The organism is Brevibacterium sp. p3-SID960 (assembly GCF_025144725.1).
Lineage (GTDB): Bacteria > Actinomycetota > Actinomycetes > Actinomycetales > Brevibacteriaceae > Brevibacterium.
In genome coordinates, this window is record NZ_JALXKS010000021.1 from 1 (window position 1) to 45,858 (window position 45,858).

General features: G+C 66.9%; 48 protein-coding genes and 2 pseudogenes. 21 read left to right on the forward strand and 29 right to left on the reverse strand.

Going from position 1 to position 45,858, the window contains the following annotated elements; translation table 11 throughout:
- Window positions 1-23: 23 nt before the first annotated feature.
- From M3B11_RS07720 to rpmB, 4 genes are read right to left on the reverse strand one after another with little or no spacing between them, the layout of a single operon-like run.
- A complete protein-coding gene (locus tag M3B11_RS07720) occupies window positions 24-314 on the reverse strand; it encodes an HU family DNA-binding protein (RefSeq protein ID WP_102162442.1) in 291 nt (96 codons plus the stop codon).
- A 60-nt stretch (window positions 315-374) separates the two neighbouring features.
- Window positions 375-680 carry a 30S ribosomal protein S14 gene (gene rpsN / locus M3B11_RS07725; protein WP_102162443.1) on the reverse strand — a complete coding sequence of 102 codons (306 nt, stop codon included), beginning with the start codon at window positions 678-680 and terminating at the stop codon, window positions 375-377.
- 9 nt (window positions 681-689) lie between these two features.
- Complete coding sequence (gene rpmG / locus M3B11_RS07730; RefSeq protein ID WP_102162444.1) at window positions 690-860, reverse strand: 50S ribosomal protein L33; 171 nt, start codon at window positions 858-860, stop codon at window positions 690-692.
- The gene (gene rpmB / locus M3B11_RS07735) at window positions 860-1,096 is read right to left on the reverse strand and encodes a 50S ribosomal protein L28 (RefSeq protein ID WP_102162445.1); all 237 of its coding nucleotides are present in this window, start codon (window positions 1,094-1,096) and stop codon (window positions 860-862) included. Before rpmB ends, rpmG begins: the two co-directional genes overlap by 1 nt.
- Before the next feature lie 471 nt (window positions 1,097-1,567).
- On the opposite strand from rpmB, the gene M3B11_RS07740 reads away from it, so the two are divergent.
- The gene (locus M3B11_RS07740; RefSeq protein ID WP_259876631.1) at window positions 1,568-2,749 is read left to right on the forward strand and encodes a hypothetical protein; all 1,182 of its coding nucleotides are present in this window, start codon (window positions 1,568-1,570) and stop codon (window positions 2,747-2,749) included.
- Between the two features lie 128 nt (window positions 2,750-2,877).
- Here M3B11_RS07740 and M3B11_RS07745 read toward each other — a convergent pair whose 3' ends face one another.
- From M3B11_RS07745 to M3B11_RS07770, 6 genes are all read right to left on the reverse strand, one after another.
- Window positions 2,878-4,287, reverse strand: coding sequence for a dihydrolipoamide acetyltransferase family protein (locus M3B11_RS07745; RefSeq protein WP_259876632.1), 1,410 nt, complete (start codon window positions 4,285-4,287; stop codon window positions 2,878-2,880).
- An 8-nt stretch (window positions 4,288-4,295) separates the two neighbouring features.
- Window positions 4,296-5,270 (reverse strand): alpha-ketoacid dehydrogenase subunit beta, encoded by a 975-nt coding sequence (locus M3B11_RS07750; protein ID WP_259876639.1) that lies wholly within the window; start codon window positions 5,268-5,270, stop codon window positions 4,296-4,298.
- Window positions 5,271-6,371, reverse strand: coding sequence for a pyruvate dehydrogenase (acetyl-transferring) E1 component subunit alpha (gene pdhA / locus M3B11_RS07755; protein ID WP_259876648.1), 1,101 nt, complete (start codon window positions 6,369-6,371; stop codon window positions 5,271-5,273).
- Between the two features lie 403 nt (window positions 6,372-6,774).
- Window positions 6,775-8,298 carry a hypothetical protein gene (locus tag M3B11_RS07760; protein WP_259876649.1) on the reverse strand — a complete coding sequence of 508 codons (1,524 nt, stop codon included), beginning with the start codon at window positions 8,296-8,298 and terminating at the stop codon, window positions 6,775-6,777.
- A gap of 25 nt (window positions 8,299-8,323) precedes the next feature.
- Entirely contained in the window at window positions 8,324-8,992 is a 669-nt protein-coding gene (locus tag M3B11_RS07765; protein ID WP_259876651.1) for a hypothetical protein, read from the reverse strand.
- Window positions 8,989-9,405, reverse strand: coding sequence for a hypothetical protein (locus M3B11_RS07770; protein WP_259876653.1), 417 nt, complete (start codon window positions 9,403-9,405; stop codon window positions 8,989-8,991). Before M3B11_RS07770 ends, M3B11_RS07765 begins: the two co-directional genes overlap by 4 nt.
- Window positions 9,406-9,710: 305 nt before the next feature.
- On the opposite strand from M3B11_RS07770, the gene purB reads away from it, so the two are divergent.
- Window positions 9,711-11,132 (forward strand): adenylosuccinate lyase, encoded by a 1,422-nt coding sequence (gene purB / locus M3B11_RS07775; protein WP_259876663.1) that lies wholly within the window; start codon window positions 9,711-9,713, stop codon window positions 11,130-11,132.
- A gap of 38 nt (window positions 11,133-11,170) precedes the next feature.
- Here the strand turns inward: purB and M3B11_RS07780 are convergent, their stop codons facing one another.
- The 3 genes from M3B11_RS07780 to M3B11_RS07790 form a co-directional block, all read right to left on the reverse strand.
- Window positions 11,171-12,373, reverse strand: coding sequence for a cation:proton antiporter (locus M3B11_RS07780; protein WP_259876666.1), 1,203 nt, complete (start codon window positions 12,371-12,373; stop codon window positions 11,171-11,173).
- A 67-nt stretch (window positions 12,374-12,440) separates the two neighbouring features.
- A complete protein-coding gene (locus tag M3B11_RS07785) occupies window positions 12,441-12,620 on the reverse strand; it encodes a hypothetical protein (protein ID WP_259876668.1) in 180 nt (59 codons plus the stop codon).
- 38 nt (window positions 12,621-12,658) lie between these two features.
- Window positions 12,659-12,946, reverse strand: coding sequence for a hypothetical protein (locus tag M3B11_RS07790; protein ID WP_259876673.1), 288 nt, complete (start codon window positions 12,944-12,946; stop codon window positions 12,659-12,661).
- Between the two features lie 47 nt (window positions 12,947-12,993).
- Here M3B11_RS07790 and M3B11_RS07795 point away from each other — a divergent pair, with 47 nt between their 5' ends.
- The 5 genes and pseudogenes from M3B11_RS07795 to M3B11_RS07815 form a co-directional block, all read left to right on the forward strand.
- Window positions 12,994-14,604 (forward strand): succinic semialdehyde dehydrogenase, encoded by a 1,611-nt coding sequence (locus tag M3B11_RS07795; RefSeq protein WP_259876675.1) that lies wholly within the window; start codon window positions 12,994-12,996, stop codon window positions 14,602-14,604.
- Between the two features lie 95 nt (window positions 14,605-14,699).
- Complete coding sequence (locus M3B11_RS07800) at window positions 14,700-15,056, forward strand: metal-sensitive transcriptional regulator (RefSeq protein ID WP_102162456.1); 357 nt, start codon at window positions 14,700-14,702, stop codon at window positions 15,054-15,056.
- A 14-nt stretch (window positions 15,057-15,070) separates the two neighbouring features.
- Window positions 15,071-15,283 carry a heavy-metal-associated domain-containing protein gene (locus M3B11_RS07805; protein ID WP_102162457.1) on the forward strand — a complete coding sequence of 71 codons (213 nt, stop codon included), beginning with the start codon at window positions 15,071-15,073 and terminating at the stop codon, window positions 15,281-15,283.
- Window positions 15,283-17,541, forward strand: coding sequence for a cation-translocating P-type ATPase (locus tag M3B11_RS07810; RefSeq protein ID WP_259876676.1), 2,259 nt, complete (start codon window positions 15,283-15,285; stop codon window positions 17,539-17,541). Before M3B11_RS07805 ends, M3B11_RS07810 begins: the two co-directional genes overlap by 1 nt.
- Window positions 17,542-17,674: 133 nt before the next feature.
- Window positions 17,675-17,983, forward strand: a pseudogene (locus M3B11_RS07815) (Fic/DOC family N-terminal domain-containing protein); the annotation flags it as partial.
- 39 nt (window positions 17,984-18,022) lie between these two features.
- Here the strand turns inward: M3B11_RS07815 and M3B11_RS07820 are convergent.
- A complete protein-coding gene (locus M3B11_RS07820; RefSeq protein WP_259876678.1) occupies window positions 18,023-18,298 on the reverse strand; it encodes a DUF3021 family protein in 276 nt (91 codons plus the stop codon).
- A 68-nt stretch (window positions 18,299-18,366) separates the two neighbouring features.
- On the opposite strand from M3B11_RS07820, the gene M3B11_RS07825 reads away from it, so the two are divergent.
- The 3 genes from M3B11_RS07825 to M3B11_RS07835 all read left to right on the forward strand — a co-directional run bounded on the left by M3B11_RS07825 (window position 18,367) and on the right by M3B11_RS07835 (window position 21,294).
- Window positions 18,367-18,981 carry a hypothetical protein gene (locus tag M3B11_RS07825; RefSeq protein WP_259876686.1) on the forward strand — a complete coding sequence of 205 codons (615 nt, stop codon included), beginning with the start codon at window positions 18,367-18,369 and terminating at the stop codon, window positions 18,979-18,981.
- A gap of 100 nt (window positions 18,982-19,081) precedes the next feature.
- Window positions 19,082-19,996, forward strand: coding sequence for a response regulator transcription factor (locus M3B11_RS07830; RefSeq protein WP_259876688.1), 915 nt, complete (start codon window positions 19,082-19,084; stop codon window positions 19,994-19,996).
- 8 nt (window positions 19,997-20,004) lie between these two features.
- A complete protein-coding gene (locus M3B11_RS07835; RefSeq protein WP_259876689.1) occupies window positions 20,005-21,294 on the forward strand; it encodes a HAMP domain-containing sensor histidine kinase in 1,290 nt (429 codons plus the stop codon).
- A gap of 342 nt (window positions 21,295-21,636) precedes the next feature.
- Here the strand turns inward: M3B11_RS07835 and erm are convergent, their stop codons facing one another.
- The 4 genes from erm to M3B11_RS07855 form a co-directional block, all read right to left on the reverse strand.
- Window positions 21,637-22,524, reverse strand: coding sequence for a 23S ribosomal RNA methyltransferase Erm (gene erm / locus M3B11_RS07840; RefSeq protein WP_259876697.1), 888 nt, complete (start codon window positions 22,522-22,524; stop codon window positions 21,637-21,639).
- A gap of 158 nt (window positions 22,525-22,682) precedes the next feature.
- On the reverse strand, window positions 22,683-25,457 hold the full coding sequence (gene otsB / locus M3B11_RS07845; protein WP_259876703.1) for a trehalose-phosphatase: 2,775 nt from the start codon (window positions 25,455-25,457) through the stop codon (window positions 22,683-22,685).
- Window positions 25,458-25,560: 103 nt separating this feature from the next.
- On the reverse strand, window positions 25,561-25,968 hold the full coding sequence (locus tag M3B11_RS07850; RefSeq protein ID WP_102162540.1) for an acyl-CoA thioesterase: 408 nt from the start codon (window positions 25,966-25,968) through the stop codon (window positions 25,561-25,563).
- Between the two features lie 81 nt (window positions 25,969-26,049).
- Window positions 26,050-26,745 carry a hypothetical protein gene (locus M3B11_RS07855; RefSeq protein ID WP_259876705.1) on the reverse strand — a complete coding sequence of 232 codons (696 nt, stop codon included), beginning with the start codon at window positions 26,743-26,745 and terminating at the stop codon, window positions 26,050-26,052.
- Window positions 26,746-26,859: 114 nt separating this feature from the next.
- Between M3B11_RS07855 and M3B11_RS07860 the strand changes: the two genes are divergently transcribed.
- Genes M3B11_RS07860 through M3B11_RS07870 form a run of 3 tightly spaced genes read left to right on the forward strand, consistent with a single transcriptional unit; the run spans window position 26,860 to window position 29,005 of the window.
- Window positions 26,860-27,426 (forward strand): helix-turn-helix domain-containing protein, encoded by a 567-nt coding sequence (locus M3B11_RS07860; RefSeq protein WP_259876707.1) that lies wholly within the window; start codon window positions 26,860-26,862, stop codon window positions 27,424-27,426.
- A gap of 53 nt (window positions 27,427-27,479) precedes the next feature.
- On the forward strand, window positions 27,480-28,610 hold the full coding sequence (locus M3B11_RS07865; protein ID WP_259876708.1) for a serine hydrolase: 1,131 nt from the start codon (window positions 27,480-27,482) through the stop codon (window positions 28,608-28,610).
- The gene (locus M3B11_RS07870; RefSeq protein WP_259876710.1) at window positions 28,607-29,005 is read left to right on the forward strand and encodes a hypothetical protein; all 399 of its coding nucleotides are present in this window, start codon (window positions 28,607-28,609) and stop codon (window positions 29,003-29,005) included. Before M3B11_RS07865 ends, M3B11_RS07870 begins: the two co-directional genes overlap by 4 nt.
- A gap of 4 nt (window positions 29,006-29,009) precedes the next feature.
- Here M3B11_RS07870 and M3B11_RS07875 read toward each other — a convergent pair whose 3' ends face one another.
- From M3B11_RS07875 to M3B11_RS07885, 3 genes are read right to left on the reverse strand one after another with little or no spacing between them, the layout of a single operon-like run.
- Entirely contained in the window at window positions 29,010-29,429 is a 420-nt protein-coding gene (locus tag M3B11_RS07875) for a ubiquinol-cytochrome c reductase iron-sulfur subunit (protein WP_259876712.1), read from the reverse strand.
- The gene (locus tag M3B11_RS07880) at window positions 29,426-30,097 is read right to left on the reverse strand and encodes a DUF421 domain-containing protein (protein ID WP_259876714.1); all 672 of its coding nucleotides are present in this window, start codon (window positions 30,095-30,097) and stop codon (window positions 29,426-29,428) included. Before M3B11_RS07880 ends, M3B11_RS07875 begins: the two co-directional genes overlap by 4 nt.
- A complete protein-coding gene (locus M3B11_RS07885; RefSeq protein WP_259876719.1) occupies window positions 30,094-31,206 on the reverse strand; it encodes a phosphotransferase in 1,113 nt (370 codons plus the stop codon). The genes M3B11_RS07880 and M3B11_RS07885 overlap by 4 nt, the downstream gene beginning before the upstream one ends.
- A gap of 70 nt (window positions 31,207-31,276) precedes the next feature.
- Here M3B11_RS07885 and M3B11_RS07890 point away from each other — a divergent pair, with 70 nt between their 5' ends.
- On the forward strand, window positions 31,277-32,578 hold the full coding sequence (locus tag M3B11_RS07890) for an aspartate aminotransferase family protein (protein WP_259876726.1): 1,302 nt from the start codon (window positions 31,277-31,279) through the stop codon (window positions 32,576-32,578).
- A 25-nt stretch (window positions 32,579-32,603) separates the two neighbouring features.
- Here the strand turns inward: M3B11_RS07890 and M3B11_RS07895 are convergent, their stop codons facing one another.
- From M3B11_RS07895 to M3B11_RS07905, 3 genes are all read right to left on the reverse strand, one after another.
- Window positions 32,604-33,428 (reverse strand): trimeric intracellular cation channel family protein, encoded by an 825-nt coding sequence (locus M3B11_RS07895; protein WP_259876728.1) that lies wholly within the window; start codon window positions 33,426-33,428, stop codon window positions 32,604-32,606.
- Between the two features lie 81 nt (window positions 33,429-33,509).
- On the reverse strand, window positions 33,510-36,947 hold the full coding sequence (locus M3B11_RS07900) for an AAA family ATPase (protein WP_259876730.1): 3,438 nt from the start codon (window positions 36,945-36,947) through the stop codon (window positions 33,510-33,512).
- A 154-nt stretch (window positions 36,948-37,101) separates the two neighbouring features.
- Window positions 37,102-38,025 (reverse strand): hypothetical protein, encoded by a 924-nt coding sequence (locus M3B11_RS07905; protein WP_259876743.1) that lies wholly within the window; start codon window positions 38,023-38,025, stop codon window positions 37,102-37,104.
- A gap of 89 nt (window positions 38,026-38,114) precedes the next feature.
- Here M3B11_RS07905 and M3B11_RS07910 point away from each other — a divergent pair.
- Window positions 38,115-38,276 (forward strand): annotated as a pseudogene (locus M3B11_RS07910) (peptidoglycan DD-metalloendopeptidase family protein); the annotation flags it as partial.
- A 113-nt stretch (window positions 38,277-38,389) separates the two neighbouring features.
- Here the strand turns inward: M3B11_RS07910 and M3B11_RS07915 are convergent.
- Window positions 38,390-38,791, reverse strand: coding sequence for a GNAT family N-acetyltransferase (locus M3B11_RS07915; RefSeq protein WP_259876746.1), 402 nt, complete (start codon window positions 38,789-38,791; stop codon window positions 38,390-38,392).
- A 122-nt stretch (window positions 38,792-38,913) separates the two neighbouring features.
- On the opposite strand from M3B11_RS07915, the gene M3B11_RS07920 reads away from it, so the two are divergent.
- From M3B11_RS07920 to M3B11_RS07930, 3 genes are all read left to right on the forward strand, one after another.
- Complete coding sequence (locus M3B11_RS07920; protein ID WP_259876748.1) at window positions 38,914-39,258, forward strand: hypothetical protein; 345 nt, start codon at window positions 38,914-38,916, stop codon at window positions 39,256-39,258.
- A 117-nt stretch (window positions 39,259-39,375) separates the two neighbouring features.
- Window positions 39,376-39,771: a multidrug efflux SMR transporter gene (locus M3B11_RS07925; RefSeq protein WP_259876754.1), complete on the forward strand. Its 396-nt coding sequence runs from the start codon at window positions 39,376-39,378 to the stop codon at window positions 39,769-39,771.
- Entirely contained in the window at window positions 39,771-40,082 is a 312-nt protein-coding gene (locus M3B11_RS07930) for a multidrug efflux SMR transporter (protein WP_259876790.1), read from the forward strand. The genes M3B11_RS07925 and M3B11_RS07930 overlap by 1 nt, the downstream gene beginning before the upstream one ends.
- A 30-nt stretch (window positions 40,083-40,112) precedes the next feature.
- On the opposite strand, the gene M3B11_RS07935 is transcribed toward M3B11_RS07930, so the two are convergent.
- Entirely contained in the window at window positions 40,113-40,913 is an 801-nt protein-coding gene (locus M3B11_RS07935; RefSeq protein ID WP_259876757.1) for a hypothetical protein, read from the reverse strand.
- Between the two features lie 30 nt (window positions 40,914-40,943).
- On the opposite strand from M3B11_RS07935, the gene M3B11_RS07940 reads away from it, so the two are divergent.
- The 3 genes from M3B11_RS07940 to M3B11_RS07950 all read left to right on the forward strand — a co-directional run bounded on the left by M3B11_RS07940 (window position 40,944) and on the right by M3B11_RS07950 (window position 42,628).
- Window positions 40,944-41,951 (forward strand): DUF2332 domain-containing protein, encoded by a 1,008-nt coding sequence (locus M3B11_RS07940; RefSeq protein ID WP_259876759.1) that lies wholly within the window; start codon window positions 40,944-40,946, stop codon window positions 41,949-41,951.
- Window positions 41,952-42,018: 67 nt separating this feature from the next.
- Window positions 42,019-42,207: a hypothetical protein gene (locus M3B11_RS07945; protein ID WP_191725234.1), complete on the forward strand. Its 189-nt coding sequence runs from the start codon at window positions 42,019-42,021 to the stop codon at window positions 42,205-42,207.
- A 160-nt stretch (window positions 42,208-42,367) separates the two neighbouring features.
- Entirely contained in the window at window positions 42,368-42,628 is a 261-nt protein-coding gene (locus M3B11_RS07950) for a ribbon-helix-helix protein, CopG family (RefSeq protein WP_259876770.1), read from the forward strand.
- Window positions 42,629-42,686: 58 nt separating this feature from the next.
- On the opposite strand, the gene M3B11_RS07955 is transcribed toward M3B11_RS07950, so the two are convergent.
- The 3 genes from M3B11_RS07955 to dnaB all read right to left on the reverse strand — a co-directional run bounded on the left by M3B11_RS07955 (window position 42,687) and on the right by dnaB (window position 45,779).
- A complete protein-coding gene (locus M3B11_RS07955; RefSeq protein WP_259876773.1) occupies window positions 42,687-43,247 on the reverse strand; it encodes a hypothetical protein in 561 nt (186 codons plus the stop codon).
- A gap of 9 nt (window positions 43,248-43,256) precedes the next feature.
- Window positions 43,257-44,339, reverse strand: coding sequence for an XRE family transcriptional regulator (locus M3B11_RS07960; protein WP_259876774.1), 1,083 nt, complete (start codon window positions 44,337-44,339; stop codon window positions 43,257-43,259).
- Window positions 44,340-44,432: 93 nt separating this feature from the next.
- On the reverse strand, window positions 44,433-45,779 hold the full coding sequence (dnaB, locus tag M3B11_RS07965; protein WP_165884014.1) for a replicative DNA helicase: 1,347 nt from the start codon (window positions 45,777-45,779) through the stop codon (window positions 44,433-44,435).
- Window positions 45,780-45,858 lie beyond the last annotated feature (79 nt).

The window sequence follows — 45,858 nt, forward strand, 5'->3', positions numbered from 1 at the left end:
AGTTCCGTATCCGGAAGAGGAGGTCACTTCTTGGGCGAGCCGGCAGCTGCCTTGAGCTTCGATCCGGCCGAGAGCTTCACCGAGTAGCCAGCGGGGATCTGGATCTCTTCGCCGCTGCGCGGGTTGCGGCCCTTGCGAGCTGCACGCTCGGTGCGCTCAACGGACAGCCAGCCCGGGATGGTCAGCTTGTCGCCGTTCTTGACGACCTCGCTGAACGACTCGAACACACCGTCGAGGACGTCCGACACCTGCTTCTGGGTCAGATCGGTCTTCTCGGCAACCTCGGAAACGAGTTCACTGCGGTTCTTAGCCATAAGGTTGTCCTCCTTCAGGACATAGGTCGGTTGATTCACCGATACCGAACTTACCAGAGATTACCAGCTCGACTTGGTAACTCCGGGCAGTTCTCCGCGATGTGCCATCTCACGGAAGCGCACACGGGACAGTCCGAACTTGCGGAGGTAGCCGCGCGGACGACCGTCGACCTGGTCGCGATTGCGCAGGCGGATCGGCGAGGCATCGCGCGGGAGCTTCTGCAGACCCAGGCGGGCCTCCTCGCGCTGCTCGTCGGTGGAATCAGGGTGGACAAGCTGGCGCTTGAGCTCTGCGCGGCGCTCGGCGTAGCGCTCGACGATCTCAGCGCGCTGCTTGTTGCGTGCGATCTTGGACTTCTTAGCCATTGTGTGCGCTCAGCGCTCCTCTCGGAAATCTACGTGCTTGCGGACGACGGGATCGTACTTCTTCAGCACGATGCGGTCCGGGTTGTTGCGGCGGTTCTTGCGGGTGACGTAGGTGTAGCCCGTGCCGGCAGTGGACTTGAGCTTGATGATCGGACGGATGTCCTTGGTCTTTGCTGCCATCAGAGCTTCACTCCCTTAGCAATGAGTTCGGTCACCACAGCGTCGATGCCGCGTGCGTCGATGACCTTCATGCCCTTGGCGGACACATTGAGGGTCACGGTCTTGCGCAGCGAGGGCACGTAGTAGCGCTTCTTCTGAATGTTCGGGTTGAACCGGCGCTTGGTGCGGCGGTTCGAGTGGGACACATTGTGTCCGAAACCGGGAACTGCTCCGGTCACCTGGCAGGTTGCTGCCATTTCTCTCCTCCAGTTCACTTGAGCGGCGGAATCCGCTGCGCCGTGCGGGCGCGGGGGCGGGTTCGCCGAAGACATCAACACATCGTCGTCACCGGTGCTGCATTCCAGATGCACCGCCTGCGCAGTCAGACCGGTGCACACCCGTGGAACGCACTGCGGTGGCGTGAATGAAACCCCGGTGAAGGGTTTGTGTACGCCGCTTGAGCGGCGTGATGTCTCACCAGCGCTGAAGCCGTTGAGGCCTGTGAGAGAGGGCCGAAGCTATCGTGCAGCGCTCAATGAGCACGATCATCAGGACAGCGGTGCTGTCTGACGAGTCAACAAGAGAACATCTTACTGATGCGCGCGCGTCGCAGGCAAATTCAGTTGAACTCGATAGTAGCCTCTGCCAATGTATATGGACATGGACAGTGTTCGCATGTGCGAGGATGCTGCATCCGGTGCACGCAGGCGTGATTCGAAGGGCCGGCGATGACCGGGCCGGCCATCCCGCCACGCCCCGAAGGCTCACCCCAGAGCCCGCCTCCGTCGCCCGCTCCCGAGGCGCCGCGCACCGACCCTGCTGAACCCACCCCCCAGTCGGCGCGCCCGCGCATCCGCCCGGCGCAGAGCGAGAAGTGGGATCGCGAACCCGAGCCGAGCTCGCCTGTCAGCGGGCCAGCCGTTGCTCCCGCCTCCGGCGCGGCGACCAGCACCCCTGGGCCGGGGGCCGGTGCGCACGCCGGTTTGCCGCAGGGCTACTGGTCCAGCCCGGCCGGGCAGCTGTACTACCGGGCCGCTGACGGCCAGGACTACTACCAGGCCTCGGATGGGAAGTTCTATCCGGTGGCCGCGCTGCTGGCCCAGCAGCCGGCAGGCACTGCGGCAGGGGCGGCCGCAGCCGCACACACGCCGCCGCCGGCCAAGACCGGGCCCGCCGAGGCAGCAGCCGGCCTCCCTGCGCCTGGGGCCTCAGCTGCCGATGACCGTTCGACCTATTACGAGTACATCGCCGCCCATACCGGCGAGCAGCGCATCGCGCAGGACGGCTCCCCGGCAGGACCGCCCGATCCTGCCGGTTCGCGCAATCCCGCCGGCCCACCGGGACCGCATCGTCGCCGGCGCACCGGCATGACCGTCGTCGCGGCGATCGCTGCGACCGTGCTCGTCGCCGTCGCCGTGTTCCTCGGACTGCCGCTGCTCGGCCCGAATGAGGACCTCAAACCGTCCGATGAGCCCAGTGCCGAAGACACCGACGGCACCGGCGGCACCGGCGGCGGTGAGACGTCGGTTCCGGCTGCCGAGCAGCTCAAGGAGTTGGCGCGGAATGACCACGCGGCCGTCGCCTCGAAACTCGACGGGCACTGGGTGGTGCAGCTGAGCGCCAAGCAGGTGGGCCTGACGACCGAGCAGCAGACGTGGACCGATGAGGCGATCCTGGAGGAGTTCGAGACGCTGCGCGCCCAGCATCCGGAGGCGCTGCTGCTCAACAGCTCGCAGTGGTCGAGCTTCCGGCTCGAGGACTACTGGATCACCGTGCTCAACGAGCCCTATGACGACCCGGAAGCCGCACTGGCCAAATGCCGAGAGCTCGGCATCGACCGCGACAACTGCTTCGCCAAGAAGATCTCCTCCACCGAAGGCCCCGAGGGCACGACGAAGCTGAACCCCTGAGCCTCCCTGTCCCCCGGGCACCCTGAGCCTCCCTGTCCCCCGGGGTTGACCGGCAGGCGCCTGCACACGGCAGCGGGCTCGCCCCGGAAAGGGAACGAGCCCGCTGTGTCAGTGCAGAGTCACCGCACTCACATGAGCATGAGAGCCGGGTCCTCGAGCGCACGGCCGACGTCGGCAAGGAACTTCGAGATGACCTCGCCGTCGACGAGCCGGTGATCCGCTGAGACCGCCAGCGTTGTGATATCGCGGGCGACGATCTCATCGTCGACGACCCATGGGCGCTTGCGGACCTGGCCGAAGGCCAGGATCGCCGCCTCTCCCGGGTTGATGATCGGGGTGCCGGCGTCGACGCCGAACACGCCGACGTTGGTGATGGTGATCGTGCCGCCGGCCTGATCGGCCGGTGCCGTCTTGCCGGCCCGCGCGGTTGCGGTCAGCTCGCCGAGTTCGAGGGCCAGGTCGCGCAGTCCCATCGCGTGAGCGCCCTTGATGTTGGGCACGATGAGTCCGCGCGGGGTGGCCGCGGCGATACCGAGGTTGACGTAGTGCTTGACGACGATGTCATCACCGTCGAAGCACGAGTTGATCCGCGGGTTGCGCAGCGCAGCCCAGCACACGGCCTTGGCGACGATGAGCAGCGGGGAGACGCGCACGTCTTCACCGAGCTGCTTCTTCGTCTTTAGCCGCTTGACCAGCTCCATCATCGCGGTGACGTCGACGTCGAGGAACTCGGTGACGTGCGGTGCGGAGAAGGCCGAGTCGACCATCGCCTGGGCCATGAACTTCGTGACGCCCTTGAACGGGATCCGCTCCTCGGTTCCGGTCGCCGCCTGCTGGCCGGCAGCCGGCGCCGAGGAGGTCGCCGGCTGGGCAGCCGAGCCGCCGGATTCGATGTGGCTCAGCAGGTCCTCGCGGGTGACTTCTCCGCGCGCACCTGTCGGGGTGACGTCGAGCAGGTCGACGCCCTTGGTCTTGGCCAGCTTGCGCACCGGCGGCTTGGCGAGCACCTTCGGGCGCTCTGCACCAGTGCCGCCGGGCTGCTCCTGCGGTGCGGCGTCGGCCGGCTGTCCCGGCTCTTCCTGCACCTCGGGCACCTCGCGGGCCGGCGCCTCGGTCTGGGCGGCCTTGGCCGCCTGAGCCTTGCGCGGGCGGCGCTTCGACGAGTCGGCGCGCACACCGTAGCCCACCAGGTTCGGCCCGGCGCTGCCATCGGCGGAGTCACCGGAGGATTTCTCAGCCTGGCCGCTCTCGGCCCGCTCGCCGGCTGCACCGGCGTCGGATCCGCCGGCGGCACCGGAGCCGTCACCGTCGAACTCGATGATCGGGGTGCCGACCTCGACGGTCTGGCCTTCCTCGACGAGGAGAGCGGAGATGGTCCCGGCCTGTGGGCTGGGCAGTTCGACAAGCGACTTGGCGGTCTCGATCTCCACGAGGATCTGGTTGACGGTGACAGCGTCGCCGACTGCCACCTTCCACGAGACGATATCGGCTTCGGTCAGGCCTTCGCCGACGTCGGGGAGGTTGAAGAGGTTCGACATGCAGGTCCTTAGTAGGCGAGGGCGCGATCGACACCGTCGAGGATGCGATCGAGGTCAGGCAGGTAGTGGTGCTCGAGCTTCGAACCCGGGTACGGGGTGTGGAATCCGCCGACCCGCAGCACAGGCGCTTCGAGGTGGAAGAAGCAGCGTTCGGTGATCCGGGCTGCGATCTCCGATCCCAGGCCCAGGAACACGGGGGCCTCGTGCGCGATGACGAGCCGGCCGGTCTTCTTCACCGAGGCTTCGATGGTGTCGAAGTCGATCGGGTTGAGCGAGCGCAGGTCGATGAGCTCGATGCTCGTGCCCTCCTCGGCCGCGGCGGCAACCGCGTCGGCGGCCGGCGGCATGAGCGGGCCGTAGGAGACGAGCGTGACGTCGGCGCCCTCGGTGACCACCTGGGCGGAGTGCACGTCGAGACCGCGGTTGTCCATGTCGACGTCCCCGCGCATCCAGTAGCGGCGCTTGGGTTCGAAGTACATGACCGGGTCCGGGCTCTTGATGGCCTCCTGGATCATCCAGTACGCATCATGTGGCGTCGACGGCGAGATGATCCGCAGGCCGGCATGGTGAGCGAAGACGGCCTCAGGGCTTTCGGAGTGGTGCTCCGGTGAGCCGATGCCGCCGCCGTAGGGCACGCGGATGACGACCGGGACGTTCTCCTGACCCAGGGTCCGGTTGTGCAGCTTCGCCAGCTGGGTGACGATCTGGTCGTATGCCGGGAAGATGAAGGCATCGAACTGGATCTCGACGACCGGGCGGTAGCCGCGCACGGCCATGCCGATCGAGGTGCCGACGATGCCGGACTCGGCCAGCGGCGAGTCGATGACCCGATGCTCGCCGAAGTCCTTCTGCAGTCCCTCGGTGACGCGGAAGACGCCGCCGAGCTTTCCGATGTCCTCACCGATGAGGACGACCTTCGGGTCGTCCTCCATCGCCTTGCGCAGGCCCGCGGTGATCGCTTTGGACAGCGCCAGAGTCGTCATTTACCGCGCTCCTTCAGCTGTCTCAGCGAACGAGTCGAGGTAGTCGAGGTAGGCTGCCTTCTCCTCTTCGATGAGCGGGTGCGGGTCGTCGAAGACGTTGTCGAAGATCTCCGAGACGTCCGGCTCGACCATCGACACGCAGGCCTGACGGATGCGGGCGGCCAGCGCGTCGGCTTCCTCGTCGACAGAGGTGAAGAAGTCCTCCCCGGTATCGGTCTCGTTCTCCAGGTAGATGCGCAGGCGCTTGATCGGATCCTTGGCCTTCCACTCCTCGGTGACCGCGTCGTCGCGGTACTTCGTCGGGTCGTCAGCCGTGGTGTGAGCGCCCATCCGGTAGGTGTAGGCCTCGATGAGCATCGGGCCGTGGCCGGCGCGCACGCTGTCGAGCGAGGCACGCGAGACGGCGTACATCGCGATCGGGTCGTTGCCGTCGACGCGCACGCCGGGCACACCGAAGCCCTGACCGCGAGTGTAGAGCGGAGCCGAGGTCTGCACGTTGGTCGGCTCCGAGATCGCCCACTGGTTGTTCTGGCAGAAGAAGAGCACCGGTGCGTTGAAAGCGCCGGCGAAAGTCAACGCCTCGGACACATCGCCCTGGCTGGTCGCACCGTCACCGAAGCAGGCGATGGACACGGCATCGCGCTCCAGGTCGCCGGTGCCCACGTCGCCGTCCATCTGGATGCCCATGGCGTAGCCGGTGGCGTGCAGGGTCTGAGAGCCGATGACGATCGTGTAGGAGTGGAAGCGCAGCGCTTGCGGATCCCAGCCGGAGTGGTTCTGGCCGCGGAACATGCCCAGCAGGGTCTCCGGCGGCACGCCACGGCACCATGCGAGGCCGTGCTCGCGGTAGGTCGGGAAGACGAAGTCCTGCGGGCGGCTGGCCCGGCCCATGCCGATCTGCGCGGCCTCCTGGCCGAGCAGCGGGGCCCACAGGCCGAGCTGTCCCTGGCGCTGCAGGGCATTGCCCTCAGCGTCGACGCGGCGCACGAGCACCATGTCCTTGTAGAAACCGCGCAGGTCCTCGTCGGTGAGCTCTGCGGCGAAAGCGTCGTATTCTCCCGAGCTGACACGCTCGCCTTCGGGAGTCAGCATCTGAATCATTCGCGGGCCCGACCCAATATCAGGGCTGGCGCCCTGCGCAATATTCGATGTCATGGCGTTCTCCTAACGTCGTGGCCGCTGACCGAGTTCGTCGGTGAAGCGGTCCGAACCAGTGGGGTCGGCGCGGTTGTGCACCCAGCCCCGGCAGTGAGACATTTCACAATGTGGTCACACACTAACGGATTCGTCTGGTGTGCGCCAAGCTGACGGATTGTCTCGAATGGGTTTCCTGAAGCGGTGGTGCGGGCCGTGCACCGACCTGCTTCCAGCGTAGGGTCATCACCGCGTCCCTGGTAGGCCGCCGCCGAGGTGGGGCTGGGTTTTTGACGTTGGCGAACAATTGCTTGGACACCCGACTAAATGCCGGCTGCGAACCTTCCGGGAAGCATCTCTGCCATGTGTGTCAATACTGCTTGCGTGTGCCCTTGTAGGAGTATCGGGCGGTGGTCGTGCCGGCGAAGAATCCGGCGGCGCTGCCGGTGGCCCAGGCCTCGACGCTCGGGTCTCCGGAGGCGAGGAGCTTCGCCATGCTCTCGGTGTACAGGGTTCCGTTGTGGGCGAATCCGGGGCTGGCGAGCGCGGTGTCGATCTGCGCATCGGTCTTGCCGTCGAACATCGGGTGATCGCGCAGCGCCTCGTAGTCGAGTTCGACCCGGGCCGTCGTCCTGTCCTGTCCGGCCGGGTTGTCGGTGCCGTCGAGGGTCGGCACGATGTCCTGGGCGTGTTCGAGGGAGAGCACCTCGATGCCGTCGGGGATGTCGAAGTCCCCGACCGGACTGCCGGTGGTCATGACGGCGGTGACGTTGACCCGTTTGCGGAACTCCGGGTCGGCGGCGAGGCTGGCAGCGGTCATGCCGCCTTGGGAGAACCCGGTGATCATCACCTCGTCCCCCGGTGGGATGCCGGCATCCTGGATCGCCTGCCGCACGGTTTCGCGCATGACGCTGTCGTGACCGGCTGCGGTTTCGACGTTCGTGGTCATATCCGTGCCGTTGCGGCTGGGGTCAGCGCTCCAATCGGTGGTGGCCGGGACGTAGACGATCCAGCGGGTGACGCCGTCGGCGTCGACGATCTGCTCGATCTGCACATCACCGTTGTCCTTGCCCCGGTGGGAGGCCAGGGTGCGTTCGAGCAGTTCGGTGGCGTCGTGCGGTGCGGTGGCCCGCTGCGGATCCGGCTGCCGGTGCCTGCCACCGGTGACGGTGACATCGGTGGAGTCGAACAGCCCGAACTGCCGGCCGGTCACGAGGATGAGCCCGGCGAGGTCCTCGCTCGACTGCGGCCCGGCAACAGTGCCGAGCGGGCCGGGCAGGCCGAGGAACCCGCCGATGAAGCCGGGCAGGGCGTGTTCGATGAGCGGCTGGGCGAACTCGGGATGGTGGGCGAGCGCGGTGCCGATCCTCTCCAGCTCCCGGCCGGCGGCATCGGCGAGGACGGTGTGCCTTCCCGTGGTGATGAGGTGCACGGCTGCGCCGCCTGTCACGATGAGCGTGAGAGGGTTCGCCAGCACGGCAGCGCCGACGGCGAGCCCGACCCCGGCCCCGGTGACGACAACAGTGCGGGCCATGTGGCCGAGTGCGACACCGGCAGCGGTGGCCGCGCGGGAGAAGATCTCCTCGGCTGCCTGTTCGCTGGACCGGTAGGCAGCAGCACTGTTGCTCAACGCCCCTGCAGTCAGCAGCAGCGAACCGGCAGTCGATCCGCTGCACAGCAGGAAGTCGTTGATGCGGCCCTGCAGCTGGAGGGCCGCTGGCATCGCCAGTGGGCTGATGACGAGCCGGGAGATCGTGGCGTCCGACGCCGCGGCCGCGCGCAGCACGCCGCCAAGGTCCCCTGCGGTGGCGATGAGGACCTCGGCGATGCGGTCGAAGTCGTTGAGATGGGCGTGGATGCCGCCGGCACCTCCGCTGACCTGGATGTCGCTCATCACTGGATCTCCTCCTCGTCGACTGTCACCGGATCTCCTCCTCTTCGAATGCCAGTGCGGCGGTGGCGGCGATGAGATCGCCTGCCATGCGGGTGCGGATCCACCGCTGGAATCCGGTGCCGTCCAGCTCTGCGTGCATGCGCTCCCACACGTCGGAGCCGAGCAGCGCACTCACTCCGTGCGGGCAGTCGGGGCAGTCGTGGATGACCCACCGGCGGGCCCGGACCGGGTCGATGCGGTCGCTCAGCAGGCAGGTGACGGTGCGCTGCCCATCGTCTGGGATGAGAGCGGTGATGACGTCGCCGATCTCCGCTGGGGTACAGGTGGTGCCCAAGAACCCGGCTGGTTCAGTCTGCTCAGGGGTGTGCTGGCGGCACAGCAGCACACAGGTGTGGCCGAGCAGGGCTGCGACGATGAAGAGCTCGCGTTCGTCGAGGGTGATGCTCACGCTCCAGCGCAGGCGCCCGGCGGCCAGCACGGCGCTGGCCTGCCGGATCCAGTCCTCCATCTCCTCTGCGCTCGGCAGCTGCGCACCGGCAGCGGCTGCCGCGGCATTGTCGAGCGGAGTCGTGCGCGTTCGCTGCTCGGGGACGAAGGCCGGTGGCCAGTGTGCCAGGTCAGCGGCGTCCAGGCAGGTGAGAGCTGCTGCGGGGATCGGCAGCCAAGCCCGGTGCTCGGGCGCATGCGTGCTCATAGGCCCAGTGCCTGTCCGACCGGTGAGCTGCGCAACTCAGCCAGGTAGCGGTCGTAGGCTTCGACGACGGATTGCGCCTCAGCCGCCAACGAGCCGACCTCACGGGCGTGCTCGTCGATCCGCGCGCGGAAGACCTCAGCGGCGGATGAGACCCAGCCGACCGCACCCGATTGCCGGCACACCGCCTCGGCTCTGACACATTCCTCGGCCACCCGCATCCACGCTGCCTGCGACTGCGCGACATCGGCCAGCAGCCCTTCGAGCGCCGGGACGAGGTGCGGTTCGATGACGTGCTCTTCGATCTGGTCTTCTGCCCACTCCCTGCCGGCCCTGCCGACCTCGATGGTCCTGCCGACCGCCTCGTCGACGATCGGCTTGGCCACCGGCCAGACGTACCCTGTGTGTCCACCCATGCCGGAAGTCTCGCCGGCGCTGCCACGGTGGGCACCGCCTCGGGCACGGGGTGTGGATGATCGCCCCGCGTCCACACACGCCGGCCGCCCGGCGTCAGCCTCGCTGCTCACCTCAGGCGAACGACGACTGTGCGAGGTTGTGACTCGGAGCGGACTTATTCAGCTGTCTCATCAACCGTCTCGTCGCTGCCTTCACACCAGAGGAGCAGCTCCAGCGGCTCGGCGACGGTCTCGTTGACAGCGACGATGTCACCGTGCTTACGGCGCAGGCCCGCCCGGGCGCGCCGCATGAGATGATAGGGGCCATGACTCGCGCATCGCTCTCTTCGCTTGACCTTGCCCTCGGACCCCTCGACGGCCGCTACCGCGCCGACGCCGCCCCGCTGCTGGATTACCTGTCGGAGGCCGCGCTCAACCGCAACCGCATCCATGTCGAGGTCGAATGGTTCATCCACCTCGCCGACAACCGCGTCGTCCCCGGCACGCGCGAGCTGCTCGATGACGAGAAGGCGCAGCTGCGCGGGATCGTCGAGAACTACGGTCAGGAGACCATCGAGCAGCTGGCGACCTTCGAAGCCGTCACCGTCCACGACGTCAAAGCCGTCGAATATACGATCAAGGAGGCACTGTCGTCGATCGGCGCCGATGACCTCTCGGAGCTTGTGCACTTCTGCTGCACGTCCGAGGACATCAACAACCTCTCCTACGGTGTCGGCATCAAGGGCGCGGTCGAGGACATCTGGTTGCCGCGGGCAGCCGCGCTCATCGACCAGCTCGCTTCGATGGCCGAGGAGCTGGCCGCGGTGCCCATGCTCTCGCACACCCACGGCCAGCCGGCGACCCCGTCGACGATGGGCAAGGAGCTCGGCGTGTTCGTCCACCGGCTGCGCCGCCAGTACGAGCGGATCCGCGACACCGAGTTCCTCGGCAAGATCAACGGCGCGACCGGCACCTACTCGGCGCACACGGTCACCGTCCCCGAGGCGGACTGGCCTGCCCTTGCCCGTGAGTTCGTCGAGAAGCTCGGGCTGACCTTCAACCCGGTCACCACGCAGATCGAGTCGCATGACTGGCAGGCGGAGCTGTTCGCCGACATCGCCCGGTTCAACCGGATCGCCCACAACCTCGCCACCGACATGTGGACCTACATCTCGATCCACTACTTCAAGCAGATCCCCGTCGAGGGCGCGACCGGCTCGTCGACGATGCCGCACAAGGTCAACCCGATCCGGTTCGAAAACGCCGAGGCGAACCTCGAGATCTCCTGTTCGCTGCTCGACACACTCGCCGCGACGCTTGTGACCTCGCGGATGCAGCGCGATCTCACCGACTCGACCAGCCAGCGCAACATCGGCGTGGCGCTCGGCCACTCGGTGCTCGCGCTGGGCAACCTCGTCAAGGGCCTGAAGAAGCTCGCGATCGACACCGACGCCCTCGATGCGGACCTTGAGAGCAACTGGGAGGTGCTCGCCGAGGCGATCCAGTCGGTCATGCGTGCGGCCTATCTCACCGGAGTGCCGGGTATGGACAACCCGTACGAGAAACTCAAGGACCTCACCCGCGGGCACCGCGTCGACCGGGCCGAACTGCAGTCCTTCGTCCACGGCCTCGGGCTGCCGCAGGAGGACGCGGACCGCCTCGCTGCGCTCAGCCCGGCGACCTACACCGGCCTGGCCGCCAAGATCGCAGCCGAGGCGGTGGCCGCCTGGCGTGCAGTCGCGCGCTGAACGCGGTGACGACGACCCCGTGACTCACCGCCCCTGTCTCACTCCGCCGGACGCGGCGTGAGACGAGAGGCGATGAACGGGAATACAAGCACCGTCACCGCTCCTCCGGTGACCATGGTCGAGGCCATCGTCGTGGAAATGAGGCCCGACGATGCTGCGATCTGGGTGACAGCGACGATGATGGGCAAACCGGTCGCCGAGTAGAAACCCAGTGCTGCCCTCTCACGGACCGATCCCAGCTCGGAATGCGTCGATGTCAGCTGCTCGCGCAGGAAGACCGGCAAACCGCGCACCAATCCGATGACCATCACGAAACCGATGAGAAGCGGCCACTGAGCGAGTACGGCAGCAAGATCGATGGTCATTCCGCTGGTGACGAAGAAGACCGGGATGAGGAAGCTGAATCCGACGATTTCGATCTTGTGCATGACCTCCTCGGCGTGGCTGGGCGAGGCCGCGCGCAGGGACGCGTTCATGAGGAGCCCGGCGGCAAATGCGCCGAGAGCGACATCGAGTTCCAGCAGTGCCGTCAGCAGCATGAGGGTCACGAGCACCCAAACGGTGACGCGCAGCGTTGTCTGCATCGTCGAGTTCGACGCCGCCCCAAATGCCCGTCCGAGCAGTGGGATCCGGCGGAAGATCCGCGCCGGGATCGCGACAGTCACCACTGCGGCGGCAGCGAAGAACAGAAGGACCAGCGCTGCCTGCCAGGTGCCGCGGGTGGACAGCAGCACGGACATCGCCACGATCGGCAGCAGCTCGCCGTATGCCCCGTGGACCATGGCGGCCCGGCCGAGCGGAGAGCCCATCATGCCGGAATCCTTGAGGATCGGCAGCAGCGTGCCGAGAGCAGTCGAGGTGGAGGCGATGCCGAAGACGATCGCGACCCGCCAGTCACCCTGGAGCACGAGGAATCCGGCACCGACGCCGAGCAGAGCACACAGGCCCCACGTCATTGCCGCGTGCCGGCCCTGACGGCCGCGCATGTCCGAGGTGTTGACTTCGAAGCCGGCGAGCAGGAAGAGGAATCCGATGCCGAGTTCGCGGAGGAATTCAACCGCCTCGGTGCTGTCGGCCAGGCCGAGGGCGTGCGGCCCGATGAGGACACCGAACACCAGCAGCCACACGACATCGGGCACTACGCGCCTGGTGGTGAGCGCGAGGATCGGCGCAAACACGGCGGCGATCACGATCCACCACATTGACAGGAGATTGTCGACGAGCATGTGAGCCTCGTGCATGAACCTGCTTCCTCCTTCGACTTGGTCCTACGCTACCTGCGACCGCGCCGATGACCGGCAGCGGTCCTCAGCGGCGGCGCACCCAATAGCCGATCTGCGCGGCCGCCACGATGATCGGCCACGCATGGAAAGGGATGTAGCAGACGCGCCACGGTGCCATCTGACCCGGGCTCATGCCGGCATACGGCTGCCAGGCATCTGAGGCGCCGAGAGCCCCCGGAGACGGGATGTGCTCCGGGTGGGGCATCCCGGTTTCGACGTTCCACCCGAGCCCCGGCAGGTCTCTCAGGTTCCAGCGAGCTGATCGCCTGCGACGGTGTGGATGCGGCCGATGTGTTCAGCGAGCTCACCGGCCCTGACATGCCGGACGCACACGTGATAGCCGAGGCGCAGCGCCCGGACTCCACAGCCGTTCAGCGAGGTCTGAACCTTCCTCGGTCCCTCAGCGGGGCTGCGGGCGAGGCCGGTCGGCCGGACGACGGCGGGCAGCCTGTCGGTGCCGGCCGCATACGGGGCGACCCAACCTCCGCCTGCCACCGTCACCCAGTCTGGGGCCGGGATCGGTGTGGCCATGGTCGCAGTCCGGCCGCCTCACCGGAAATGGATGAGACACTGGGCACATGAGCACAGGCGCCGAGGAGACCGCCCCGCTGACCGACACCCGGGCGGCTGCCCATCCGATCGAGCTGCCGGCCCGACTGCGTGAATTCCTCGCAGGCGACCCACTGCGAGACGTCGCCGGAACCGGCGCGCAGACCATCGCGAACCTGCCTTTCACCGGTGAGCCGCTGACGGCTTTCGCCGGGGCGAGCGCCGCTGATGTGGAGGCTGCAATCGCCCGCGCCTCACGCGCGCAGACGGCGTGGACTGCCCGCAGTGTGCGTGAGCGCGCGGCAGTGTTCCTCACCCTGCACGATCTGATCCGGCGCAGCGAGGAGCTGCTCCTCGACGTCATCCAGGCCGAGACCGGCAAGGCCCGCCAGCACGCCTACGACGAGGTGCTCGACTCCTACAACGTCTGCCGATTCACCGCGCTTGCCGCCCCACGCACACTGCGCACGACGCGCCGGCGCGGTGCTGTGCCCGGGCTGACCCGCACCGAGGTCGATTACGCGCCGCTTGGGGTCATCGGGTTCGTCTCGCCGTGGAACTATCCGCTGTCCCTGGGCGCCAACGACCTCGTCGCCTCGCTCATCGCCGGCAACGCGGTCGTCCACAAGCCCGATTCGCAGACGGTCCTTTCGGCTGTGCTCATGCGCCAGCTCGCGATTGAAGCGGGCCTTCCGCGCGATCTGTGGCAGCTGGTGCCCGGCCCGGTGGAGGATGTCTCCGAACCGATGCTGGCCGGGGTCGACGGGCTGTCATTCACCGGGTCGACAGCGGCCGGGCGCTCCGTCGCCGAGGCGGTGGCCGGCCGGCTCATTCCGGCTGTCCTGGAGCTCGGGGGCAAGAACGCAATGATCGTGTGCGCCGACGCGGACATGGACACCGCCGTGGACTGTGCCGCGCGCGGGGCGTTCTCCTCTGCCGGGCAGCTGTGCCTGTCGATCGAGCGGATCTACGTCGTCGGCGAACGCTACGGGGAGTTCGTCGATCGGCTCGTCTCCGCCGCCGAATCCCTGCAGCAGGGGGCGGCGTTCGACTATTCGCGCGATCTCGGTTCGCTGACGTCGGCTGCGCAGGTGAACAAGGTCCACGGTCATGTCGAGCAGGCCCGCGCAGCAGGCGCCACGGTGCGCTGCGGGGGTTACCTGCGCACGGCGGCCGGCCCGTGGATGTACGCCCCAACCGTGCTCACCGACGTCACCGCTGAGGCCGACCTGTTCGCCTCCGAGACCTTCGGGCCGGTGGTCAGCGTCTACCCGGTGGCCTCCGATGCTGAGGCCATCGCTGCAGCCAACAGCCTTGACGTCGGGCTCAATGCCAGCGTCATCTCCACCTCGGCGTCCCACGGCTGGCAGGTCGCCCGGCAGGTCGAGGCCGGAATGGTGAATATCAACGAGGCCTTCGCCGCGGTGTGGGGTTCCATTGCGGCGCCGTCTGGAGGCAACAAGGACTCTGGGCTCGGGCACCGGCACGGGACCGAGGCGCTGCTCGCCTTCACCCGCACACGTGCGATCGCCCGGCAGGCGCTGCACCCGCTGGCCCCCAGTGACCGGCTGCCGGCCGAGCGCTTCCAGCACACGATGACGACTGCACTCGCCGCGCTGCGGGCTCTGCGCATGCGCTGAGCTCACGCTCACGTCTGACGGCCAGCTATGTCCCGCACCGCACAGCAGCCGCAGACCCCGTTGATTGATACCCCTAGAGGGTATAGAATCGCGTCATGACACAGACGAACCCAGCCCCCGCCTCGGGCCCGGACACGAACAGCCCGGCAGCCGGTGCCTACACCCCGGCGCCCCCGGGTTATCTGAAGGACAAGCAGGCCTTCCGCAACCGGGTCAAGCGCATCGAAGGACAGGTGCGCGGGATCGGCCGGATGATCGAAGAGGATACCTACTGCATCGACATCCTCACGCAGATCTCTGCCGCCACCGCCGCCCTGCACTCGGTGTCGGTCGAGCTGCTGCGCGAGCATATGGGTCACTGCGTCGTCTCCGCTGCCCAGGAGTCCCCGGAGGCAGCGGCCGCCAAGGTTGACGAGGCCACCGCCGCCATCCGACGGCTCATCAAGAGCTGAGAAGGGAGAATCCCATGCACACCACCACCATCACCGTTTCCGGCATGACCTGCGAGCACTGTGAGCGCGCCGTGAAGGAGGAGCTCAGCGCGCTCGACGGCGTCCGCAGCGTCGACGTCGACCTGGTCGCCGGCGGCGACTCGACCGTGCGCATCGCATCAGATGCCGAGCTCTCAGCTGTCGCCATCGAAGCCGCCGTCGATGAGGCCGGTTACGAGGTTCGCTGATGAGCGCCGGCCCCGCTGCCGATCGCACCCGTCCTGCCGAGCAGCCCCGCAGCGTCGATCTCGACATCACCGGGATGACGTGCGCGTCGTGTTCGGCGCGGATCGAGAAGAAGCTCAACCGACTCGACGGCGTCGAAGCGACCGTCAACCTGCCGCTCAACTCCGCCCGCGTCACCGCCGGCCCGGACGTCACCGATGAGCAGCTGACCGCTGCTGTCGAGAAGGCTGGATATTCGGCGACGGTGCGCGAGCCCATCGCCCCAGGCCGCGGCCCGGAGGTCATCGACTACGACCCACGGCACCTGCGCCCACGGCTCATCGGCTCGGCAATCCTCGGCCTGCCCGTCGTCGTCATCTCGATGGGCATGGGCTTAGGCATCCCCGGCTGGCAATGGCTCGTCGCCGCCCTCAGCCTGCCGGTCGTCACCTGGGGTGCGTGGCCGTTCTACACGGCTGCCTACAAGGCCGCGCGCGGCCGGTCGACGACGATGGACACGCTGGTGAGCGTCGGCGTCATCATCGCCACCGTCGTCTCACTCGTCGCACTCGCCCGGGCGGCTGCGGCCGGGCACCTGTGGCACATCCCGCACGACTACCACGTGTGGTTCGAAGCTGCGGTGGCGATCATCGTCTTCCTGCTCACCGGCCGGCTCATCGAGGAGCGCGCCAAGGGCCGGGCGACCGAGGCGCTGCGCGAGCTGCTGAGCCTCGGTGCCACCGAAGTGCGGGTGATCCGCGATGACGGCGAGGTCGAGGTGCCGATCGAGGACCTGGCCGCCGGCGAGGTGTTCCGCGTCCGCCCAGGGGAGAAGGTCGCCACGGATGGTGAGGTGGTCAGCGGGCATTCGGCGGTCGATGAGTCGATGCTCACCGGCGAGTCCGTGCCCGTCGAGGTCAGTCCCGGAGACACGGTCACCGGCGCGACGATCAACACCTCCGGGTCGCTCACCGTGCGCGCCACCCGGGTCGGTGCCGAGACGACGCTGGCACAGATGGCCGAGCTCGTCATCCGCGCCCAGACCGGAAAACCGCCGGTGCAGCGGCTGGCCGACCGGATCTCGGCAGTGTTCGTGCCGATCGTCTTCGTCATCGCCGCGGCGACCCTGCTCATCTGGGGCCTGGCGGCAGGCTCCTGGTCCGGCGGGCTCATCGCCGCGACGACGGTGCTCATCATCGCCTGCCCGTGTGCGCTCGGCCTTGCCACCCCGACCGCGATCGCCGTGTCCTCTGGGCGCGGCTCCCAGCTCGGGATCCTGGTGTCCGGGCCCGAGGTGATGGAATCGACTCGCAGCCTAAATACGATCGTGCTCGACAAGACCGGCACGATCACCGAGGGCCGCATGCAGGTGGCCGAATCCCAGCTCTCAGACGACGATTACGCGATCGCCGCGGCTGTCGAGGCGCATTCGGAGCACCCGATCGCCCAGGCCATCGCCGCCGCCGGCTCCGCAGCCCCCGCTGGCGCGGCCGGCACCTCTGGTACGGCCGCTCCGGCGATCGAGGTTACCGACTTCGCCAACATTCCCGGCGGCGGAGTGCGCGCCACCGCGACCACCGCCTCGGGAACGGGAGCATCTGCCGGCCCTGCCCACGCGGTGCTCATCGGGCGGCCGGGCCTGCTGCGCGAGCACGGCATCGACGTGCCCGCGGCCGAGGTCCCGGACCTGCCAGCGACGATCGTCGCCGTCGGCATCGACGGCCGGTTCGCCGGCTGCATCGCCGTCGCCGATGCGCTCAAGGACTCTGCGATTGCTGCAATCAAGCAGCTGCGCGAACTCGGGCTCGAGCCGATCCTGCTCACCGGTGACAACGTCCGGGTCGCCGAGGCGGTCGCCTCCGAGGTCGGGCTCGAGCGGGTGCATGCCGATGTCCGCCCCGACGGGAAGGTCGAGGTGGTCTCTGCGCTGCAGGCTGAGGGACGGTCGGTGGCGATGGTCGGCGACGGCGTCAACGACGCCGCGGCACTGACGCAGGCCGATATCGGCCTGGCGATGGGCTCGGGCACCGACACCGCGATCGCGGCCTCGGACATCACGCTCGTGCGCGATGACCTCGCACAGATCCCGCAGGCCATCCGGCTGTCCCGGCGGACCCTGGCGATCATCCGCGGCAATCTGTTCTGGGCCTTCGCCTACAACACCGCTGCGATCCCGATCGCCGCGCTCGGGCTGCTGAACCCGATGATCGCCGGTGCTGCGATGGCGCTGAGCTCGGTATTCGTCGTGCTCAACAGCCTGCGCCTGCTGCGCTTCCGTTGAGCTGAGCTCACCAGGGTATGCCCGCCGGGGCGCATTCACGGAGGACATGTAAAAGCGTTTGCACTGTTGCCCGGACATTGAAAGATTCAGGCGAAATCTTTCAATGTCCGGGGTTCGTCTTTAGACTCAGACCATGTCGTGGAATCCAGCGGTGCCCTACAACGAGCTGCCCTCACTGCCCGCAGCCGAGGTGCTCGAAACTCACCGGACCCTCAAGGCTGCCATCGGAGCGCGGGCGGCACTGGCCGGTCTCGACCAGGCGTGCAGAAGGATTCCGAACCCGGAAGTGCTCGTCAACTCGCTGCCCTACATCGAAGCGCAGGCCAGCTCCGAAATCGAGAACATCGTCACGACCACTGACGAGCTGCTGCGTTTCTCCCAAGTCGCCGATGCCTCAGCGTCTCCGGCAACAAAGGAGGCGTACCGTTACAGTCGCGCGCTCTTCGACGGTGCCGACTGGACGAATGCGCACACGCTCGGACTATTTCAGAACCGGGAACGACTTCTGATCGCCGTCGTCCTTGCGGGTGCTGATCCAGTTGAGCAGCGCGGTCACACCGAAGACGACGAGGAACGTGACGACGGTGTAGAGGCCGACGAGCCCCATCGCCTTGAGGCTCGACCAGGCGGCGGTGAAGAAGATCGTTGAGATGAGGACGATGCCAGCGGCAACGACACCGAACATGAAGGAGTCCTTGTAGCTCACGGTCGTGTTCGACGGGTATGCCGGGGAGTGGGAGTCCTGTTGATGAGCCATAGTGGCCACTATTCTACTCCGTACCGCTGCGGCGGGCGAGGCCGGGCGCAGCCTGGCACACTAGTGACATGACAGGACGAACACCCGCCAGCGCCGCAGCCCGGATCCGCAGCCGCTGCCGGCGTGCAGCCGCGGTGCTGAGCGTCGGTGTCTTCCTGCTCACCGGCTGCAGTCCCGACGGCGGGCTGCGCGTCGAGAGCCCCGAGGGCCAGCCGGTTCCCAGCGCCACCCGGCCGTCGGAGAACCTGCCTGTCGACGAACCGTTCTCCGCCGAAGAGATCCGGGAGGCCGCCGTCGATGACGCCGCGCTGGCCGCCGATGCCGCGCATGCCCAGGTGCTCGAGACCCTGCTGTACTGCACCGACTGCCTGACCCTGGGCGAACCGCTCATGGTCGGCGAGACGAAGTACCAGATCGCCCAGGTGACCACCCCGCGCGACGAACAGCGATTCGCTGGCCTGGTGGTGGGCGATGAAGACGGCAGGCCTGCCGTCAAGCTCGTCGTCTCGGGCACGGACCTGACGCTCACCCCCGGGCAGGGCGGTACGCTCGTGGCCCAGGAGTCGCTGTATCGCGACGGTGACAAGCGCTGCTGTCCCTCGGGCTGGTCGGTGCGCGTGTACCGGTATCATGACGGCCGGTTCGAGGGCGGGCAGCGGATCAGCCGCGACGGCGGGAAGTGACTCATCCCGCCTGAGACCCGCAGTCAGGGGCACGCCCCGTTAAGCTGTATGTCACACCCCTTCAGTACCGCGATTCATGTGCAGCGAAACGAGGTCCCTCATGCATATCGTGCTGGTCGAAGACGATGAGGTCATTCGCGAGACCACACAGATCTCCCTGGAGCGCTTCGGCTACACCGTCAGCGCGTTCGAAGACGGCCGCGACGGCTACGAGTTCGTCGCCTCCCACGGCGCTGACGTGGTGCTGCTCGACCTCATGCTGCCGACGATGAACGGCGCGTCGATCTGCCGGGCGATCCGCGAGAAGTCGACCGTGCCCATCATCATCATCTCCGCCCGCTCTGAGCCGATCGATATCGTCCAGTCTCTTGAGGCCGGCGCCGACGACTACCTCGTCAAGCCTTTCGACATGCAGGTCCTCAATGCCCGTATTCGGGCCGTGGTGCGCCGGTTCATCACCGCCGGCAACGAGCCGATGGGCTTCTCCCCCGACGAGATCGGCCCGCCGGCTGAGAAGACCGGCAGCGACGTCGGCACGACCGTCGGCCTCGACGGGATTCCCGAGGTGCTCGGTCCCTCCCCGGGACTGTCGAACCCGGGTTCGCACACGGCAACCGCCGAATCCTCCCCAGCGTCGGTCGCCGCACCTGCCGTCCCGACCGCTGCCATCGGGCCCCGCACAGGCCAGGCGATCCCCACCTCGGGCACGGATGCCGCCCACAGCGGGCACTATCGCACGCGGCTGGGTTCGCTGGTGCTCGACAGTGCACGGCTGACCGTGCTCGTCGATGGCAAGGAGGTGCATCTGACGCCGACCGAGCTGCGGGTGCTGCTCCTGCTGACCGAGGAGCCGGGGCATGTGTACTCGCGGGAGAAGATCGCCTACACCGTGTGGGGCTACGAGTGGGCCGGTGATTCGCGGGTTGTGGATGTCCACATCCAGCGGCTGCGCAAGAAGATCGGCGCGCGGATGATCGAGACGGTGCGCGGCTTCGGCTACAGGTTCGCCGGGTAGGGGCGCGCGTGTCGCTCAGGTGGAAGATCGTCCTCCTCATCGTCGTCTCCGTCATCATCGCGGTGCTGTCCTGCGGTGTCATCGTGCGGCAGTCCGCGGCGGCTGCCGAGGACGACCGGATGCGCCAGCGGGTCTCCGACCAGCTCGAAGACGCGATTTCGATCTACTCCGACACCGGTGTGCTGACCCTCAACACCACCGTCGACGACCCCGAGCTTCCCGATGAGGCGCAGACTGCCGCCCGCAAGGGCGAAAGCGTCACGATCCGCTCGACGGTCGACTGGCAGGAGACGATGTGGGCGGCCGCGCCGATCCAGGTCGGATCGCACACTGCGGTCATATCCGTGCGCAGCTCGACGGAGGAGTCGCAGAACCTGCTCAACGAGATCGACCGGGCGATCCTGCTCGGGATGATCGGCGCGGCCGTCGTCATCGGCGGCATCGGTTCGCTGGCTGCCGGGCAGATCTCCAGGCGCCTGACGCTCGGCGCGCAGGCGGCCCGCAAGATCGCCGGCGGGGACACCTCGGTGCGGATCTCGGACGTCATCGAGGCTGGTGACGATGAGGTCGCCGCCTTCGCTGAAGCTGCCGACACCGCCGTGTCACGGCTGGTCGAACGACTGGATTCCGAACAGCGATTCACCGCTGACCTCGCACATGAGATGCGCACGCCGCTCACCGGTCTGGTGAATGCGGCGAACCTGCTGGAGGAGGACTCCCGTCCTGCTGAACTCGTCAAGGAGCGGGTGAGCCGGCTGCAGGTGCTCGTCGAGGACCTGCTGGAGGTCTCGCGCTTGGATGCGGGGCAGGCGACCCCGTCGATTGCGCCGATGAACGTCGACAACTCCATTCGCTCGCTCGTCTCGACGCTGCAGGGCTCCGGTGCTCTGACCGGCCAGGAGATCGAGGTGGTCTGCGATTCCGACGGGCGGACGGTGATGACCGATCAGCGGCGCTTCGAACGCATCATCTCCAACCTCATCGTCAACTCCGTGCGTCACGGCAAGGCGCCGATCGTCGTGCGGACGACCCAGAGCTCGGTCATCGTCAGCGATGCCGGATCCGGGTACCCGGCAGATATCCTCGCCTCGGGCCCAACCCGGTTCGTCTCCTCCGGTGGCGGCGGCATGGGCTTGGGGCTCGTCATCGCCCAGGGCCAGGCGAAGCTGCTGGGCATGCACCTGCTGTTCCGCAACGCTCCAGACGGCGGGGCGGTCACCGAGGTGGTCTTCCCCGAGGCGCGGGTCGAGGAAAAGATCGTCAAGACCCATACCGGCGCGCTGCCCGAGGTGGGCTGAAGTCCCGGCCCCGAGGTGGGCGCGCAGCGGTGGCGGCAGCTGTTTTGCCGACATCCCGGCCGTCTTCGGTGAGGAAGACGAACCCGGTGCTTCCCTGACGGGCCCCAGGGAGGGAAAGCCCTCGATCGTGCTCAGCTGTGCGCCGAGCTCATCGGCCCCGGTTGCTCTGCCGGTCGCGGTATCGGTCTCGTACGCGTCGGGCATATCCGTCGCCACCATCACGGTCCCCTGTCACCGGGCAGTCACCTGCCCATTCGATGCGCACACCCACGCTAGACTCCGACACCGACATCGTGCGCTGACCTGCGACGATGGTGACCGGGAACTCGCTGGCCAGTCAGATCAGCGGCGGCCACCTCCTCGGGAACGGCCACCTCCTCGGGAACGGCCACCTCGGAAACGACCACCTCGGGAACGGGAGACCGCACCACCTGGTGACCAGCCGCAGCCGGCGACCAGCTTGTAGAGGCCAGCCCACTGCTCAGCCGACAGGTCCTTGGGCAGGGTGCTCGCGCCGAGGCGCTCGCGGGCCAGCCAGCCCTTGACCGCCTGACGGGCGCGCTGCTCGACAATCCGGCTGAGGATCTCCGGCAGCCCGCGGCCGCGGCCGGTGAACACCGCGTGGACGAACCCACGGTAGGCTCGCCGGTCGTTTTCGGCGAGCAGGGGCTCAGCGCGCCGAGTCATCCGCAACATCCCGCCGTCGACACTCGGCATCGGCCGGAAGGCACTGCGCGGCACCCGGCCGAGCAGTGTGAAGTCGATCCACGGCCACCATTGGGCGGTCATCATCGACGCACCGCCCACCCCGGCCCGACGCCGGGCGACCTCCCACTGCACGAGAAGCACTGCCTCCTGCCAGTGCGGGATCGGCAGGATGTGGCGCAGCATCGCCGTCGTCAGGTGGTACGGCAGATTGCCGACGATGACGCATCTGTCGGCCGGCAGATGCCAGCGCAGGAAGTCGGCGGTGACGATCTCGACCGGCGGCCCGCCGGTGGGTGCGGTGAGCTCGCGGCGCAGCGCGGCGGCGTTGCGAGGGTCGATCTCCACGGCAGTGAGAGGCCGGCCGAGCGCGGCGAGCCGGTGTGTCAGCGCTCCGCGGCCAGGCCCGATCTCGATGATCGGTCCGCGGGATTCGGCGACGGCGCCGATGAGGGTGGTGATGGTGTGTGAGTCGATGAGGTAGTTCTGGCCGTGCTCATGACGGCCGCCACGATACGTGGGCATGATGTGGGACGCTCCGAAGAAGTCTGGCGTCCGGGCAGCTCAATGTCTCCGCCCGGCTGGTCACAGCGGAGCGGCGAAACCTGGGAATGGGGAATTCGAAGAAGGGTCCGCCGCTCAGAAGCGGAGACGGCCCCAAACGATAGCCTCAGTTGCTGACATCATGATGACACTGATGATACCGGTCCCGAGGCGGTGGTGTCGATGTCGACCTCGTCGAGGCCGTCGTCGTCGAGTTCGGCATCGGAGGCCACATCGAGTAGCTCGTCGAGCTGCTGGGCAACACGGATGTAGCCCAGGTGCGAGTACGCTTGCGGGTGGTTGCCCAGGTGCTGTTCGGCGATCGGCTCGTACTCCTCGGGGAACAGGCCGGTGGGCCCCATGAGGTTGTCGAGCCGCCGGAACAGGTCGCGGGCATCGGCGATCCGCCCGACCTTGATGAAGGCCTCGATGAGCCAGGTGGTGCAGATGTGGAAGCCGCCCTCGAGCCCGGGCAGCCCGTCATCGTAGTGGTAGCGGAACACCGTCGGCCCGACCCGCAGGTCGCGTTCGATCGCGTCGACGGTGGCGATGAACCGCTCATCGTCAGCCGGCAGCAGGCCGGAGAGCCCGACGAACAGGCAGGCCGCGTCGAGGTCGTCCTCGCCGTAGGCCACCGTGTAGGCGCCGACCTTCTCGTTCCAGCCGCGGGTGATGACGTCCTCGGCGATGGTTTCGCGCAGCCGCCGCCACGCCCCGGGCATCGTGCGGCCGAACCGCTCGGCGATCCGGATCGCGCGGTCGACGGTCACCCAGCACATCACCTTGGTGTACACGTTGTGCTTCGGGGCCCGGCGGGCCTCCCAGATGCCGTGGTCGGGTTCGTGCCAGCGGCGCTCAACGGCGGTGACCATATCGCAGGTGAGCTTCCAGTTCTCCTCCGACAGCGTGCCGACGGCAGCGGTGAAGTCGTCGAGCAGCTCGGTGACCGGGCCGAACACGTCGAGCTGCACCTGATGCTCAGCGGCGTTGCCCACCCGCACCGGCCGCGAGCCGGCATAGCCGGGCAGATGCTCCAGCACCGCCTCAGTCGTGAGTGCAGAGCCGTCGACGGCGTACAGCGGGTGGAGCTGCTCGGGCCCGACCGTCATCTCCAGGATCCCGGCCAGCCACGCCAGGAAGCCCTCCGCCTCGGCGGTGGAGCCCAGGCTCAGCAGGGTGCGCACGGTCATCGATCCGTCGCGCAGCCAGCAGTAGCGGTAGTCCCAGTTGCGGATGCCGCCGATCCCCTCAGGCAGGGAGGAGGTTGCGGCGGCAAGCACCCCGCCGGTGGGCATGTGGCACAGGGCGCGCAGAGTGATCGCCGAGCGGGTGACCTCGTCGGTCTTGAGTTCGGGCAGGGTGAGGCCGGTGACCCAGTTGCGCCAGTAGCCGGCCGCGCGCCGGCGCACGAAGGACTCTCCACCGGCGAGCAGGTAGTCGGTGTCGGCGAACGACCCGCCGCACACGAGCACCAGCACGAGTTTGGCGCGCTCCGGCGTGGTCGGCACGACGCGGGCGACGGCGGTGTCGGAGCCGTCTTCGCTGATGATGTCGAAGTCAACTCCCGGTGCGTGGAGCATCACCGGCTCCGAGGTGCCGAGCACCCGCACACCGTCGCCGACCTTCTCCAGCCGGATCGGGTATGAGCCGAAGTCCGGGCGCGGGGCGAAGCGGATCTCTGCCTCGGCGTCGCCGGTGAGCACGCGCACGAGCACGGTGTCGAGGCTGTCCTCGGGCACCGGGGCGAGGTAGTCGCGGGCGGTGAGCCCGGCCCACCGGGTCTCGACGATGGCGGTGTCGCGCTGGTAGCGCTGGGTCAGCGATTTCTGCTTGCGTCCGGCCGCGCCCGAGGCGGTGGCTGGGGCGACCGAGTAGTAGCCGGCGGCTGGTGAGCCGAGGATCTCGGAGAACAGGGAGGCCGAATGGGGCAGCGGGTGCGGCATCCAGCAGATCCGGCCGCCGGGGTCGATGAGCGCGGTCGACTGCCCGTTCGCGAGCATCGAATGCCGTTCGATCGGCACGGCGGTCTGGCCGAACAGCCAGGAGCGGCGCAGCTCGAAGATGCTCGAGAGCACGAGCGAGACGGTGTCGGGGTCGGCGAGCTGGAAGCTTGCGGCGGTGTCGACGCAGGGGCGGCCGGAGACGGCCTTGCGGCGATCGAGCGGGGCGACCGTGATGCCCAGGTCGGTGCTCGTCAGGGTCTCCAGGGCCCGCTCATCGGAGGTGTCGTCGCCGATGTAGACGACCGCGGCCGCTCCGAGGCGTTCGCGCAGCCCATTCAGCGCCTCGCCCTTGGTGGATTCGACGACAGTGAGGTCGGCGACCTCCTTGCCGCGGACGACGGACACGGCGACGTGCCGGGCCATCTGCGCGATGCCGGCTTCGACGACGGCGCGGGCATCGGGGTCGAGGCCGCGCAGGTGCACGGCCACACCCGTGGGTTTGAGCTCGAACTGCGCCTCGGGCACCATCCGCGCCAGCGAGGCCACCGACTGCTGCAGCTCCTTCAACGCCGCCTTCGCCTCGGCGTCGAGGGCGTCGATGGCGTCGATGTCGGTCTCAGAGCCGTGGGAGCCGACGAGATGGACCTCACGCGGCAGCCGCGACATCGCTGCGAGGTCGCGCAGGGACCGGCCGGAGATGACCGCGGCGTTGGTGTCGGGCAGGGCGGCGAGCGCGCGCATGCTGATGAGGCTGATGGGCAGCGGGTAGGCGTGGGTGGGCTTGTCGACGATCGGGGCGATGGTGCCGTCGTAGTCGGTGGCGATGAGCAGCTTGGGGGTGCGGGCCAGGCGGACGATCTCTGCGAACAGCTCAGCGTCGAGAGTGCGGGCGGCCTCGGCGAGGTCGCCGAGCGGGCCCGAGGTGGGGGCTGCGGGATCCCAGGAGTCGAGCAGGTCGAGAGATGCGGTCATGGTGTCCTCGTGGTGCAGGTGGTGCGGCGCGCCCGGCGGGCAAAGCGCATTCAGTGTAGTGGCTTGCCCACGCCCAGGCGAACGGCCGCCTGCCGCCGGTGTCTCAGCGCCTGCCGAGCAGGTGGTCGGGGAAGCGGTCGCGTTCGTAGGTGACGGTGTCGTAGCCGTGTTCGACGGGCTGGCCGTGCTCGTCGAGGCCGACGAAGACGATCTTGTCGATCGAGAGGATGATCTCGCCGGTGATGATGTTGCGGACCTGGCAGCGCATCGTCAGGGAGGTGCGCCCGAACTTCACCGCCACCAGCCCGATCTCGATGATGTCGCCCTGGGTGGCGGAGGCGAGGAAGTTGATCTCGGAGATGAACTTCGTCACGATCCGCTGGTTGCCCAGCTGGATCATCGCGTAGACGACGGCTTCGTCGTCGATCCAACGCAGCAGCGAGCCGCCGAACAGGGTGCCGTTGGCGTTGAGGTCTTCGGGCCGCACCCATTTGCGGGTGTGGAAGTTCATCGCCGGGCGGCCGGCCTTATCGCGGGCAGTCGCGTCGTCGGTGCCGGGCAGTGGGTTCGTCGCGTCGCTCATGTGCCCAGTCTAGGCATCGGGGTTCGCGGCGGGGTCGGTGGCCGGTCCCGAGGCGGTGGTGCGGCGGGCCTGTGAGCGGCGGGAGTAGCCGCCGAGCATGTAGAGCACGCCGGAGGCGAGCATGGCGGCGCCGGTGAAGCCGATGACGGTCAGTGCTCCCATATCGTCGCCGAAGGCGATGATGATGCCGATGAGGGCGTGGATGCCGCCGACGATGAGGAAGTCCGAGGAGCTCGGCAGGCTGCGCACCATTGACCACAGCCAGAGTTCGCAGGCGGCGTGCAGCAGCGCCCACACTGCGACGGCGGCGCGCAGCTGGCCGGGCTGTTCGGCGAGGAAGAGGAAGATGATCGCCGGGATGACGATGACCGCCTGGCCGAGCACAGGTGTGCGGGCGGAGGTGGTGACGGCGCGGGCGAAGCCGAGGATGAGCAGACCCTGGACGACGAGATAGGTGATGAGCAGGTAGTCGGCGGTGTCGACGCGCAGGGCGAGCTGGGCGGGGCCGCCGATCTGCTCACGCGGGAAGAACACGGTGACGATGCCGAAGAGAAACGCTGCGGCGCCGCGGGCGAACATCCACGTGCCGCGGGCGGACTGCCCGGCGCGGATCTCAGCGGGGCTGGCTGCCTCGTCTGCGCTGTGCGCCTCATCTGCGCTGGGCGCCTCGTCCGGCTCTGGTGCTCCTGCGGGGGTATCAGACATCACCGCCCAAGTGTAGCGGCAGGCCCAGGCGGTGCGGGTGCCAGCGTCGACGGGCTTGACCCCGCCGATAAATCCATACTTTCAATAATTCCGTATTTCTTATATAACTGGAGCATGACCGATTCTGCTCCCGATGCACTGCGTGAGCGGCTCAACGCGCTCGAAGAGCGCATCGCTGTCCTCGAAGCACGCCAGCCCAGCGTTGCCGCCGACCCAGCATCCGGTGACCCCATTGCACCGCACGGATCTGAGGCGAAGCCGGCGGTGGATCCGGCGCGCAGCACGCTGTGGGCGCTCGAGGGTCTCGAACAGGCCACGGGCGGGGCCGGCGGAATCGTGTTCGCCGGTGATCTGCCGCAGACCCCGGCCGGTCCGGTGTCGTGGCAGTACGGGCGGCCGGCCAGCTACATCGACGACCTCGACTTCACCACCGCGGCCACCACGCTCGACGCCCTCGGCCACCCGGTGCGGCTGGGACTGCTGCAGGAGATCTACCGCGGCACCACTTCGGTCACGGGCCTGTCCGAACTCGGCGTCTTCGGCTCGACCGGCCAGATCTACCACCACCTCCAGCAGCTGGCGAGCGCCGGCTGGCTCGAATCACCGCAGCGCGGGCAGTGGCGCATACCCGTCGAGCGCGTCATCCCGGTTCTCACGATCATCATGGCCGCGGTCGGCTGAGCCGCCCTGCCACCGACTCACCGTTCTCCGTCAGCTACGAACAGGACACACGCATGGCACGCCGCACCCCGCCCACCGCGCACCCGAACACCGCCCGCACGCCGCGGCGCTGGCTGTGGCCCGGCGCAGCCGCACTCGCCGCGGCGCTGCTGCTCACGGGCCTGTCCCCGCTGTTTCCGCGCCTCGGCGGCAGCACCGGGGACGCAGAGCTCGGTGAGGAGATCATCGAGATCCTCGGCTCCCATCAGCGCCATCATGTGGCGATCGCCCGGCTGAGCGCAGACGGCGGTGGGCCGCGGTTCGCCGGCTTCGGCGCCGATGAGAACACCGAGTTCGAGATCGGCTCGGTGACGAAGACCTTCACCGGCGTGCTGCTCGGCCAGGCGATCGAGAAGGAGGAGGTGACCCTCGACACGACGCTCGGCGACATCTTCGGCGACGAGGCCGGCGGGGCAGCTGAGATCACGCTCATGCAGCTGACGACCCACACCTCGGGACTGCCGCGCCAGGAGCCCAGCGGACCGCTCACACCCCTCATCGCCCAGGTGCTGCACACCGACCCGTACCAAACCTCCGAAAGCGAACTTCTCGCCGGGCTGGAGTCGCTCGACGCGCCCAAGCCGGTCGATCCGGATGCCGGCGATGGCGAATACTCGAACTACGGAGTCGCGCTGCTGGGGCTCGCCCTGGCCGAGGCGGCCGGCACGGATTACCCCACCCTGCTGCAGGAGCGGATCTTCGAGCCGCTGGGCATGTACGACAGCTATCTGCCGGTCACTCGCGACGGCTTAGCCGCCGATGCTCCGCACGGCTACGCTGCCGGCGGCGTCCCCGCCTCACCGTGGACGATGAACGCCAACGCACCGGCCGGCGGGATCCGTTCGACTGCGGCCGATATGACCCGCTACGTGCAGGCGGTGATGACCGGTGAGCTGGCCGGCGCGGAGCAGGCCACGACCCGACATGCGCTGCTGCGCGAGGGTCAGGAGATCGGCTTCAACTGGATGCTGCGGGTTCCGGATGCCGGTGAGAAGCACGTGATACTGCACAACGGCGGCACCGGCGGCTTCAGCTCGATCGTCGGCTTCACCCCTGAGGGCGAGGCTCTCATCGTGCTCTCGGACACGAGTCGCTCGGTCGACGATGCACTCGACGTCCTCATCGACGGAAAGGAGCAGTCATGAGCACGATCTTCGCGATCTTCTTCCTCGCATTCATCCTCGCCTGCGCCGGGCAGGCCGTCTGGCGCGTCATCCGCGCGCGCCACGCAGTGGCAGAAGGCGGCCAGGATGTCCCCGTCTCGCGGATGGGGCTGTTCGTCGGCATCATCGCTGCCGTCACAGTGTTCATCATGCAGTGGATGCTCGTGAGCCTGCCCAGCTGGGCGTATCTCATCTGGGTGCCGGCAGCACTGGCCGTCGTCTTCGCCGCCTTCGAGGCCGCACGCCTCGGCCCGCAGCTGCCATGGCTGCGTCCCGGGCGCGCTCGCTCGGACCTCGTCGCGGCCGGCGGTGAGGCGATCTTCTCCGTCCTCGTCATCGCAGCCGCGGTCGCCTCTGTCGTCCTGGCGCTGCGGTGAGACCTCAGGCGTCTCCGGTCATGCTGATGGTCAGCTCATCGCCTGACTGCGTGATCTTCGCGGCGGCTAAGCCGCTTTCGGCTGGGCCGGAGAGCGGTTCTCCTGTCTTCGGGTCGAACCGGGAGCTGTGACAGGGGCAGATGATCTCCTCCTCCGTCACCGTCTGCACCAGGCAGCCCTGGTGCGGGCAGATCGCGTTGAACGCGTGGAAGTCCCCCTCGGCCGGCTGGGCGACGACATACCGGTCGTCGACGACGACACCTGAGCCGACCGGCACCTCGGCCGCGGCCACGGTCGAGGGCTCGACGATGTCGTCGTCGGCGCTCGAGCAGCCTGACAGCGCTGCAGTGCCGCCGATGCTGGCGGCACCGCCGGCCAGGGCTGACAGCCGCACCATACGCCTGCGGCTCATCTCGTTGCTCATGCGTTCTCTTCTCCTGTCCTGCTCTCCCCTCGCGGGGTCACGGTGTCCTCGATGACGAACCTGCCGCTGCCGCCGGGGCTCGTCCAGTTCCCGCGCAGCGCATCGGCTTCGTCGACGCCCTGCATCATCGTGCGGTCGACCGGCGTGCCGACGGGGATGACGCTCAGAGTCCCGCTCGGCTCCAGGATGACACACTGGGCGTCCTGCAGCCGTCCCAGCCCCGCCCTGCGCAGGGCGATCTGCACATCATCGGCGGTGACGTGCACGCGCCGCATCACCCGGGTGAGCATCGCGCCGTGGGCAACGATGAGGATCGGCTGGTTGTTCAGCGCCCGGTGCATCGGCAGGGAACTGCGCAGCGCCCCGAACAGCGCCTCCAAGCACATGAGGGTGACGAGCCCGATCGCACCGGCCGAGACCGTCGGCGGGTGGCCGATGATGACCCGGCCGGCGACCGCGCCGACCATGATGGCGACCACAGCGTCGAAGCTCGTGATGCCGGAGAGGACGCGGGCACCGAAGATCCGCAGCAGGACGACGAAGACGGCGTAGATGAGGATCGCGGAGACGATGACGACGGGGATCCGCCACAGTTCGATGCCGAGCGTCTCGAACAGCGCTGCCTGCCAGCCCTGCGGCGGAGCCAGCGACACGACAGCAGGGGTCATCGAAGCACCTCACGCAGCACCGGCCAGGTGCGCTTCATCCGCTCCCGCCCGTAGGCGGCGCGCGGATCATCGGGCCGGGCGGTGAGTGTGCGGGAGGTCCAGATGCAGGCATTGAGGCACAGCCGGGTGAACGCGGCGTGCTCGATGAGGCCGAGCTCGGTGTCCGTCAGCTCGGCGGGCGTGCCGGCGGCAGCGGTCTGATAGGCGGCCACGACCTGGCGCAGCGCTGTCAGCGGCCGGTCCGTGCCGAGCATCGTATAGGCCGCCGCGATCGCCAGCTCGGCCACGCGCGGGGCAGTGCGCGCATCGCCGAAGTCGATGATCCCGCTGATCTGTCCGTCGGCGACGAGCAGATTGAAGTCATTGAGGTCCTGGTGGACGACCTGCCTCTCAAGCCCGTCCAGCTGCGGGACGATGTCGGCCTCGAAGCGCTGCGCGGCCGCCCGGGCGAGGGCGAGGTCGCCGGAGAGCTGGCCGCTGAGCTCGGCCGCAACCTGGCCGGCGGCTTCGAGGCTGGCGATGCGCTGGCAGGCGAAGAGGACGTTGGCACCGGTGGTCTCGAACGACCAGGGGTGCACCATGGGGCCGGGTTCCCCGGTCATGCCCGCCAGTGCGTTGACCACCTCGGCGGCCGTCCGGCCCACCTGGGCGGGGTAGTCCTCGGGCAGGTGCGCGCCAGCAGCCACCCGGCCGGGCAGGTACTCCTGGATGCGCATGAGCGCCGGCTGCGTCCCCGCAGGGACGTCGACGCTGGCGACGAAAGGCCGGTGCTCTTCCCCCGACCGGGTGAGACCCGCCTCGGCGACCCCCGTCGCGGCGACCCCCGCCTCGGCGGCGGCGTCCGTCCGGGCAGGCACCTGGCCGGCGACCGGCAGGCCGGCCCGGGCAGCGGTCTCCTGCACGCGGGTGATCCAGTCGATGTGGCCTGGGCCCATCGTGCGGGTGGGGTATTCGGCCTTGAGCACGTAGTCGCGGCCGGCGGCGTGCAGGCGGACATTGATGGCGATCTCACCGGGCAGGAACTCGCCGACCTCGGCGTCGATGCCGAAGTGGGTGCGGCAGATCTCGGTGAGCTCTGCGGCGGTGAGCGCGTGCAGCGGCCGGTTCATATGTTCAGGGTATCTGTTCGGACCGGCGGAATCTGTACCGTTCGGGCTGAGGATGTGGGACGCTGGGGCCATGGCGCAGATGCACATGGCCAACGCCTTCGATCCCGAATCCGCTGCCGAGGTGCCGGCACGCACGGCTGCCCTGCTCGCCCGGCGCGACGCCGCGCTGTCATCGAGCTACCGGCTGTTCTACCGGGAGCCGCTCGAAGTGGTGCGCGCCGAAGGCGCATGGCTGTACGACTCCACCGGCCGCCCCCACCTGGACATGTACAACAACGTCCCGGCGATCGGGCATGCGCACCCGGCCGTGACCGAGGCGGTGACCGCGCAGCTGTCGCGTTTGAACACGCACACCCGGTATCTGACCGAGGGGATCCTCGACTACTCCGAGGCCCTGCTGGAGACCTTCCCGGCGGCGCTGGACCAGGTCACCTATGCCTGCTCCGGATCCGAGGCGGTGGATCTGGCGGTGCGGATGGCCCGGTTCGCCACCGGGCGTGAGGGTGTCATCGTCTCCGCGCACGCCTACCACGGCACGACCGCGCTGGCGGCGAGCCTGTCGCCGAGCCTGGGGGTCAACAACCCCGTCGCCGAGGCGGTGGCGACTGTCGACATGCGTCCGGGGATGAGCGTGGAGAGGCTGGCCGCCGAGGTACGGGCGGCAGCAGCCGATCTGGAGGCGCGCGGGCACGGGGTGGCTGCGGTGATCTTCGATTCGATCTTCTCCTCCGACGGGGTGCTGCCCGAACCGGTGGGCGGCTTAGCCGCTGCTGCGGATGTGGCTCGGGCGTTCGGAGGGTGTGTCATCGCCGATGAGGTGCAGCCCGGGTTCGGGCGCACCGGCACGATGTGGGGGTTCTCGCGGCACGGACTCACGCCGGATCTCGTTGTGCTCGGCAAGCCGATGGGCAACGGGATGCCGATTTCGGCGGTCGTCAGCCGGCGGGAGATCTCCGATGCGTTCGGCACCAGCGTGCGCTACTTCAACACCTTCGGCGGCAATCCGGTGTGCATCGCGGCAGCCCAGGCAGTCCTCGATGTCATCACCGGGTCGCTGCTGGCCCGGCATGCAGAGCAGCTCGGGCAGGTGCTCGCCGACGGCTTAGCCGTTCGTGCCGAGCGCACCGACCTGCTCGGTGATGTGCGGGCGGCCGGGCTGTTCGTCGGCGTCGATGTGCGCGGGTCCAGCGAGTGGCCACCGGCTGAGACCGCTGCGGCGATCGTCAACGGGCTGCGGCAGCGCCGCGTGCTCATCTCCGCCTCGGGACCGGGTGCCGATGTGCTTAAGATCCGCCCACCGCTGGTCTTCGATGAGGCCGAAGCCAAGGTGTTCTTCGCAGCGCTCGACGACACGCTCGAGGAGCTGAGCTGATCCTGCGACGCGCCCCGCGGGGACGTCACCTGCCTGCGCTGGGTGGGCGGCCATCGTCGCCGGTCTCCCCCGCCTCGGGCGCGGTGTCCGTTCCCGAGGCGGTGGTGCCCTCGGATGTGACCTCGTCGATGACCTCGCGGGCGACCTCGCGGGCGGTTTCCGTGGCCCGGCGGACCGGTGCGCGGAAGGCTGAGGCGGTGCGCTTCATGCCCGCGCCTACCCCGCGGTAGCTCCATCCGCGGATGCTGCCTGGGGCCCGCCAGCCGCGGAACCAGGCGGTGAGCCGGAAGGCGAAGACGACGCTGGCGGCGGCAATCGTCACCCACACGTTCCAGATGCTCGTCTGCTGGCCGAGTGGTGCCAGCAGGGCGCCGCAGAAGGCGGGGATGATGTAGAGCTCGGAGCCGGAGAACACGGCCGGGATCTCGTTGGCAACGACATCGCGCATGAGACCGCCGCCGACGGCGGTGATGATGCCGAGCATGATCGACCCGTAGACGTTCATGCCGTGCTCCAAGGCGATGATCGTGCCGGTGGTGCAGAACAGCGCGAGGCCGGCGGCATCGAAGATGACGATCGGCAACCGGGCGCGTTCGGTGTGCCGGCCGATGAAGTAGACGACGAGGACAGCCAGCAGCGGGATGAGCAGGTAGATCGGCTCGCGCAGGGACGTCGGCACCTCACCGAGGACGACATCGCGGATGATGCCGCCGCCCAGGCTAGCGAGGTAGCCGAGCACCACTCCGCCGGTGATGTCGAAGTCCTTGCGCGCGGCGAGCAGGTTGCCCGAGATCGCGAAGGCGAAGACGCCGACGAGCTCCAAGACGAACAGTGCGACTGAGACGTTCACGGCCTCAGCCTATGCCACCGGCCCGGTCACAGCCGTTCCCGCGGGGGCGCTTTTGGGTGGCAACTGGCATGCAGCCTCACTTCATCTAAGAGACGTTCGCCGTCTGTGCTGCCGGATGCCCAGCACGATCCAGGTCACGATGATCACGGGTAGTGCGAGTATCGACAGCAGCAAGACAATCGCGCCGGCAGCGACATGGATGAGTCCTGCTGCGGCTGTGAGCATGAACCCGCCGATGATCGTTCCGATGAGAATGACGCCCATGATGACGTGCAGACGCCACGCTGGCTTCGCGGCTTTTCGGGCTCCGTTGGATGGGTCATATGTCTGCGGTGGTGGTGCGGTCGGGTTCTGCCATGTCTGAGGCGTTGACCCGGTCTCATTCAGCGCCTGCCGGTTGGTCTCCCATTGAGGCGCCCTCGGCTGCGGACCGATCAGCGGCGCCGCCGGAGCCTGTGGAGCAGAAGGTGGCCGGGGCGTAGCTGCCGCGAGCGGGGACACCGCTGGCGGGGACGGTGCTTCCGAGGCCTCGGTGAGGTTCTGGGCGGCTGGCTCGGCTGGGGTTGCCTGTCTGTCCAGGTCGCCTCCCGACTGAGATTCATCCGGCACAGTCTGCGCCCATTCCCAGAAGTCGGTGAACGCGAGGATCGGTACTGCGTACCGTTCAGCCTGCTCGATCTGCAGCGAACCGGGCTTGGCAGCGGCCTGCACGAGGACATCGCATCCTGTGCGAGTGACCGACTGCACCGCTACCAGACCTCTGTCCTCGGCCAGCTCGACGAGGTCTGCGCGGGTGAGGCGCCCTCCAGTGTCAGGGTGTGCTGCAATGCCGACGAATGCGACCCGCGATTCGGCGGCTAGGAGCGCAGCCGCGGTTTCCCGCCCCTGTGGTTCGGGTGTGACGCGCTTCAGCTGTGCTGGGGTACCGGGCTGGCCGTCCGTATCGGCCGCAGTCGGCTCGAAGCGAGAGGCACCGTCCTCTGGCTTAGCATCCTCGGCGATGAGATCATCGCGTTCATCGTCTCGACTGATCACGGGCTCTGCGGAAGATTCCGCAACTGCTGCCGATGCCGCCTCTGACGGGGCGTGTCCTTCGGCGGCGTGGGCGGCAATCGTCGCTGATTGCTCAGCATCAGCTGCCTCTCGCACCATTCGTCCGGCGGTGACGGGGCGAATGTAAACGTCGACAGTGAAGGCACTTGGTGTTCCGACCTCACTTTCACCGGCAAGCCACGAGAAGAACTGATTCGCTGTGAAGATCGGTTTGCCCCAAGCCACAGCGTTCTTCGCCTTGTTCGACTGTGAACCTTCCTCAGCGGTGACCAGCACGTCGCATTTTGTCTTCGTCATGCTGGAGACAACCGCAAGACCGCGTGCTTCCGCGAGTGCGGCGAGCTCAGACTTCGAGACCAGGTTTCCGGCAGGGTCGACAGCTGAACCAGAGAAACAGACCCGGACCCCATCGGTGAGAACGTCGCCGATCTGATGGTGCTCCTTCACGCCATTTGTTTCGGTGCTGCGGCCTGCCATGCGGTTCACTTCGGCAAGCACCGATGCCGCCGTTGCCGATGACGCGACGGCCTCGGTGCGTGCCGACAAAAGACCTGCAAGCACCTCGACGTGGTCAGAATCCGCGTCCGCAACCTGCACGAGGAATGTTTCATCCGCTGTGTGGCTTGGCCGGGGTTTCAGGAACCCGTCTGCGGAACTCTCGGCGAGGAAAACGCCACTGCCGGCGTCAAGCTGATCTCCTTCCATGATCTTCTGCACAGCTCTAGCTCGATCGAGCGCTGTTGCAGCGCTCAACAGGCGCTCATCTTCATCTTCAAGATCCCGATCGAGGTCGTCCCCCATTGGGATATGTGCAACGACTCCATTGCGCTTCATTTCGAAGTCGATGTACGACATCGTGCGATCGATGTCCGGACCTGCCGGGGTCAGACCATCGAGAGCGGAGGCCAGCACCGGCCACGCCTGGGCGAGAGTCGGCGCCAGTTGGACATCGGAGGCTGTGATGCCGAAGTCCTGTCGGGCTGTGCCCAGATCGCGTTCTGGGTTGATGAGAGTCGTCAGTTCCTGTCCGTCATCGGTGATGACGGCGATCTCGACCGGTCTGGGCTGATACATCCGGCCGGCATCGCCAACGAAACACGCACCGATGTAAGCCCGGCCCTGAGTAATGGGGACATCGGTCTCCTCCGCGAGGAAGCGACGCACAGCGTTGCTGACCCGCAGATCTCGGGGCTTGATCGGACGGGCGAGGATCAGCCCTGCCGAATCCGTCAACCGGCTCAACGCAACATAGAGCTGACCGTCGGCGAACGTGCCACCGCTGACATCAATAACTGCCCGCTTCAGCGTCTGACCCTGGCTCTTGTGGATAGTAATCACCCACGCCAAGCGCATTGGAAGTTGTCGGAAGCGGCCGACAGGTTCGTAGACCAAAGAACCGCCCTCGACCTGCGGCCGCTTGATCTCCCATGAGTGCGGGGTCACGCGGTACGAGCTTCCGTCGGGGACTCTGACGGTGGCGACAACTTCGGTTTCAGCCCCGCCCAGGCCCTCGACCGTCTCCTCAGCGACTTCTACGACTGTTGCGATCGTCCCGTTGACCCATGCGCCGCGAGGTTCATTCGTCAGCATCATGACCTGTGCACCAACGCGCAACGGCAGCCGATCCTCCGTCGGCGGATCGAAGCCCTCGGTTTCACCCGTGTACTGCGCTTCGCTGACGATCTCAGGCCCAGGCAGCTGCTCCAGCATCTTACGGTTGCGGGCGTTGGCGATGCGGTTCGTCGTCGTCAGCGTCAGCCAATCCTCGTCAACTGGCGGTTCAAAGCCCTCAACGACGTGCTCGTTGAGCTTATCCAAAGTGTTCGACAGCAGAGACCCGTCTCGCACCGCATTGAGGATCTCTAACAGGTTCACATCGCCAGTTTGGCGGAAAACCTTCGTCAGCTCGACGGTGGTGAACCTAAAGCGATCGAAAGATCGCGCATCGAAGAAATAGGCGGACGGGTAATGGCTTTGGAAGTACTCAATCTCTCCGTCCGTCACGACCGGAGGCAGCTGAAAGAGATCCCCAACAAGCACCAGCTGCACTCCGCCCAACCACATCCCCGGCTGAGGACCGAATCGCTCGAGTGCCTCGACAATGCAGTCGAAGAGGTCCGCCCTGATCATCGAAGCTTCATCGATGATGATAGTGTCGACAGATTTCAGGACCGAGGCGAAAAGTCCGGGATAGTAGCTGCCACTTCGCACCGAGTCCACGGTCACCCCAGGCCAGAACCCGAACAGGCGGTGAATTGTATAACCGCCGACATTGAGCGCCGCTATCCCCGTTGGCGCAGCAGCGACCACGTTCCTGTCGGTTCGAGCAAGAAACTCGCGGACAAGCGTGGACTTGCCAGTGCCAGCGCGACCAGTCAGGAACACGCTCTCGCCAGCAGAGAGCAGCGACAGCGCCTCGGTGAACTCTTCGGTGAGTTCCAAATCAGCAGTCTTGGTGATCGACATGTCCGAACCACTGTCCTTCTCCATACTGGTGTTTGCTCACGACATTACCCGAGGCCCCGCCGCTGGTCAGCGCGGATGTTCAGACCTGGCAGATGCCCCGCCTGGTATCAGACGCCACCGCGGGGTCGTTTTCTGCGGCGCCGACGAGTAGGTCTCAGCCGTCGACCGCGTCGGCGAGCGCGGTGAGGAGGGCGACCTCGGTTCCGGCTAAGCCGCGGGAGAGGTAGACGCGGCGGCCGTCGGTGCGCGGGCGGACCTCGCTGTTGGCGATCTGTCCGAGCGGGATGATCGCCTCGGCCCCGCCGGGCGGCAGCAACGCCGCGGGGTCGGCCAGGTGCTGGTCGCGGGCGTCAGTGACGACGTAGGCACCGGTGAGCAGATCGTCGGGGATCTCCGAGCCCGAGGCGGTGGCCGGCCCGAGCGTGGAGATGAGGCAGTCTTCGGCAAGCCAGCTGGTGTCGATGACCGGGATGTGGGAGGTGGTGGCGAGAATGACGATGCTCGCCGCGCGCACCGCCTCTTCGGCGGTCTCAACGGCCGTGGCGGTGAGCCCGTAGCTGGTGGCGGCATGTTCGGCCAGTTCAGCGCGGCGTTTGAGGGTCGGCGCGTAGATGCGTACGTCCTCGATCCCGACGACTGCGCCCAGCGCCCAAAGCTGCTGGGCGGCCTGTCGGCCGGCCCCGATGAGCGCGACCCGGTGCGGGCCATCGCCTGCGACATAGCGGGCGGCCGCACCCCCGAGTGCGCCGGTGCGGCGGTTGCCGAGCAGGGTGCCGACGGCGATCGCTTCGAGCGCGCCGGTCAGCCGGTTGAAGGCCGTGACGAGCTGCTCTTCTTCTGCCCCGCCGGGCAGCTGTCGATCGCGGATATAAGACCGGTACCCCAGATGCGTGGTCGTCGCACCGGCTGTGATGACGAGGGTGCCGGCATCGAGCCCAGCCGCCTGCAGCGGTGCGCGCAGCCGGGGCGGGCAGGCGAGCTCATCGCGGCCATCCGCGGCGAGCGCGGCGCACATCGTGTCGACGGCCAGGCGCGGGGTCAGGTGGGTGCGGATATCGGCGTCGGTGAAGATGCGCATGCCTTGGAGTCTAGGCCCCTGTCTGACGACCGGCCAGAGACACCGGCCAGGCCACGAACCCGACCTCAGCGCTCAAGCACCACACCGGCAACGGCGTTGTCGTCAAGCACGGCGAGATCGGCAGTGAGGCGATGTACCGCTCCTACGGCCGCCTCAGCGCCGGAGACGTCAAGCCCGGTGACAAGGTCAAGGCCGGTGCGATCGTCGGCAAGACCGGCAACACCGGATCCGATGCGCCGGTCACCCCGTGACCCGCACTCATCCGCACGCTCATGGGCGACCCGATCGTGCTGTGTTCATGAGACCCGCGCCCGAGGTGGGTCCCGCCTCGGGCACGGTCGTCTCTTCGGGTGAGGTGGCCAGGTCAGGTGAGCAGCAGCTTGTAGCCGGTGTGGCTGGCGGTGAAGCCGAGGCGGTCGTAGAAGCGGTGGGCGGCGGCACGGGAGCGATCAGTGCGGGAGCGATCGGTGGTGAGCTGGAGGAGACCACAGCCGCAGGAGCGGGCATGGGCGATCGCCCACCTGAAGAGCGCCGTCCCCAGGCCCTGTCCGCTGCGGTCGGCACGGATGCGCACGGCTTCGATCCGGGCGTGCAGCATGCCGTGCCGGGAGATGCCGGGGATGAAGGTCTGTTGGCAGGTGCCCGCCACCTCGGGCGCGGGGCCAGGAGCTTCGATGACGAGGAGGAGCTGACCGGGGTCGTCGGCGAGCAGCGCGACGACCGGGAAGGTCGCCAGCGGTCGCGCGGCGGACGGCGAACTCCGCACCCTCGCGAGTGGTCGCGGCTGGTGTGCCAGGCCGATACTCACAGGCGGGAATGAGCGATTCTCAGCCCGAATGTCAGCGGTGTTGTTTATGCTTGGGCCGGGGAGCGAGAAAGGTGAAAGCCATGACGCCGCAGATCCAATGGGAAGACTGTCTCGACAACCAATCCATCCTCAACGACCTCACCGACGCGGCTGAGCAGTCCCGGCGCGAAGTCGCCCGCTGCGAGCAGTGCCTGCGCATCACAGCCGGGGATCCGAACCTCGACGGCGATGAACGCGAAGCCCTCATCGAAGCCGCGGACGAAGCCCGCGAATCCCACGCCGAACTCCTCGCCGAACAGCTGCTGCTGGAGGAGAAGCTCAGTTCCGACATCGCGCATCTGACTCACGAGGCGATCGAGGAGTTCGTCCTCGTCTACGGCGAGCGCCAGACGGGCTCGCCCGGCAGCCCGTCGGCCGGCGTCTGATAGGTGCTGTCGCTGCCGACGCCGAACCGCTAAGCTGACCCGGGTGCTGCCGCCCGGTGAGCGTGTGATGCCCGGGCTGTGCACCTGAGATGACGCTGCACATGACGGGAGGGTTCGGTGGCCGGGACTGCTGAGACGCCGCGGCGAGCGCGCGGCTGGGTGCTGCTTATCGTCGCGATCCTCGCCGAGGTGTCCGGGTCGCTGTCGCTCAAGGGAGCGCTGACCCACCCGGTGCTCTACGTGGTAGTGGTGGCCGGATTCCTCATCGCCTTCACATGCCTGGCCGGGGTGCTGCGCGCCGGGATCAGCCTGGGTGTCGCCTACAGCGTGTGGGCGGCTTTCGGGGTCGCGCTCACCGCGGTGCTCTCAGTCATCATCTACGCCGAGCCGTTCTCCTGGCTCATGGGTGCGGGCATCATCGTCATCATCGCCGGAGTGCTGTGCATCGAACTCGGCGCTCACGCCGCGAATCGCTCGGTCGAAGGGCTTGAAACCGCTGAGGGGTCCGCATGATCGCCTGGGTGTTCCTCACTGCCGCGATCGTCTCCGAGGTCGCCGGCACCCTGTGCCTGCGCATGGCCGTCACCAGCGGACGTATCTGGTACGCCGCGGTCGGCCTCGGGTACGTCATCGCATTCTCGTGCCTGTCGCTCACCCTCGCCAACGGCATGGATCTGGCCGTCGCCTACGGCATCTGGGCGGCCTGCGGCGTCGCGCTGACCGCGGTGCTGTCCCACCTGCTCTTCCGCGAACCGCTCACCTGGGTCATGGGATTGGGCATCGTGCTCGTGGCAACCGGTGTGCTGATAGTGGAACTCGGGTAACGAGGGAGGAAGCCGCCGCCGAGGCGGTGGTCACGTCATCGACTTCTGGGCCGAATCGTCGATGAAGTCGCGCCCCGATTCCTTTCGCCACATTGCATGATCGAGTCGGCCGTATGCGAGGTTCAGTTCGTCTGCGGCTCTTTCAACGAGCCGGGAGGCTTCAGTCGGCGAAACATGGCGGTTCCATAGCGCCCGTGAGACGTAACTGGTGATCATTCGATCGCCCTTGACCCCAGGAATTCCGATGAGCATGAGAAAGTAATGCCACGTCAGGCCGCTGCGCTGACCAGTAATGCCTTTCCATTCGCGGGTAACGTCTGACTTTTCGCGACTCTCACGACAGGAGAATTGCTCCTTCAAGTCGTGCGGCGTTTCGAGTCCATGCTCTTTCAGAATTTTGGCGGCCTCATACACCGCGTATGCCTTGTACGGAGCGCCCTTCTTCGACGAGGTCTTCCAGCGATTCGCGGTTGCTTCAACGAATCCTTCGATTCCTCCCCACCGGTCGAAGGCCTCCACCAAGTCCGACGCAGTGTCCTCGCACCTCTCTTCATCGCAGCTGCCGCTCTCACTGGAGCGTCGCGCACGATACCGAGAAACAACGTTCAGAACACCTGAATAATGGTTGCCGGTCGAGTAGATCGCGTCGATGACGGACAAGGCAACGCAGCCATACCCATCAGGCTGGAACCACTTCTGCTCATCGGTGCCCAGCTCTTCTTTGATGAGCTTGCAAAGAGCCATTACGTCCTCATCTGAACACTCCATGTCGGCCTCTCCCTTGAATCGCCGCTGTGAAAAGAGTCTATCCGTCTGCCCGTTTCCGGCCATGTCGCCAGGGTGGTCACGTAGTCTGTCGGCATGTCCTCAGTGCCCGATTCCGTGGTTGGCGAGACAGCCAGGATCTACCGCAGCTTCGCCCACTACCAGGCTCGCGATGTCTCCCCGATCTACGAAGACTGGGCCAATGGGATCGCCGACGATCCGATGTTGCTCGACCGTCTTGCGAACCGGCCGGCTGATAAGCGCCAACCGAACCTGCTCTTCGCCGCGGCCCGTCATCTCGGGTGCACAGCAGTGTCGAACGCCGATCTCCGGTCGTGGCTGATCTCCCACTGGGATTCCGTCACCGCGGTGATGCTGTCTCACGCTACGCAGACGAATGAGGCGAGCCGGTGCGCCACCTTGCTGCCGGTGCTGACACAGATCCCAGGTCCGTTGGCGCTCATCGAGGTTGGGGCGTCGGCGGGACTGTGTCTGTATCCGGACCGATACAGCTACGACTACTGCACCGACGCCGGTACTGTACGCGTCGACCCGCCGGGTGGCCCCAGCTCGGTGGTGCTGCCGTGCACGATCTCCGGTGCTCCGGTTCCCAACTCCGTTCCCGAGGTGGAGTGGCGGGCTGGCCTTGATCTCAACCCGCTCGACGTCACCAGCGAGTCGGATATGCGATGGCTGGAGTCTCTCATCTGGCCCGAGCACGAGGCACGAAGGCAACGACTGCGGGCAGCCTCCCAGATCGTCGCCGCAGAACCACCGCGGATTGCCACCGGGGATCTGCTCACCGACCTCGATTCCCTCATCACCGAGGCTCCGGCAGAAGCGACCGTCGTCGTGTTTCACTCAGCGGTGCTCGCCTACGTGGATGCAGAATCCCGCCGAAGGTTTGCCGATTCGATGGCTGCGCAGCCCTCAATGGTGTGGATCAGCAACGAAGGCGCAGGCGTGTTCCCGGAACTTGATGAGCCCATCGCCAAGCAGGCCAAAGGTCGGTTCGTGCTCACGGTCGACGAGACGCCTGTCGCGTATACAGGACCGCACGGTCAGTCGTATCAGGGACTCACGACGGCGCAACCGGACATCTAGATCTGACCTGATTCTCTTATATAAACTCGATGTCAGTCGCCAGAGGGGGAGCGCAAGGAGTTTGACGATGACCACCATTGCGGTCACAGCACGCCCGTGGTCAGGAGGCTGGGAACTCGAGATCGACGAAGACCGGATCACACAGGTCAGCGATCTGGCCCACGCCTCTGCACAGGTGATCGACTATCTCGACACTGCCGAGCCTGGCGTCGACCACCACGACTGTGATCTTCAGCTTACGGTCCACCATGAATGAGCTCTGCTGAACACCCGCTTCCTTTCAGCGACAGCAGTCGTTGTTTCGGGTGGGTGGTTTCACGCGTCAGTGGAGATGCCACCGGGTACGCCGCCGTCTGTCCATCCAAGGGCCAGCGCGTGGGAGCCCTCCGTCCGTTGTACGTCATACGATTGTGCGTATGAAGAAGCGCATCACGAATGGGCGCGAAGTCTCTGATGGGCAGGTTCAAGCATGGCCGGTCGAGGCGGAGTCCGGTTACGACGTCGACCAGCTGAATCGCCGGTGGGGAAGGCCAGCCCGCGTTGAGAAGACTTCCCAGGTGGTTCTGACACGCTTGCCGGATGCAGAGCTGGCGGCGCTGATGGAACGAGCCGACCGCGAAGGTCTGGATCGCTCGACTGCCATTCGGGCAGCAGTGCGGGAGTGGTCGGCTAAGTAGTCTGCTGCAACCTCCCGCCCCGCGCCCACGTGGGCGGCCGAGATCGCACCAGGCAGCTTCAGCCTGTGCTGGCCAGCCATTTCTCGAACCGCTGCTCAAGGAAGATCTCGGGCTTTCGGCGAAGAGAGATCCGGCCATTGTCCAGCAGCACGGCACGGAAGCGACGCACATTTTCGCGAGACGTCAGACCTCTCTTCAGCGCGACGCGCAACAGCTGCCACGTATCGATGCACCGAGTTCCATCTGCAAAAGGGTGGGCATTGTAGTCCTCGGTGACGAACACCGCCTTGAGCTGTCGGCTGCGGATGATCGTGAGCGTCTCTGCTTCACCGAGGTGTTCGTCCTGATGATCTCCCGGTGCTGCCATCAGCTGCCGCAGTGATCGAATCTGCTGATGTTCACCGTCGTGGGGCATGATCGGTTCGCCGAGAATCCGTTCGCTGCTCGTGGCGGGATCTGGGAGCGATAGCTTCGGTCCGACTCGCTCACATTCTATGGAGACGGTCCCGGTCCACCGGCCTCGCTGGCCGAGGATCTGCTCCAGCAGGTCCATCTCGCCGCAGAGCGAGAAATTGATGAGGACGCCGGTGTCGTGAAAGAAGAACCAAGATGTACTCACGAGCGCGGATCAACCCAGCAGATCCATCAGCTCATCATCGGAAAGCGACGGCGGCGCAGGTTCGTCGATCTCAAGTTCGTCCGCGGCTACTCCCAGCATCCACGCCAGTGTTTCCTTGTGCAGCATGCCGGCTTCGATTCGCTTCAGATGCGCGCTGCGCAGCCAAGCCGGAAAGCGACGCTGTGATGCTTCTTCCATCCGATCGCTGATGGCGTCACCGTTATATGCTCCACCTCCAGACCAGTACCGCCGCAGCACCTTCTGCGTTGTGAACTCCAAAGCCGCCGTCACTTCAGGGGACGGCGTGATTCCGAGTGTCTCGAGACGCACGCGAAGCGACTTTGTCGAAACGCCATTTCGCCACAAGTAATCAGCGACCTCGGTCGGATTCATCGTCTCCCAGGCCGAGCCCCGCATCTCCGAAGCTGGCATCAGCAGCTCGGCAGCGAAAGCATGCGCAGCTGCCTCGCGCTGCCCTGCGTCTGGTGAATCGGGCCGGACGTCCTCGTGTTTGAGTGTAAGGTGTCCGAGTTCATGAGCAAGGGACCAGTTCTCGTAGAACCAGTTGCCGGAGGCGTTGGTGGCAATCACCTGCCGCCCGTTGAGGGTCATAGCGTAGGCAGTTGACAGTTCAGGAAGTGAAATGACGTCGACGCCGAGTGCTTCGAGACCCGCCACGAAGGTCCGGGGAAAATCCTTCCCGAGCTGTTCGCGCACTTCCGCAACCGTCGTCGGCAGAGCTGGCGACGATGCGATCTCGCCTGCCTGCACGTATGCCAACCGGATCCCGTCCAGGATTTGCTCGTCGTCAGCAATGCGTTCGACGCTGCGGATCCTGGTCTCGTGATCGAAGCGGTGCCGTGCGGCGACCGGTAGTCGGCTGTCCGTCGTCGGTTCACCGGTGATGAGGTAGTCGAGGTCAGCATCGAGCGTGCGGGAGATAGCTGCCAGCTCGACGGCAGCGAATCCGCGTTTGCCGTTGAGGGCACGCGACATGCCGTCGGTGGTAATGCCGACGGCCTGTGCCAGTTGCTTCTGTGTCAGCCCCCGCTCGTTCATAGCGGCAGCAACACGTGCGCCGATGGAGTCCATCATTCAAGTGTAGAGACAAGTTGGGAATTTCCCAACTCCCTCCTTTGATGGCCCGACGATTCAACCGTGTATCGCCCCCTGAACCTCACACCATCAGTGCGGCATATTGGCAAACCGCGAGCGCGCACCCTGGAAGGCGACCTTGATCTCGCCGGTCGGGCCGTTGCGGTGCTTGGCGACGATGATGTCGGCCTCACCGGCGTGCGGGGACTCCGGATCGTACATGTCCTCACGGTGGATCAGCAGCACCATATCGGCATCCTGCTCGATCGAACCGGACTCGCGCAGATCCGAGATCATCGGCCGCTTGTCGGTGCGCTGCTCAGAGGACCGGTTGAGCTGCGAGAGCGCGATGACCGGGACTTCGAGCTCCTTGGCCAGCAGTTTGAGCGACCGGGAGAACTCCGAGACCTCCTGCTGACGCGACTCCACGCGTTTGCCGGAGGACATCAGCTGCAGGTAGTCGATGACGATGAGCTGCAGGTCGTGCTGCTGTTTGAGCCGGCGGCACTTGGCGCGGATCTCGGTCAGTGCCATGTTCGGCGAGTCGTCGATGTACAGCGGCGCATCGTGCATCCGCGACATCTTCGCCGCCAACGTCGTCCAGTCCTGTTCGGAGACCTCACCACGGCGCAGGTTCTGCAGCGGCACCCCGGATTCTGCGCTGAGCAGGCGCATCGACAGCTCCTGCTTGCCCATCTCCAGGGAGAAGATGACGGTGCACTGACGCGCGGCGATCGCCGCCGAACGAGCCATGTCGAGGGCCAGCGTCGACTTGCCGACACCAGGACGGGCGGCGATGACGATCATCTGGCCCGGATGCAGGCCGTTGGTGAGGTCATCGAACTCGGTGAAGCCGGTCGGCACGCCGACGGTGTCGTCGCCGTGCTCGCCCATCCGCTCGATCTCATTGGCGGTGTGCTCCATGATCTCGCCGAGGCGCACATAGTCCTCAGCGGTGCGCCGCTCGGTGACCTGGTAGATCTCAGTCTGTGCGCGGTTGACCAGATCGTCTGTATCGCCCTCGGCGTCGTAGCCCATCTGCACGATCCGGGTGCCGGCTTCGACCAGCTTGCGCAGCATCGCGCGTTCGCGCACGATCTGGGCGTAGTAGCCGGCGTTCGCCGCAGTCGGCACCGAGGCGATGAGCGTGTGCAGATACGTCGCCCCGCCCACCCGGGCAAGCGATCCGGCCTTCTGCAGGGCGTTGGCGACGGTGACTGCATCGGCGGGCTCACCGCGGGCGTAGAGGTCGAGGATGACGTCGTAGATCGTCTCGTTTGCCGGCTTGTAGAAGTCCTCGCCGCGCAGCGTTTCGACAACGTCAGCGATCGCGTCCTTCGACAGCATCATGCCGCCGAGGATCGACTCCTCGGCATCGAGATCCTGGGGCGGAGTCCGCATTCCGGCCTCTGCCCGCTGCCACTGATCGTCTGTCATCGGCGCCTTTCCATCAGCTGTCTGCTGTCCCACTGTAGCCGCTCGGGAACCTGCCGACATATCGCCGGCAGGCGGGTGT

What these genes read in the sequence shown, in the direction of transcription:
- M3B11_RS07850 (WP_102162540.1), bottom strand. Translation starts at nt 25,968, where the DNA reads ATGAACTTCCACACCCGCAAATGGGTGCGGCCCGAAGACCTCAACGCC.
- M3B11_RS07865 (WP_259876708.1), top strand. Translation starts at nt 27,480, where the DNA reads ATGGCACGCCGCACCCCGCCCACCGCGCACCCGAACACCGCCCGCACG.
- M3B11_RS07805 (WP_102162457.1), top strand. Translation starts at nt 15,071, where the DNA reads ATGCACACCACCACCATCACCGTTTCCGGCATGACCTGCGAGCACTGT.
- M3B11_RS07885 (WP_259876719.1), bottom strand. Translation starts at nt 31,206, where the DNA reads ATGAACCGGCCGCTGCACGCGCTCACCGCCGCAGAGCTCACCGAGATC.
- M3B11_RS07870 (WP_259876710.1), top strand. Translation starts at nt 28,607, where the DNA reads ATGAGCACGATCTTCGCGATCTTCTTCCTCGCATTCATCCTCGCCTGC.
- pdhA (WP_259876648.1), bottom strand. Translation starts at nt 6,371, where the DNA reads ATGATTCAGATGCTGACTCCCGAAGGCGAGCGTGTCAGCTCGGGAGAA.
- M3B11_RS07920 (WP_259876748.1), top strand. Translation starts at nt 38,914, where the DNA reads ATGACGCCGCAGATCCAATGGGAAGACTGTCTCGACAACCAATCCATC.
- M3B11_RS07780 (WP_259876666.1), bottom strand. Translation starts at nt 12,373, where the DNA reads ATGCACGAGGCTCACATGCTCGTCGACAATCTCCTGTCAATGTGGTGG.
- M3B11_RS07760 (WP_259876649.1), bottom strand. Translation starts at nt 8,298, where the DNA reads ATGAGCGACATCCAGGTCAGCGGAGGTGCCGGCGGCATCCACGCCCAT.
- M3B11_RS07825 (WP_259876686.1), top strand. Translation starts at nt 18,367, where the DNA reads ATGACAGGACGAACACCCGCCAGCGCCGCAGCCCGGATCCGCAGCCGC.
- M3B11_RS07880 (WP_259876714.1), bottom strand. Translation starts at nt 30,097, where the DNA reads ATGACCCCTGCTGTCGTGTCGCTGGCTCCGCCGCAGGGCTGGCAGGCA.
- M3B11_RS07820 (WP_259876678.1), bottom strand. Translation starts at nt 18,298, where the DNA reads ATGGCTCATCAACAGGACTCCCACTCCCCGGCATACCCGTCGAACACG.
- purB (WP_259876663.1), top strand. Translation starts at nt 9,711, where the DNA reads ATGACTCGCGCATCGCTCTCTTCGCTTGACCTTGCCCTCGGACCCCTC.
- M3B11_RS07935 (WP_259876757.1), bottom strand. Translation starts at nt 40,913, where the DNA reads ATGGCCGGAAACGGGCAGACGGATAGACTCTTTTCACAGCGGCGATTC.
- M3B11_RS07945 (WP_191725234.1), top strand. Translation starts at nt 42,019, where the DNA reads ATGACCACCATTGCGGTCACAGCACGCCCGTGGTCAGGAGGCTGGGAA.
- M3B11_RS07905 (WP_259876743.1), bottom strand. Translation starts at nt 38,025, where the DNA reads ATGCGCATCTTCACCGACGCCGATATCCGCACCCACCTGACCCCGCGC.
- M3B11_RS07860 (WP_259876707.1), top strand. Translation starts at nt 26,860, where the DNA reads ATGACCGATTCTGCTCCCGATGCACTGCGTGAGCGGCTCAACGCGCTC.
- M3B11_RS07785 (WP_259876668.1), bottom strand. Translation starts at nt 12,620, where the DNA reads ATGCCCCACCCGGAGCACATCCCGTCTCCGGGGGCTCTCGGCGCCTCA.
- erm (WP_259876697.1), bottom strand. Translation starts at nt 22,524, where the DNA reads ATGCCCACGTATCGTGGCGGCCGTCATGAGCACGGCCAGAACTACCTC.
- M3B11_RS07740 (WP_259876631.1), top strand. Translation starts at nt 1,568, where the DNA reads ATGACCGGGCCGGCCATCCCGCCACGCCCCGAAGGCTCACCCCAGAGC.
- M3B11_RS07765 (WP_259876651.1), bottom strand. Translation starts at nt 8,992, where the DNA reads ATGAGCACGCATGCGCCCGAGCACCGGGCTTGGCTGCCGATCCCCGCA.
- M3B11_RS07940 (WP_259876759.1), top strand. Translation starts at nt 40,944, where the DNA reads ATGTCCTCAGTGCCCGATTCCGTGGTTGGCGAGACAGCCAGGATCTAC.
- M3B11_RS07875 (WP_259876712.1), bottom strand. Translation starts at nt 29,429, where the DNA reads ATGAGCAACGAGATGAGCCGCAGGCGTATGGTGCGGCTGTCAGCCCTG.
- M3B11_RS07855 (WP_259876705.1), bottom strand. Translation starts at nt 26,745, where the DNA reads ATGTCTGATACCCCCGCAGGAGCACCAGAGCCGGACGAGGCGCCCAGC.
- M3B11_RS07900 (WP_259876730.1), bottom strand. Translation starts at nt 36,947, where the DNA reads ATGTCGATCACCAAGACTGCTGATTTGGAACTCACCGAAGAGTTCACC.
- M3B11_RS07800 (WP_102162456.1), top strand. Translation starts at nt 14,700, where the DNA reads ATGACACAGACGAACCCAGCCCCCGCCTCGGGCCCGGACACGAACAGC.
- M3B11_RS07960 (WP_259876774.1), bottom strand. Translation starts at nt 44,339, where the DNA reads ATGGACTCCATCGGCGCACGTGTTGCTGCCGCTATGAACGAGCGGGGG.
- M3B11_RS07890 (WP_259876726.1), top strand. Translation starts at nt 31,277, where the DNA reads ATGGCGCAGATGCACATGGCCAACGCCTTCGATCCCGAATCCGCTGCC.
- dnaB (WP_165884014.1), bottom strand. Translation starts at nt 45,779, where the DNA reads ATGACAGACGATCAGTGGCAGCGGGCAGAGGCCGGAATGCGGACTCCG.
- M3B11_RS07950 (WP_259876770.1), top strand. Translation starts at nt 42,368, where the DNA reads ATGAAGAAGCGCATCACGAATGGGCGCGAAGTCTCTGATGGGCAGGTT.
- otsB (WP_259876703.1), bottom strand. Translation starts at nt 25,457, where the DNA reads ATGACCGCATCTCTCGACCTGCTCGACTCCTGGGATCCCGCAGCCCCC.
- M3B11_RS07830 (WP_259876688.1), top strand. Translation starts at nt 19,082, where the DNA reads ATGCATATCGTGCTGGTCGAAGACGATGAGGTCATTCGCGAGACCACA.
- M3B11_RS07770 (WP_259876653.1), bottom strand. Translation starts at nt 9,405, where the DNA reads ATGGGTGGACACACAGGGTACGTCTGGCCGGTGGCCAAGCCGATCGTC.
- M3B11_RS07720 (WP_102162442.1), bottom strand. Translation starts at nt 314, where the DNA reads ATGGCTAAGAACCGCAGTGAACTCGTTTCCGAGGTTGCCGAGAAGACC.
- M3B11_RS07750 (WP_259876639.1), bottom strand. Translation starts at nt 5,270, where the DNA reads ATGACGACTCTGGCGCTGTCCAAAGCGATCACCGCGGGCCTGCGCAAG.
- M3B11_RS07745 (WP_259876632.1), bottom strand. Translation starts at nt 4,287, where the DNA reads ATGTCGAACCTCTTCAACCTCCCCGACGTCGGCGAAGGCCTGACCGAA.
- rpmB (WP_102162445.1), bottom strand. Translation starts at nt 1,096, where the DNA reads ATGGCAGCAACCTGCCAGGTGACCGGAGCAGTTCCCGGTTTCGGACAC.
- M3B11_RS07790 (WP_259876673.1), bottom strand. Translation starts at nt 12,946, where the DNA reads ATGGCCACACCGATCCCGGCCCCAGACTGGGTGACGGTGGCAGGCGGA.
- M3B11_RS07810 (WP_259876676.1), top strand. Translation starts at nt 15,283, where the DNA reads ATGAGCGCCGGCCCCGCTGCCGATCGCACCCGTCCTGCCGAGCAGCCC.
- rpmG (WP_102162444.1), bottom strand. Translation starts at nt 860, where the DNA reads ATGGCAGCAAAGACCAAGGACATCCGTCCGATCATCAAGCTCAAGTCC.
- rpsN (WP_102162443.1), bottom strand. Translation starts at nt 680, where the DNA reads ATGGCTAAGAAGTCCAAGATCGCACGCAACAAGCAGCGCGCTGAGATC.
- M3B11_RS07795 (WP_259876675.1), top strand. Translation starts at nt 12,994, where the DNA reads ATGAGCACAGGCGCCGAGGAGACCGCCCCGCTGACCGACACCCGGGCG.